This window comes from Lentzea rhizosphaerae, from assembly GCF_042649515.1.
Classification (GTDB): Bacteria; Actinomycetota; Actinomycetes; order Mycobacteriales; family Pseudonocardiaceae; genus Lentzea; species Lentzea aerocolonigenes.
The window spans coordinates 169,295-224,021 of the sequence record NZ_JBHRZI010000036.1 but is presented as its reverse complement, the minus strand read 5'-3'; the positions used below and the strand labels follow the sequence as shown (position 1 = coordinate 224,021).

Genomic DNA, 54,727 nt, shown 5'->3' with positions numbered 1-54,727 from the left:
GAGCGACCTGGCCGTCATGGCCCGCAGCACGGCGTCCCGCAGCCTGCCCCGCACACCGGTTCCGGGAGCCAGCCCGCTGCCCATGGGTGGCAACGCCTTGGACGGTTCGTAGAGCGGATGCGGCGACAACTGGGCCCACGGCACCCCGATCAGTTCGGCGGCCATGCTCGCGCCCAGTGCCAGGACGTCGCACACCACCAGGTCGGGAGCGAGCTCGGTCAGCGCAGGGACGAGCGCCGACGCCAGCGCTTCGGCCTGGTCGTGCAACGCGCGCCCGAGATCGGCTTCACCGCGCAGGTCGCGCAACGACAGACCCGGCACGCGTGAGGCCGTGATGCCCTCGTTCCCGGCCGCGTCGATCCACCGGCCGCCCGTGAGCAGGACCGGGTCGTCACCGGCCCGCGCGAACCTCAGGCACAACGCGATCGCCGGAACGACATGGCCCGGATCCCCTCCGGAGACGACAGCTACGCGCACAGCCGATCAGCATGCCGAGGGTCACGCACCGTGTCGATGCCTACTTTCGGCCCTAGTGGATGGGCCTTGTGCCACGCGCGGGCCAGGTCTTTTGCGTGCTGTCCTCGACCTGCCAGAACATCCACCCCGAGGAGGCAGCCATGTCCGGACTGCTCGTGAAGCACTTCGACTCACCTGAGGAGACCCGTCCCTTCGAACAGGGCATGGGACAGCTGGACCTGGTCAACACCGACTCGGGCGCGGTCGGACGTGCCGTGTTCCAGCCCGGCTGGCACTGGGCGGACCACGTCAAGCCGCTGGCGCAGACCGACAGCTGCGAGGTCGCGCACAAGGGTTACGTCGTCTCGGGCCGGATGAAGATCGTCATGAACGACGGCGAGGAGGGCGAGATCGGGCCTGGCGACTTCATGATGGCGAAGCCGGGACACGACGCGTGGGTCGTCGGCGACGAACCGTGTGTGATCGTCGACTGGCAGGGCATGGACGACTACGCCAAGAAGCACTGACCGTCGCCTATCTCACGACGTCGTCCATCACCGCGTCCGTCAGATCCGCGTCGGTGAGGTCCGCGCCGCGCAGGTTCGCGTGCGACAGGTCGGCGCCGGTCAGCTTCGCGCCACGGAAGTCGGCATCGGTCAGCGTCGCACCGGACAGGTTCGCGCCGGTGAGGTCGGCTCCGGGGAACCGGGCGCGCAGGGCCTGTGCGTTGCTCAGGTCGGCCCCGACCAGGTCGGTGTCCCTGAACCTGGCGTGGGCGAGGATCGACGACGTCAGCCGCGCACCGGCCAGACCGGCGCCCGAGAAGTCGGCGTCGGTCAGGTCGGTCTGCCCGAGATCGGCTCCGCGCAGGTCCGCGTTGGTGAGGTCGATGTGGAGCCGTTCCCAGCGGGTGTCGTTCCTGCCGGTGACGTCGACCAGCGTGGACAGGTGACGGCTGAGGATGCGTTCTGCGGTCAGGCGCACCTGTTCCTCCTGCAGCCGTCGCTCGTAGAGGTCCTGGTCCTGGCCGTCCGGCGGCCGCGGGCCCGGCGGGGTGTGGGGCATCCGCAGGTACGCGCAGATCACGTTGATGATCGTGGCGCGCTGGTCGGGTGCCCCGATGCCGACGCGTTCGAGGGCGTACAGACCCGCGAGCCGCACGGGTGCCTTCTCGCTGCCGAGCTGGTCCGCGGCCTTCGTGTAGAGCTCGGTGATGCGCCGCTCGGCGGCGTCGAGCTGGCTGACGGCGTCGGCGCGCAGCTGGCGGTCGAGCTCCAGCTCGGTCGAGCGCTGCTTGCGCGCCGCGAGCCACAGCGCGACCAGACCTCCTGCCGCCACCACGATCGTGCCGGCGACCTTGATCGCCTCCAGCCGGGCGCGCGTGGCCGCACGGTCGTCGCCGAACTGCCACAGCAGCACGGTGGTGCAGAGCGTCGCGATCACGAGCAGCACGAGTCCGATCCCGACGATCGCCCTGTTGCTCAGCGCGGTGCCCCGTACAGCGGTCATAGATCATTAGTGACAGATCGAAGCCGAGATGTCACGGTAGGGCGATGGGGATCTTCGGGGGATGGGCGGTCCGCAGGCTCCGGCAGCGTGCGACGAACGAGCAAAAGCTGTTCCACGCCTGCGTCCGCGTGGGCGACGCGCTCGGCGCGCTCCGGCACAGCGACCTGCAGGAACAGGCGATCGAGAAGCTCGTCCAGCGCGAGCCCGGTGTGCCGATCCACCGGTTCTTCCTCGCCGGTGTCTTCTACAACCGCGCGACCGTGCTCGACGCCGTCGGCCTCGGCGAGGAGGCCGTCGCCGCGGCACGCCGCTCCGTCGAGATCTACGACGAGTCCGACCTGGTGCGCGGCGCGCCCGGCGGCGTCGAACGTCAGCTGCGCACGACGCGGCTGGACGCGGACGCCGCCGAACCTCTGATCGCCCAGGCCGCGGACGCACGTGCCCGCCTCGCGCGGCTGCTCGCCAAGTACCACGGCAAGGCGCAGGCCGCCGCGGTCCACCGGCACGGCAAGGCCGCGGTCGAGATCTACGAGCAGCTCCTGCGGTACGGCCGCGAGACAACGCAGGCCGATCTCGACCGCATCCGGGCGCAGTACGCGGCGGCGAAGGAGCACCTGCGCTGATGTCGTTGTTCGAGAAGAGTGTCAACGCCCTGGTCGCGAAAGCCTCCACCCACGCCGCCGCCGGACACCACCACAAGGCGCTGAAGCTCAACGTCCGCGCGTTGAAGCTGCTCGACGCCGCCGTCCGCACCGACCCCACCGGGATCGCCCGGATCGCCAACCAGCCCGCGGCCGCTCGTCTGCACTACGACCAGGCGGCGCTGCACCACAACCTCGGTGCCGGGGAGGAAGCCGTGCGCGCGGCACGAACAGCAGAGCACCTGTACACCGACATCGACCCCACCCACGGCAACCCGGCGGAGGTCGAAGCCGTCGTGCGGCAGTTCCGCAGTGCCCATCCCGGCGACACCGAGTCGTTCGAGGAGCTCATCGGCAACGCGGCGAACTCCCGTTCGCAGCTCGCCTGGATGCTCGCGTGCCACCACGGCTCCAAGGCCGCGGACGCCGTGGAACGCCTCGCCGCCAACGCCGTGCGCACGTACGAGGAGCTCATCCGCGTGAGCCGCACCTACGGGCCGGACGACCTCCGGCTGGTCGTGGCGCAGACCGCCCAGGCACACGAACTGCTCCGCCGATGAGCGCACGACGTCAGGCCAAAGCCGATGCGCTCGCCCAGGCCGCCGAGGTTCTCGCCGCCGCCGGCGACCACTCGCGCGCGTTGCGCAAGCTCATGGCCGCGGAACGGATCACCGATCGCATGCTCAGGGCCGACCGGTCCGACCGGCGTCACCCGGCCGCGCTGGGGGCGCTGAAACTCCGGCAGGCGCTGCTGTGGGGGAAGCTCGACAACTGGAAGCAGGCCATCCGCGCGACCCGGTCGTCCGTCTACTTCTTCCACCAGCTCGACATCATCGGCGCCCCGGAACCCGACCACGTCAAAGCCAGGCTGGCCACGGCTCGCGCGCATCTGGCGAGCCTTCTCGGGGCGTACGGCGTGGACGACGACAACCGGCGCCGCGAGCTGCGGACGTACTTCCAGGATCCCGGCATGTCGCTCTACAGCGAGATCAGCATGCTCGACGGGCTTGCCTGCCACGCCTACCGCGACCTGATCGGGCGCTCGGGCTACACCGAGGACGATTTCGAGCGGGTGTGCAAGCAGGGCGCAGAGGCGTTCCGCGCCTACGCCGCGAGATATCCGAACGGGTCTTGGTAGCTCAGCGCGAGACCTCGTGCAGGACGGCGAGCGCCCTCGCCAGCACCGGGGAGTCGTCGTCCGCGCGCACGGCCGCCACGAGCTCGATGTCGTGCTTGCCCGCCAACGGCCGGTAGGTCGTTCCGGGCACGCCGAGCTCCGCCACGGGCTCCGGCACCACGGCCACCCCGAGGCCTGAGGCCACGAAGGTGACCAGGGTCGAGGTCTCCGAGACCTCGTGCCGGATCCTGGCGGTGAACCCCGCCTCACGGCACAACGCCGTGACGATGCCGTGCATGACCGAACGGCCCCGTGAGGCGTGCACGATCAGGTCGACGTCCTCCAGGTCTTCGATCTTCAGCCGCTTGCGGCGGGTGAGCGGGTGGTCCTCCGGCAGCGCCACGATGAGCCGGTCGCGGCGCACCGTGCTCATCCGCACCGCGGGGTGCTCGACCGGCGGCCGCAGCAGCGCGAGGTCGATGTGGCGGGCGAGCAGGGCGTCGAGCTGGTCCGGTGCGAGCATCTCGCCGCGGAACGCGAAGTCGACGCCGGGCAGTTCGTCGCGCAACGCTCGGGCGAGCGCGGGCAGCAGGCTGTAGGTGGCGGATCCGACGCAGCCGACGACCAGGCGGCCCTGCAGGCCCGCCGCGACCCGTTGGGCCTCCTCGGCGGCGTCGTCCACGGCGGCCAGCACCGAGCGCGCGCGTTCCAGGTAGACGGCGCCGGCGCGGGTGAGCTCGACCTTGCGGGTCGTGCGGTGCAGCAACGTCACGCCCAGCTCGGCCTCCAACTGCTGGATCTGCTGCGACAACGGCGGCTGCGCCATGTGCAGGCGTTCGGCGGCGCGGCCGAAGTGCCGTTCCTCGGCGACCGCGACGAAGTAGCGCAGGTGACGGAGTTCCACGCATTGATATTCGCAGAGTCTCAGCTGCGGTTAAATGAGTATTTCTCGATATCGTTCGCTCGTCCTAGGGTCAAAGGCATGACCGACGTCGTGATCTGCGAACCCGTCAGGAGCCCGGTCGGGAGGTTCGGCGGCGCTCTCGCCTCCCTCAGCGCCACGGACCTCGCCGCCGCCGTGCTCTCCGAGCTGGTCCGCCGCACCGGGTTGCGGGAGGGCGACGTCGACGACGTCGTGCTCGGGCAGTGCTACCCGAACGGCGAGTCGCCCGCGATCGGCAGGATCGCCGCGCTCGACGCGGGCCTCGGCACCTCGGTGCCGGGTCTGCAGATCGACCGCCGCTGCGGGTCCGGTCTCCAGGCCGTGCTGTACGCGGCGGGGCAGGTCGCCACCGGCGCCGCCAGGGTCGTCGTCGCCGGCGGCGCGGAGTCGATGTCGCAGGTCGAGCACTACGCGCTGGGGCTGCGCACCGGTGTCCGCAGCGGCACGATCGGGCTGGTCGACCGGCTCGACCGGGCGCGCGAGACGGCGGGCGGCCGGTTCCACCCGGTGCAGGGCGGGATGCTGGAGACCGCTGAGAACGTGCGTCGCGAGTACGGCATCTCCCGCGAGGAACAGGACGAGCTCGCGTTCCGGTCGCAGCAGCGGTGGGCTGCGGCGCAGGAGACCGGCCGGTTCGCCGACGAGCTCGTGCCCCTGACGGTGCCCGGCCGCCGCGGCAAGCCCGGCGTCGTCGTCGACCGCGACGAGCACCCCAGGCCCGAGACGACCCTCGAGGACCTCGCGGCACTGCGGCCCGTGCGGCTGAAGATCGACCCGGAGTCCACGGTCACCGCGGGCAACGCGAGCGGGCAGAACGACGGCGCCGCGATGTGCGTGGTCACCACCCGTGACAACGCGGACCGGCTCGGGCTGCGTCCGTTGCTGAAGCTCCGGTCGTGGGCCGTCGCCGGGGTCGGCCCCGAAGTGATGGGCATCGGGCCAGTGCCCGCGACCGCGGCCGCGCTCGACCGCGGCGGGCTCACCCTCGACGACATCGACGTGATCGAGCTCAACGAGGCGTTCGCCGCGCAGGTGCTCGGGTGCCTGCGCGAGTGGAAGGTCGACGCCGGGGACGACCGGCTCAACCCCAACGGGTCCGGCATCTCGCTGGGCCACCCGGTCGGCGCGACGGGTGCGCGGATCCTCGCGACGCTCGCGCACGAGATGCGCCGCCGCGAGAGCAGGTACGGACTGGAGACGATGTGCATCGGCGGCGGCCAGGGCCTCGCCGCGATCTTCGAGAGGGTGGACGGATGAGCCTGGACAAGGTGGTCAGCGGCCCCGCCGAGGCCGTGGCGGGCATCGCCTCCGGATCGAGCGTCGCGGTCGGCGGCTTCGGACTCGCGGGCATCCCGTGGTTCCTCATCGAGGCGTTGCTGGAGCAAGGCGCCGACGACCTCACGATCGTCTCCAACAACTGCGGCGTGGACGGCGCCGGGCTCGGTCTCCTGCTGGAGCAGCGCCGCATCAGCCGCGTGATCGCGTCCTACGTCGGCGAGAACAAGGAGTTCGCCCGCCAGTACCTCGCCGGTGAGCTGACCGTGGAACTCACTCCACAAGGGACACTCGCGGAACGCCTGCGGGCGGGCGGATCCGGCGTCGGCGCGTTCTACACCCCCACCGGCGTCGGCACCCTGGTCTCCGAAGGCGGACTCCCCTGGCGCTACGCCCCCGACGGCACGGTCGCGCTGACCTCACCGCCCAAGGAGGTGCGCACGTTCCACGGCAAGGACATGGTGCTGGAGGAGTCCATCGTCACCGACGCGGCTCTCGTGCGGGCAGCAGTCGCCGACCGCGCGGGCAACTGCGTGTTCCACGCCGCCGCCCGCAACTTCAACCCGGTGGCGGCGATGGCGGGCCGTCACACCGTCGTCGAGGCGGAGCGGGTCGTCGAGGTCGGCGAGATCGACCCCGACCACGTGCACCTGCCGGGGGTGTTCGTGCAGAGCGTCGTCGCGCTGACGCCGGAACAGGCGTCCCGCAAGGACATCGAGAAGCGCACGACCCGCACCCGCCAGGAGGGGAACTGACATGGCCTGGACCCGTGACCAGATGGCCGCCCGCGCGGCGCTCGAACTGCGCGACGGCGAGTACGTCAACCTCGGCATCGGCCTGCCCACGCTGATCCCCGACTACCTGCCGGCGGGCTCGACCGTCACGTTGCACGCGGAGAACGGCATTCTCGGCGTGGGCCCGTTCCCCTACGAGGAAGAGGTCGACCCCGACCTGATCAACGCCGGCAAGCAGACCGTCACCGTCCTGCCGGGAGCGTCGTACTTCGACTCGGCCACGAGCTTCGCCATGATCCGCGGCGGCCACGTCGACGCCGCGATCCTCGGCGGCATGCAGGTGTCCGCGCACGGCGACCTCGCGAACTGGATGGTGCCCGGCGCGATGGTCAAGGGCATGGGCGGCGCCATGGACCTCGTCAGCGGCGCCGGACGCGTCATCGTCCTCATGGAACACACGGCCCGCAACGGCTCGTCGAAGCTCGTCGAGTCGTGCACGCTCCCGCTGACCGGCCGCGGGGTCGTACAGCGCGTGATCACCGACCTCGCCGTGCTCGACGTGGCGGAAGGCGTGTTCCGCCTCGTCGAGCTGGCACCGGAGACCACGGTCGAGGAGATCATCGCCAAGACCGCGGCCCCGGTTGAGGTTTCGCTGGCTACGGCCGGTCGTTGACCTTGATCTTGCCCTCGATGATCTGCGCCTTGTAGCCCTCCAGGATGCCCTGGAGCTTGGCGTCGACCTTGCCGCCCGACGCCGCGTAGCCGACGCCGTTGACCTTGAGGTCGAAGACCTTCGGCAGCGACGCGAGGTCGTTCTTGGCGGCAGCGCGGTAGAAGTCGTACACGGCGACGTCGACCCGCTTGAGGCTGGACGCGACGATGACGTCCCGGTTGTTCGCGAGCGCCGGCTGGTTGTACTGGTCGGCGTCGCACCCGATCGCGAGCACACCGGCCTCCTTCACCGCGGCGAACACCCCGATGCCGGACGCACCCGCGGCGGGGTAGACGACGTCGGCGCCCTTGTCGATCAGCCCCTTGGCCGCCTCCTGCCCCTTCGGCGGGTCCTGGAAGCCCGTGAAGTCACCGGCAGGCGTGATGTACTTCTTCTCGACCTGGACCTTCGGCGCGGCGGCCTTGGCCCCCTGGACGAACCCGGCCTCGAACTTCTGGATCAACGGGATGTCCACGCCGCCGACGAACCCGACGTGGCACTTCTTGCTCTGGTACGCGGCCACGACGCCGGCGAGGAACGACCCCTCCTGCTCGGCGAAGACCAGCGGCGTCACGTTGGCAGCGCCCTCGACCGCCGAGTCGACCAGCCCGAACTTGACGTTGGGGAACTCCGGCGCGACGACCTTCAACGACTCGGTGTAGGCGAACCCGACCCCGACGACGGGGTTGAAGCCCTCGGTGGCGAGCTGCCGCAACCGGGTCTGCTTGGCCGCCTCGTCCTCGTTGGGCGCGGCGGAGAGCTCGCGGGTGTTCTCCTTCTTGACGCCCATGTCCTTGATCGCCTGGTCGAACCCGGCAGCGGCAAGATCGTTGAACGACGCGTCACCCCGGCCCCCGATGTCGTAGGCCAGCCCGATCTTGAGCCCGCTCCCGTCCACCTTGTCGGTGTTGGCAGCGCTGGTGCTCGACGTGGCGGGCGCGCTGGGCGGCGTGGCGAACTCGCACCCGGCACCAGCGGCGTTGGACTGCGCGGTGGTGCCCGAGTCCTTGGCACAGGCGGCCATGGTCATCACGGTTGTCAGCGCGATCGCGGCAACAGCGGTGCCACGCATACGACGGCGCACGGCTCGTCTCCTCCCCTGGGGTTTGGGGCGGACCGTACCTCGCGGTGAGATCGATCAGGTTGAACGTTCATCTGATGGGAACGTCGGGCGACATGATCGTCATCAGGCCGGCGGGGAACGTGCCGAGCTCAGACGCTGATCGACTCGATCGCCGCCTCGGCGAGCGGCGTAGCCGTCTCCACGTACCGCGTGGCCAACGCCTGGAACAACTGCTCCGCCTCAATCGCCGGCCAGTCATCAGCCAGCAACTCGGCCGGCAGATGCGGATCCTGCCGCACGAGATCCAACCAGTCCGCGTGCAGCAACAACTGCCGAGCCAGGTCGTCCGGCAACGACGAGGCCGGCGACCGCCACCGGGCCAGGAAGTCCTGGTACCGCGCCCCGATCGCGGCCGTGTCGAACGCGCGGGTGGCGAGGTCCGCGGCCTCCGTCGGCTTGGCGTGCTGGGCGGTGAAGACCGTGACGTTCTCGGTGAGGCCCAGGTCGGCGACCATTTCCGTGACGTCGCGGGTGCCCGGGGCGATCCACAGGCCGTTCTGCACGGGGCCGAAGCCCGCCCACTGCAGGCGGGAGCGCAGGTCGTGGCGATCGCCTCGGCGGCCTTCTGGCAGGGAGAAGCCGACCAGGGTCCAGGTGCCGTCCCAGTCCCTGTTCACGGCGCCGCGCTGCCAGATGCGGCGGCCGCCGTCCTCCAGCACGTCCTCGGCTCGCGGGGTCAGTCCGAAGTAGACCTTGCGGCCGTTGCGGTGCTTGGTGAGCAGGCCGCGCGAGGTCATGCGGGTCAGCGTCGAGCGCACGGCCTCCTCGGAGACGTCCACGCGGCCGAAGACGTCGATCACGCTGCCCGAGTAGACCGCGATGTCGCGGCCCAGCACGTACAGGCCCAGGAAGTTCAGCATCAACGACTGCGGCGTCACGACTGCCACGATACATGTTGGGCAGCATCTAGACGAGCGTCACGAATCTGACGTACTTTGGGTCGCGATCCCAACGGAGAGGACTCGGTCGGATGGAGCTGTCGGGAAAGGTCGCGATCGTCACGGGCGCCGGCCGCGGGCTGGGGCGGGCGTACGCGGAAGCCTTGGCGCGCAACGGGGCTCAGGTCGTGGTCAACGACGTGGACGAGGTCGCCGAGGAGGTCGCCGCGAGCATCGGCGGCAAGGCGGTCGTCGCGCCGGTCGGGTCGACCGAGACCGCGGAACGGCTCGTCGCGGCTGCCGTCGAGGAGTTCGGGCGGCTCGACGTGCTGGTCACCAACGCCGGGATTCTGCGCGACAAAGTCCTGTGGAAGATGAGCGACGACGACTTCGACGCCGTGATCAACGTGCACCTGCGCGGCACGTTCACCTGCGCCCGTGCGGCGGCCATCAGGATGCGCGAGCAAGGGACCGGCGGCAGCCTGGTGCTCATCTCGTCGCCTGCGGGGCAGCGCGGCAACTTCGGGCAGACCAACTACTCCGCCGCCAAGGCCGGGATCGCCGCCATGGCGCGGACGTGGGCGCTGGAGCTCGCGCGGTCCGACATCGCCGTCAACGCGGTCGTGCCGGTCGCCGCCACCGAGATGACGAGGACGATCCCGGCGTTCGCGCCGCTGATCGAGGAGTCGGAACGGAACGGCACCCCGCTGCCGGAGTGGGTGCGCAGGGACGAGGGGCTCGGCACCGTCGAGGACGTCGCCGAACTGATCGTCTACCTCGCCTCCGACGCGGCGAAGGGCGTGACGGGCCAGGCGATCGGCATCGGCGGCGACCGGCTCGCGCTGTGGTCGCACCCCGCCGAGAAGCAGGTCCAGTTCTCCGACGGCGGCTGGAACGCGGCGAAGATCGCCCAGCACTGGGGCGAGTTCGAGCCCGAGACCTACGGCATCCCGGCTCCGGTGGCACCGTGAACGCAGACGACCTCGTCGCCATCGACGTGCACACGCACGCCGAGATCTCCGGCGACGGCCACAGCTCGCTCAGCCCCACCCTGCTCGAGGCGTCCGCGAAGTACTTCAAGGCAGGGCACCGGCAGCCGACGATCGCCCAGACCGCCGAGATCTACCGCGAGCGGAACATGGCCGCGGTGATCTTCACGGTCGACGCCGAGCACGCCACGGGCCACCCGCGCATCAGCAACGAGGAGATCGCGGCGTCCTGCGCCGAGCACGCCGACGTGCTGATCCCGTTCGCGAGCGTCGACCCGTGGAAGGGTCGCACCGCGGTCAGGGAGGCGCGCCGGCTCGTCGAGGAGCACGGCGTCCGCGGGTTCAAGTTCCACCCGAGCCTGCAGGACTTCTCGCCGAACGACCGGATGGCGTACCCGCTGTACGAGGCGATCGAGGAGCTCGGGGTCCCCGCGCTGTTCCACAGTGGACAGACTGGAATCGGTGCCGGCGTGCCCGGCGGCGGTGGCATCAGGCTCAAGCACTCCAACCCGATGCTCGTCGACGACGTCGCGGTCGACTTCCCGCACCTCAAGATCGTGCTGGCGCACCCGTCGTTCCCGTGGCAGGACGAGGCGCTCGCGGTGGCCACGCACAAACCGTTCGTGTACATCGACCTGTCCGGCTGGTCGCCGAAGTACTTCCCGCCGCAGCTCGTCCGGTACGCCAACACGTTGTTGCAGGACAAGGTGCTCTTCGGCTCGGACTTCCCGGTGATCACGCCGGACCGCTGGCTCGCCGACTTCGCCAAGCTCGACATCTCGGACGACGTCCGCCCCAAGATCCTCAAGCACAACGCCGCACGTCTGCTGGGACTGACCAAGGAGGAAGCATGACCACCGCCGTGCACGGCATCGAAGAGCTCAAGGCCCTGACAGGAAAGAACCTCGGCCACACCGACTGGCTCCAGATCGACCAGGGCCGCGTCAACACGTTCGCCGACGCCACCGACGACCACCAGTGGATCCACGTCGACCAGGATCGTGCCGCCGAAGGACCGTTCGGCGGCACGATCGCCCACGGCTACCTCACGCTGGCGCTGCTCATCCCGCTGATGACCCAGCTGCTCGACATCTCCGGCGTGCGGATGAGCATCAACTACGGGCTGGACAAGGTCCGGTTCCCCGCGCCGGTGCCGGTCGGCGCGAAGATCCGGCTCACGGGACAGGTCGCGTCCGTCGACGAGGTCAAGGGCGACGGCGTGCAGATCACCATCGACTTCACGGTCGAGATCGAGGGCTCCGACAAGCCCGCGTGCGTCGCGCGCGGGGTTTACCGCCACTACGCCTGAGATGAGAGTGCCATGGCGACAACAACGCAGTTACGCCGTGCCGTCGCGTCCAGCTTCCTCGGCAGCGTGATCGAGTACTACGACTTCCTCCTCTACGCCACCGCTTCCGCGGTCGTGTTCAACAAGGTCTTCTTCTCCTCACTGGACCCGCTGGTCGGCACCATCGCGAGCTTCGGCACGTTCGCCACCGGCTACCTCGCCCGCCCGCTCGGTGGTGTCATCTTCGGACACTACGGCGACCTGTTGGGGCGCAAGAAGATGCTCGTGCTCACCATGGGTCTCATGGGTGTGGCGAGCTTCCTGATCGGTCTGCTGCCCACCTACGGCCAGATCGGCTGGCTCGCCCCGGCCGGACTCGTGCTGCTGCGGATCGTGCAGGGCATCTCCGTCGGCGGCGAGTGGGGCGGCGCGGTCCTCATGTCCGCCGAGCACGCCACGTCACGGCGCGGACTGTGGGCGAGCTTCACCAACGCGGGCGCACCGTGCGGCATGGTGCTGTCGACCCTCGCGCTCTCCGGCACCGCCGCGCTGGTGGGAGACAAGGCGTTCCTCGACTGGGGCTGGCGGGTGCCGTTCCTGCTCAGCCTGGTGCTGCTCGGCATCGGCCTGTTCGTCCGCATGAAGGTCGAGGAGACGCCGGTGTTCCGGGCCGAGCGCAAGCGCACCTCCCTGCCGCTGGCCGACGTGCTGCGCAACCACCCGCGCACGCTGCTGCTCGGGATCGGAGTCGGCCTCTCGACGTTCGTCGCGCAGTCCACGCTGACGACCTTCATCCTCGCGTACGGCGTCCAGGCGGGCATCCCCCGGCCGTCGATCCTCAACGCCCTGACCCTGTCCTCCGCGCTCGCGGTGATCTCGATCATCGGCTGGTCGGCCGCGTCGGACCGGTTCGGCCGCAGGCCCGTCGTCCTCGCGGGCGCAGTCCTCATGGCCGCGTTCGCGTTCGCGCTGTTCCCGTTGGTGGACAACGGTTTCATCGTCATCGCACTGGTACTCGGCCAGGCCGTCATCCACCCGATGATGTACGGCCCGCTCGCCGCGCTCTACAGCGAGCTGTTCAGCACGGGAAGCCGTTACACCGGTGCCTCGCTCGGCTACCAGCTCGCCGGTCTGGGCGCGGGGCTCGCGCCGTTGCTCTTCGCGCAGGTGCAGAAGAGCGCGGGAACGGGGGCCATCCCGGTGATCCTCGCCGCGTTCTGCGTGCTCACCGTCGTCTGCACGGTCGTGCTGCGCGAGACCAGCCACACCAGCCTGACAGGAGACACGAATGCGGAACGCGGGACTGGGCAGCTGGCCACACCGCCGCGCGCGCATGGCGCCGAAGCGTGAGGCGTTCACCTACAACGGGGTCTCCACCACCTACGGGGAGCTCGCGGTCCGCACCACGAAGCTGGCTCACCGGCTGGCAGAGCTCGGCGTGCGCCACGGTGACCGGGTCGCGTACCTCGGCCCCAACCACCCCTCGTTCGCCGAGACGATGTTCGCCGCCCACCAGCTCGGCGCGGTCTTCGTCCCGCTCAACTTCCGCCTGACCCCCGCGGAGATCAACTACCAGCTCGCGGACTGCGGCGCGCACGTGCTGATCCACTCGCCGTCGCACCAGGCGGAACACCAACGCGCCATCTCGCTCGACTCGTACGAGGACTGGCTCGCGGGCGGCTCCCAGGAGCCGCTCGACGAGCTGGTCGCCATCGACGAGCCCGCGCTGATCCTCTACACCTCCGGAACCACCGGCAGGCCCAAGGGCGCCGTGCTCAGCCATGCCAACCTGCTCTGGAACACGTTCAACCTCATGATCGGGGTCGACGTGTCCACGGAGGACATCGCCCTGGTCGCGGCACCGCTCTTCCACGTCGCGGCGCTCACCCAGACGTTGCTGCCCACGTTCATCAAGGGCGGGCACAGCGTGATCACCTCGCGCTGGAACGTCGAGGACTGCCTGGACCTGATCCAGGGTTACGGCGTGACCTGGATGTTCGGCGTGTCCACGATGTACGCCGACCTGGCCGCGTCACCGCGCTGGCCCACAGCGGACCTGTCGTCGCTGCGGGTGCTGATCTGCGGCGGCGCGTCGGTGCCGGACGCGGTGATCCACACCTACCAGGACCGCGGGCTGGTGTTCTGCCAGGGCTACGGACTCACCGAGACCGCTCCCGGCGCGTCGTTCCTCGAGGCCGCGGACAGCGTGCGCAAGGCGGGCTCGGCCGGGACGCCGGTGTTCTTCGGCGATCTGAGGCTCGCGGACACCGGGGAGATCGAGGTCCAGGGCCCCAACGTCACCCCCGGCTACTGGAACGACCCGGTCGCCACCGCCGCCGCGTTCACCGAGGACGGCTGGTTCCGGACCGGCGACCTCGGCCGGCTCGACGACGGTCACCTGTACGTCCTCGACCGGCTCAAGGACATGTTCATCTCGGGCGGGGAGAACGTGTACCCGGCCGAGGTGGAGAACGCGATCACCGACCACCCCGACGTGGCCGAGGTCGCGGTCGTGGGTGTCCCGGACGCGCGCTGGGGCGAGGTCGGGCGCGCGTTCGTGCGGCCGACGCCCGGTGCCGACCTGGACGCGGCGGCACTGCGGGAGTTCCTGGTGCCGCGGCTGGCGAAGTACAAGATCCCCGTGCACGTCGAGGTGGTGGCCGAGCTGCCGCGCACGGGGTCCGGGAAGGTGCTCAAACCGGCGTTGCGCCGGCTGCCGTTGTGACCTCGGCCGGGCAGGTGCGGTGTGATGCCGCGCCTGCCCGGCCGGGCGGGGTTTCAACCCGTTGCCGAACAGGTGACGCAGACCAAGTGGTAGAACGACCCCACGACTCCCGAGGTGCTGTTCGTCTGCGTGCACAACGCCGGCCGCTCGCAGATGGCCGCCGCCCTGCTGCAGCACCACGGGATGGGCCGCATCGCCGTGCGATCCGCCGGTTCGGCCCCCGCGGAGCGGGTCAGGGTGTCGACGCGGTGCGGCCGATCCGCGACGAGATCGACCGTCGTGTCCGCACCCTCGTCGCCGAGCTGCTCGACTAGGTCTTCAGGGACAGCAGCGCTGCCACCACGCTGACGGCGGCCAGCAGCACGAACACCGCCGCGTACCCGCCGAACCACGCGGCCAGCACGCTCCCCGCCCACGGCGCCACGGCGGCGGACAGCATCACCGGGCCGCCGAGCAGGCCGCTCAACCGTCCGTAGTGGACACTGCCCCACCTGTCGGTCACGGCGGTGGCCTGCACCAGCGTGAAGATCCCGCGGGCACATCCCGCCAGGACCGATCCGAGGACGAGGACCAGCGCGGGTCCCGGGACGAGTCCCAGCAGCAACGTCGTCACCGCGGCGGCCAGCAGCACCAGGGCTGTGCGGCTGCGCACCGACGTGGCCCGTTCCAGCCGCGCGTACCCGAGCCGGCCCGCCACCTGTCCGGCGCCGCCCAGGCCCAGCGCGATCGCCGCCGTCGTCGTGGACAGGCCGCGCTCGGTGAGCAGCGGCACCAGGTTGATCACGACCGCGTAGACCGCGAACGCGGACAGCGTCATCGCCACCGCGAGCAGCACGAACCGGCCGCTGCGCGCGATCGTGGACGGCGTTTCCGACTCGTGCGCCTCGGCGGGCTGCCACGGCCTGCGCAGGCCCAGGACGTGCAACGGCACGGTGATCACGGCGAGCACGACCGCGAGCACCAGGTAGGTCTGCCGCCAGTCCAGCACGGTGTTCAGAAGTGCCGTGAGCGGCGCGAACACCGTGCTCGCCAGGCCTGCGACCAGGGTGACGGCGGTGAGTGCGCGCACGCGTTGCGGGCCGTACCAGCGGGTCAGCGCGGCGAACGCGGGCTGGTAGAGCACGCCGGCCATCGCCGCGCCCGCGAGCAGCCAGCCCGCGAAGTACGCGGTGAGCGACTGCGCCGTGGCGACCACGACGACGGCCACGACCGCGAGCACCGATCCCGCGCTCATCACCGCACGCGGCCCCCACCGGTCGAGCACCCTGCCCACCACGACGCTGACCAGGCCGCCGGTGATCTGGGCGAGCGTGAAGCCGAGGGTGAGCTCGGGGAGCGTCCACCCGGTCGACGCGCTGATCGTCGGCGCCAACACCGGAAACGCGTAGTAGAGCACGCCCCAGCTGGTGATCTCGGTGACGCAGAGGACGATCAGCACCGTGCGCAGAGCGGTGCCTTGCGCGACAACGGGTTCAGCGGTCACTCGGCGAACGACCCTGCTCCGCCGCACACCCCGGTCTCCGGCAGCACGAGCTCCACCCGGTCCCGCCCGCGCCGCGCCACCCCGGTCACCCGTGCGCCGAAACGCACCCGCTCCCCGAGCGCGGCGGCGAGCGGCCGCAGGTACAGCTCAGCCCACTCAGCGCCGGTCGGGTAGCCCTCCGGCCGCCGCCAGCCCGCCGGCTCCAGCACCAGCGGTTCCAGGCCACGTTCCAGCAGGTGTGCGGCCGCGGCCAGACCTGTCGGCCCCGCGCCCACCACGACCATCGGCAAGCCGTCCACGATTCGCTCCCACACTCGATGTCCGGCAGACTTTATCGACCGGAATCGATGGAAGCAACCATCGACCTACATCGATGCTTCCGGCTGTCGCACGATCGCCAGCGGACACGGCGAGTGGTAGACGAGAGCCTGACTCGTCGAGCCCAGCAACATCCCCGTGAACCCGCCACGGCCGTGACTGCCCACCACCAGGAGCTGCGCCTCCGCGCCGTACCGCATAAGCGCGCGCACCGGCCGATCACGCAGCACCACGCGATGCACCCGCACGTCCGGATATTTGTCCTGCCATCCAGCGAGCCGTTCGGCCAGCAGCCTCTGCTCGCCCTCCTCGACCTGCTTCCAGTCCACGGTGAAGCGCGACGCGGTGTAGGCGCTCTCGACCATGAAGTCGTGCCAGCACATCACCACGGTGAGCCCGGCCCCGCGGACCGAGGCCTCCTCGAAGGCGAACGCCAGCGCCGCCTCGCTCGTCGGTGACCCGTCGACGCCGACCACGACCGGTCCGTCCGGGACCTCGGTGCCGCGCACGACGACCACCGGGCTCCTGCCGTGCGAGGCGAGGGCGACCGCGGTCGAACCGACGAGCAGACCGGTGACGTTGCCGAGCCCTTGTGAGCCCACCACGAGCAACCGCGCCTCGCGCGACCGGTCGATCAGCAGTCTGGTCCCGTTGTCGCACACCAGCTCGGTGGACACGTCCACGCCGGCCGCCGCGGCGGCCGCTTCGGTCAGCCACGCCCTGCCCTGCTCCTCGATGGCGCGGCGGATCTCGCCGCCGGTCACCACCATCTCGGGATATCCCCTGGTGGGCAACGTGTAGGCGTGCACGAGCAGCAGTGGTACGTGGTGCCGGCCGCATTCGGCGGCGGCCCACTTCACCGCCGCGAGAGCCGAGGACGAGCCGTCGACTCCCACCACGACCGGTGCGTCGGGTGCCTTCATCGCTGTCCTCCAGCCTGAATCCGCACGCTCAGGACGCCGGGCACGGGGCCCGCCAGCGCGAGAAGTGCTCGCTCCGTCTCGTCGTCCACGTCGTCCGCGCTGATCACGGCCTCGCCGTCGCGCACCTCGACCGTCCACTTGCGACTCCCGTCGGCGTAGAGGTCGAGCACGCGCTGGACCTCCGCCGCGACGGACGTGTCGGTGCGGCCGAGCGCGCGGACGAGGTCGCGGCGGGTCACGACGCCGACGACCTGGGAGCCGTCGACGATCGGCAGGCAGCGGATGCGGTCGTCGACGAGCACGCGGGCGATGACGCTCGCCTCCGTGGCGCCGCCCATCGCCGTCGCGGGTGAGGTCATCACGTCGCCGACGGCGACGCCGCGGGTCTCTTCGACGTAGCCGTTGCGCAGGAGGTCCGCCTCCGTGACGATGCCGATCAGCCGCCTGTCGTCGTCCACGACGGGCAGCGCGGTGAAGCCGTGCGAGACGAGCAGGGCCGCGGCGCCGCGCACGGGCACCTGCGGGATCACCGTGATGGCCGGACTGGTCATGATGTCGCGAGCGCGCATTCCGCTTCTCCCTTTCACGACGTAGAAGCTAGGAACGCGCCGCTGCCGGGGATGCGGTCGTTGGTCCCGAACCGTCCGGGACCTTCGCACCGACGGTCAGCAGCGCCTGGGGAAAGCCCGCCAGGCCGTGACGTTCGATCAGACCGGCTCGCCACTCCTGGCGGTGCAGCAGGTGCACGACCGGGCGCACCCGCAGTCCCGCGGAGCGAGCCGCCAGGACCGCCGACTGCAACGCCGCGCCGCCGCGCACGTGGTCGCGGCGTGCGTCACCCACGGTGAGCACGACGAGGGTGTGCTCGTCGAGCGCGTGCAGCTCCGTGCCCGCCCAGTGGTTCGCGGACGCGAGGGCACGCACGTCGCCGTCCGCGGTGCCGTCGGCCAGGCGGATCGCGCGGTGCCGGGCGACCTCGTCCTCGGTGGGCGACTGCACCCGGTCGGACCGCACGATCGCGACCAGGTCCGGGTTGCGGTGGTCCGTGGGAAACATGGCCTGCGCGTGCCACCCCGTGACGCGGACGGCCAGCACCACGTGCTCGAGCGCGGCGCCGCAGCTCAGCAGCCCGTCCACGCCGAGCGGGTCACGCGACGAGGGGCGCGCGACCTCGTACAGGTACGCGGACCTGCCGTTCAGTTCGAGCACCCACGGCCTGCCCGCGCTGCACGGAGTGGCCATCGTGGCAGCCTCGACGATCTCCGCTTTCGCGGCGGCGCTCCATCGCATGCCCAGACCCTCCGCCGCGACGGCGGACGGCGACAGTGCGAACGGTCTCCCCGCACCGGGGCCCAAGGACCCTGCGCGTCAGGACAGCGTCGGCAGGACGTCCGCCGCCACGGTGTCGAGGACGGCCTCGTCACCCGCGAACGGACCCTCGTGCCCCGGCCACGGAGCCAGGACGTCGGTGAAGCCCAGTTCCGCGGCACGCGACGGCGGCACAGTGGCCGATCCGGCCAAGTCCCTGCACCTGTCCGAGGGCACGATCCGCAAGCAGAAGCGGTCAAGGTGGCCGAGGACAACGCCTGGCTCTGGCACATCCACTACTTTGATCCCCGTGCGAGGCTTCAGCCAGGTAGACGTGTTCACCGACGAACTAACCTACGGCAACGCGGTAGCCGTGGTGCACGACGCCGAAGACCTGACCACCGACCAAATGGCCAAGTTCGCCCGCTGGACCAACCTGGCCGAAACCACCTTCCTCCTCCCACCAACAACCCCAGCAGCCGACTACCGCCTGCGCATCTTCACGATCAGCCGAGAACTCCCCTTCGCAGGCCATCCAACCCTCGGCTCAGCCCGAGCATGGCTCGAAGCAGGCGGCCAGCCACACACGCCGGGCCACCTGATCCAGGAGTGCGGCGCAGGCCTGGTAACCCTCCGCCAAGACAACGCCCGCCTCTCGTTCGCCGCCCCACCACGCCTCCGCAGCGGCCCAGTCACCCCAGACGAACTCCAGGCTCTGGCAAAAGCGTTGCGCCTCAACCCAACCGACATAGTCGACGCCCAGTGGGCAGACAACGGCCCAGGCTGGATAGCAGCACTCCTACCGTCCGCAGAGGCCGTCCTCGCTCTCACCCCCGACTACACCCGGTTCGGCACCTTCACAGGTGTCGGCGTAGTAGGCCCACACCCCGAGGGCAGCGACGCGGACTTCGAGGTGCGAGCCTTCGTGGACGAGGGCACCAGGTTCGACGAGGACCCGGTAACCGGCAGCCTGAACGCGGCCATCGCCCAATGGCTGATCCCAGCAGAACTGGCCCCGACCTCCTACATCGCCGCGCAGGGCACGAGGCTGGGCCGACGGGGCCGAGTCCACCTGACGCAGGCGGACGGCGAAATCTGGGTAGGCGGCAACACAGTCCTAGGCGTATCAGGAACAGTGACGCTCTAAACCCCACAACGCCAAGGCCGAAGGCACTCAAGCCCGACTGGCCCGCCGCTCCTCCCGAGCAGCCTCAATCCGCTCCTCCAACGCCAAATACCACCGCTCCCCCCGCTCCCCACAACTGTCCCGAATCTCCACCTTCAACTCAGAAGTGTTGGCGTTCAAAGTCCGAACCATCCCCAACCCTTCATCAACCTGCCCCCGAAGCTTCGAATGCGAGTCGGCCAAGTGCACAGCAGCCGCCCGCATCTCAGCCCGAGCCATCCGAGCGGCCTTCCCAGGCATCCCCACCCACTGCGGCACAATCCGAGTCCGCCGCACTAAATACGACATGGTCCGCAACGAGGTCTGAGCAGACTGATAGGCCATGTGCGCGGTATCAGCACACTGATACGACTCCCGGTGGAACACCCGCAAGGAGTGAAAGTCAACGCCAACGGAAGCCCCGTCCCACCCACTCTGCGCAGCTCGATCATCCCGACGAGCCCCGCCCTGCTTGCCTCCACCAGCCCCCGCCGGCTGTCCCCCACCGGCCCCTGGCTGCTGTCTCCCACCAGCCCCCGACGGCTTACTCCCACCTCGCTGCGGCTGCCCTGCCCCACTCGCCCCCGAATGCTTCGCCCCGCCGGCCTGCTTGGCCCCACCAGCGCCCGACCCACCCGGCCCGGCTTGCTTCGCCCCACCAGCCCGCCCCCGCGGATGCCCATCCGACCGCCCACCAGGCCGTGCCCCAGCCCTCCCACTCCGAGCCCGCAACGCCACCAACCGAGCCTGCACCTGCTCAGCCTGCCGCCGAACCCGCTCGTTCTCAGCCCGAACCCGCCGCAGCGCCCGATCAGCCTCCGCAGCAGCAGCCCGAACCTCCTGAACAGTGACCCGCCGAGGCCGCCGATCCCACAACCGGACACCGACCAGCACCCCGACACCAACCGCCGACGCCGCGAAAAACGCAGGCATGCCGTCGTCGATCACGTGCTCCGCAGACGGCTTCAGCTTCACGAACGCCATCACGTTCATCGCCCCGAGCAGCACAACACTTCGCAGCAGCAACCCCAGCCAGCGCTTCAGCCAACCGGAGCCGCGCACCCGGCCGTCCCGGCTCAGCGCCATCCGGACCAGCACCAGGGCCAGCGGCAACGCCACCAGGCAGCCCCACCGCCACTCCTCGAGGTACACCTGCTGGGCCGGCGTGCCACTGACCAGGATGTGCGCCGCGATCGCCGGTGACACGAGCAGCATGTCCAGCGGCAGCGCGAAGAACAGCACGAACAGGCCGATCAGCGGCACAGCACAACCACCGCACCCGTTGCGGGACAAGTCTCAGCACCCCACCGTCATCCGCGCCGCCGCCGGCCGCCTGATCTGCGCGGTGCCAGCGCCGCGGCACCCGACCCGTTGAGCACCTTGTCGATGACGTCCGCCACGCCGCCGGTGAGGTCGGAGTGGTGCTGGACCAGCATCGTCGTGAAGTGCTGGGTCAGCTCGACGTACGCGCGGCGTTCGGCCAGTGGCAGGCCCGGTTTCACGGTCTCGCGCTGCATGTTGACCATGCACTCGCGCAGAGCGCCCGCGCTGACGTCGGCGCGGCCCAGCTCCTTCTGCATCTGCCGCAGCGTCGCCGACGACTCCTTCCGGCGCTGGGCCAGCACTTTCAACTTCAGCTGCTGGTCATCCGCGGTCCGGCGGATTTCGGCGTCCAGGGCGTACGACTCGGCCACGTGGCGGCCGGCGTCGCCGAGCGGCTTCAGCTGTTCCGCGATGCGCGACACCGACTGTTCGAAGTTCACCTGGTCTCCGGTAAAACGGATCAGACCACTCGGCTCGCCCATGGCGGGTTAATCCGACGGGCCAGGCGCGGCGTTACACCTGTAGCGCTCGACGACCGCGGCGGCGCGGTCGTGCAGGCGGTCCCGCAACCACTGCGGTGCCAGGGCTTCCGCATCGGTTCCCAGGTGCCACAACGCCCACTCCGCGTGCCGCGCGTCCTGGAAGGCCGCCTCCACACACAGCCAGCCGTCCGCATCGGCACCGGAATCGTGGACGGTCAGCGCGGTGTTCACGAGATCACCGCGCCGCGACGGGTGCGCCCGCAGCCGCACGACGACCTGGTCGCCGCCGGTCCGGAACCGCGTGCTGCGCTCCTGCCACGCCCGGCCGAGGTCGACGCGGTCCGGGCGTTGCGCGGGCTCGTCGAGCGCCGAAGCCGCCAGGACGCGCGACAAGCGGTAGGTGCGGTCGGCGCCGCCGCGCACCGCCAGCAGATAACCCTGTTCTCGCACGGTGACCAGGCCGATCGGGTCGACCGTGCGCCACTTCGGCTTCTCCCCCGCGGCCGCGTAGTGAATGCGCAGGCGGTGCCCGGCGAACACCGCGCGCCGCACCTCGGCCACGACGGTGTCGGGCACCTCCTCCGCGACCGTGCGGCGCGCGAGCAGGTCGATCTCCGGGTCGACGAGCAGTCGTTGCACCGCGCCGGCCGCGGTCGCCCGTTGGTTTTCCGGGAGCGCGTCCACGACTTTGCGCATGGCCGAGGCCAGAGCCGTGCCGAGACCGAACGCCTGCGCGCCTCGCCGCGACCCGGCGACCAGCAGGGCGAGGGCCTCGTCGTGGTTCAGGCCGGTGAGCTCGGTCTGGAAACCCGGCAAGAGCGCGAAACCGCCGTGCCGGCCGCGTTCGGCGTAGACCGGCACGCCCGCCGCGGACAGCGCCTCGATGTCGCGCAGCACCGTGCGGGTGGACACCTCCAGCTCGCGGGCGAGTGCGGTGGCGGACAGACGGCCGCGTTGGCGCAGCAGCAACACCAGCGAGACCAACCGGTCGGCGCGCATGCCGAAAACCTACCGGAATACACGACACAGGATGTCGTGATTAGTTGGAAGGCTCTTCCCCATGACAAGCAACGCAGTGGCCACCGAACCGAACGACCTGGCCAGGTTCTTCATCGAGCGCGGCAACGCGGGAGACGTCGACGGACTGGTGGCGTTGTACGAGGCGGACGCCGTGCTGGCGTTCCCGCCGGGCAGCACCGCGACCGGGCACGCCGAGATCCGCAAGGTGTACGAGCAGTTCGTCGCGGCCGCACCGGTCCTCACGCCGGGCAAGCAGCATCCCGCACTGGTGAGCGGTGATCTGGCGCTGACGGTGTCGACGCTGACCACCGGGGAGATGACCGTCGAGATCGCCCGCCGCCAGCCGGACGGGTCGTGGTTGTGGGTGCTGGACCAGCCGATGCTCCTGCCGCAGCAGGACTAGGTTCTAGGGAGAGGCACCTGGAGACATGAGGCGAGGATGTCGATGTACGGGTTGTGACGACCGACATCGACACCCTCGCGGTCATGCGGTCATGCGGTCATCACACCGTCTACGAGGTCACGTCGTCGATCCACCCGGAGCAGTCGATCCATCCGGGAAGCTCGCCGCTGAAGTCCCTCGCACAGGCCTTGAACTTGAACGCTGTCCTGTGAGGAATGTTGGAGATCCTGCAGAACTCCTCACCGTTGTTCGCGCCGTTCCGGTCGTCGCACGACGTCATCTCATCGCGGCCGGGGAACTTGATGCGAAGCACCATGCTGTAGCCGTCGGCCTTCTTGTCCGCGACCTTGAACAGATTGTTGTCAACGCTGTTGAACGCCCCGTATCCCCGTCCGTTCGACGCATTCGCGTAGTGGAAGGACCCGATGGCGTTCGCCGGGGTCTGCACCAGGGCGACACAGGCGACAGTACCGAGCGCTACAGGCAGAACACGCCTCATGCTGAACATGCGCATCCCTCACTCTCTTGACTCACATGCTCTTTCAGCGGAGATCCCCACCCCCGCCACGACGAAGCGATCATGCCTGGGTGATCCGGGTTTGCCAAGAAGGTTGTGACCTGACCAAATTTCAGTTCTGGCGCGAAGTGTGGTCGCGAGAGCGTGAACGTCCTTCGTCACAACCCGCACATCGACAACTTCTAGCGGTCCAGCTCGTCGAGAAACCTCGCGACAGGACCGAAGGTGAACAGGCCGGTGCCCGCGCCGGCCAGTTCGTCCTTGGCAGGCAACAACATCGCACGAGCCCGTGAACGCAGTTCGCGATCGTCCAGCCGCACGGCCGCCATCGCCAGCAGGCACGCCCGCGTCTCACCCAGCAGGTCCGCCGGCCCTGGCGGCAACGCCCGTGCGGCGGCCAACGCCTCGTCGTGCGGCAGCACCAGCGGACGCACCCAGTCCAGATGAGGGCCCCAGTCGTCGGAAAGGTCCACTGTGGACGGGCCGTGCAGACTCAGCAGCGCCAACGGCAGGAGTCCGCGTTCCATGCCCCACATGCCGGTTCCGCGCACGCGGGCGGCGGCGGCGCGGTAGGCGCGGTCGGCGTCGGCAACACGTCCGGCGGCGGCGAGTTTCAGCGCCGCGTACCAGTCGGTGAACACGCCGACCAGCGGCAGGTCGTGACGTCGCGCGAGCTCGTCAGCGGCGGCCGCGTGCCGGTCAGCGACCTCGAAGGCGCCGAGTGCGGCGTTGGCCTGGACCAGGATCAGGTGACCGAGGACCTCGTGTGTGACCAGGCCCTCCGCCAGCTCGACCAGCTCACAGCCGATCGCGGCACGTTCCGGCGCGAGGCCGAGGCGGTGGAACGTGTGCATGAAGCGGGCGTTGAGCGCGAACGCGAGCAGCGCCGGGTCGCCGAGATCGCGGGCGATGGTCTCGGCTTCCACGGCCTCCGCGAGGTGATCACCCGTGCCGCGCCGCTCCATCGCGATCGTCGCCAGCAGGCGGGCGCGGGTGGCGGTCGGGCCGGGGAACGCGACGAGCGTGCGTTGCGCGGCGGCGGCCAGCTCCTCCGAGTGCGACGGGTCGTCGTTCGTGGTCCAGATCCCTGGTACGTCAAAGGAACCGATCACGCGAGCGGTCGTCTCGGCGTCACCAGCGGCCCGCAACGCGACCGAACGGTACTGGCGCGCCGCCTCCAGATCACCGCTCAGGGCCAACGCCCGCATGAGCCCGATCAACAGGTCGAGCCGCGTGCCGTCCGCGGCCTCGATCGCAGCCCGCCACCACCCGACCGCCGCACGGGGCGACCGGCTCGACCCAGCGGCCGCGGCGAACGCCCGCACAGCCTTCTCCCCACGCGCACGAGCCAGCAGATGGTGGTGTGCCAGCAACTCAACGTCTCCAGAACGCGATGATTCCAGCGCCTCCGCAACGACCGCGTGCCAGCGCGCCCGCCGCGTCAGCGACACCTCCTCGTACACCGTGTCCCGCACCAGAACGTGGGTGAACCGCGCACGCCCAGGCGCTTCCTCCACGACGAAACCGGCGTCGAGCGCGACCTCCAGCGCGTCGAGCACGTCACCGCCCGCCAGCGCGGTCAGCAGGTCCACCGAGACGTCCCGCCCGAGCACGGACGCCTGGTGCAGCACCGTCCGCACCTCAGCGGGCAAGGCGGCGAGCCGGTGCCGGATCACGTCCCGCACTCCCGCCGGCACCGCACCGAGGTCGCCACCCGATGCGAACAACCGCGCCAGTTCCTTGACGTAGAAAGGGTTTCCGCCGCTGCGCTCGTGGATCACCCGCACGTCCGGCACGGAAGCACCGGTGATCGACCGCACGAGTGCGGCGACCGACTCCTCACCCAGACCGCCGAGATCCACGCGTGCCGGTTCGGCGCGGGCCAGCGCTTCCGACGGCACGGCGGCACGTGTGGTGGCCACGATCATCACCCGGCCGGAGAGGGCGGCAGCGGTGAACGCGGCCAGCACCGCGAGCGTCTCGTCGTCGGCCTGGTGCAGGTCGTCCAGCACGACCAGCACCGGCGCTGAAGACTCCACAGTGGACACGATCGAGCGCCTGGCCAAAAAACGATCACCCGGGACGAGCTTCTCCCCCAACGCTTCCACGACCTGCTGCCACGGCCAGGCCACCGGCGCGTCCTCAGGGCACCGCGCCCAGACCGTCGTCCAGCCGCGACCGGCGAGCACACCGCTGAACGCCTCGGCCAGCGCCGTCTTGCCCACGCCCGCCTCACCGGTGACCAGCGCGATCGACAGCCCGGCCGACGGCACGGCGGCCTCCAGCGCCGCGAGCTCCCCGGTCCGTCCCACCAAGGTCGAGCGGAACGGGGAGTCCAGCCGCGGCGACTGGGCCAGGATGTCCGACTCCAGCGCCCGCAGCTGCGCGCCCGGATCGACACCCAAGTTCTCGGCCAGCGCGTGTCGTGCCGCGCGCACCGCCTCCAGCGCGTCGCCCTGACGTCCCTCGCGGTAGAGCGCCAGCGCCAGCAGGCTCCACGCCTTCTCCCGCCACGGGTGCCCGGCGAGGTGAGCGCGCAGGTCCGCGACGACCTCGGCGGCACGGCCCACCGCGAGCGCGGCCTCGGCGCGGCGCTCGACCGCCACCAGCCGCAGCTCCTCCAGCCGGTCGATCTCCGCCCGCGCCCAGTGCTCGTCGGCGAACTCGGCGTAGGCCGGGCCGCGCCACAACGCCAGGGCACTGTCCAACACGGACAGATCGCCGCCGAGCATCTCCTCGAACCGCCACGCGTCGACGTCCTCGGCCAGCAACGCGTACCCCGCGCCCGACGTGACCAGCAGCGTCGGCGGAGTCCGGGCTGGACGATCGGGTTCGAGCGCCTTGCGCAACGCCCCGACGAACGTCTGGACGGCGCCGACCGCACCGTCCGGCGGATCCTCCCAGAGGTCGGCGACGAGCGTGCGAACGGGAACGACCCGGCGCCGCGCGACCAGCAGCCTGGCCAGCACGGCACGGTGCCGGGGGCCGCCGAGGCGGGCGGATCCCGCGGTCAGCGGGCCGAGCACCCCGAACGTCACCACCCGCTGACCCTAACGCTGACCAGTTGCTGATCGGGCGCGCGCACAGTGCCGACGTGAACTTCCACCACCAACGCGTACAGGTCTCCGGCGGCGTCGAACTCAACGTCGCCACCACCGGCGAGGGCAGCCCGGTCGTGCTCCTGCACGGCTTCCCGCAGACCCACCTCATGTGGCGGCACGTCGCCGCCGACCTGGCCGCCGACCACACCGTGATCATGCCTGACCTGCGCGGATACGGCGACAGCGACAAACCGGCCGACACCGGCTCCACCTACGCCAAGCGCACCATGGCCGACGACGTCGTGACCCTCGCACGAGCACTTGGCCACGATCGATTCGCCCTGGCCGGCCACGACAGGGGCGCACTCGTCGCCTTCCGCACCGGCCTCGACCACCCCGAGCACGTCACGCACCTCGCGTCGCTCGACGTGCTGCCCACCCTCGACATGTGGGACGTCATGCGCGGAACCACCGCCGCCGTCGGGTTCCACCTCTTCCTGATGGCGCAGCCCCCCGGCCTGGCGGAAGAGCTGATCGGCGCCCGGCCGGACGCGTTCTTCGGCCACTTCCTCGACGTCTGGGCCACCGAGCCCTTCCCCGCCGACGTGCGCGAGGAGTACCTGCGGGCGAGCCGTGAGGCCGTCACGTCGATCGTCGCGGACTACCGCGCGTCGGCGACGATCGACGTCGAGCACGACACCGCGGACCGCGAGGCGGGCAACCGGTTGAAGATGCCGGTGACGGTCCTGCAGCAGGACTGGGGCGCGGCGCTCGGGTTCGATGCCGAGGCGCTGTGGCGGGCGTGGGCACCCGACCTGGACCACCGCACCGTCTCGTGTGGACACTTCATGGCCGAGGAGGCACCGGATGTGGTGACCGCAGCCCTGCGCGACCTGCTCAGGCGCTGAGCCCGTCCAGCAGCAACCCGAGGGCGAACTCGAACCGCTCGTGGCCGACGCCCGAGTTCAGCTCGTCCACGTGCGCGACCGTGTGCGGGAAGCGGCTCACCGGGAGCATCCGCAGCCGGGTGAGCATCTCGGCCCGGTCCGCGGCGGGCTCCGGGTGGCCGCGCAACGCCGCCTCGTAGGTGTAGGCGCTGACGTACAGCAGCGCGGCGTCGATCGCCCACGCCGCTGATCGCGGTGGCACGCCGCCGGCCAGCAGGATCGCGAGCATCCCCTCGGTGATCCGCAGCGTGTCGAGGTTGGCAGGTGGTGCGGACAGCGCCGCGCGGGCGATCCCGGGATACCGGAGGAACTCATCGCACAGCTGTCCGCACACGCCGATCATCTGCGCGCGCCACCGCGCGGGGTCGGGCGCGGGCAGTGACACGTTCCTGCTCAACGTGCCGATGAGCAGGTCGTCGAGCTCCGCCTTGTTGCGGACGTGCGCGTAGAGCGAGGCCGGGCCGGTCTCCAGCGCGGCGGCGACCCGCCTCATCGTCAGCGCGTCGAACCCCTCGGTCTCGACCAGCCGCAACGCCGTGGTGACGATGCGGCCGACCGTGATCGGTTCCTTGCGCGCTGGTGGCTCGTCCTGCTGCTCCAGCGCCGCGATCTGGGTCGCCCACTCCGCACGGGACGACGGTTTCCGCTTCATGCCCCGCACCCTACAGTTGCACGAACAGTGTTCGTGCATAGAACACTGTTCGTGTCAACCGTTCTCACCGTGATGTTCTCCGGAGGCATCGCTCAGCAGGGCTGGAGCGGCCTGCAGACCGCGCAGTTCGAGAACGCGATCACCGTCGGAGGCCTGCTGCTGACGGCGATGTCGGCCGCTCTCGTCGGATGGGCCCTCCTCCACGTCAGGAAAGCGAGCCTGCTCGACGGGAGACTGAGATCGGCTGTATCGGGGTAAAGAACCACTACCGTGCACGCGCGCGCGTTTGTGCGGGAGGCCACCTCGGTGGCCGGCCAGAACCGGCGCGGGCCCGTTGAGCACTCCAGCACCCGCGCCGGTTCGGTTGTTCTCCCCTTTGTGGCAGTACCATTCGCCGTGCGAGCGTTGAAACACCAGCGCCGAACTTCGTGCTTCGGCGAAAGGGTGACGCGACATGGACGACGGCCGGACGGATGCGGTCGAGCGCCTCGACGAGGCGACCACGGCCCTGGCTCAGCTGCGTGACGGCTTCTCCTCCGAGGAGCCTCTCGACCAGGTCTTGCAACGCCTCGCGGAGACCGCGGTGATGGCGACCGCGGACGCCGACGCGGTCACGATCACCGTGAACCCGCAGGAGCCCCGCACCGCCGCCGCCAGCGACCGCTCGCTCGTCGAGATCGACGAGAAGCAGTACGGCGCCAACCGGGGACCGTGCCTCGAGGCAGCCCGCACGCTCGCGGCCGTGCGCGCGGTGGTGGGTGAGAACAGGGACAACTGGCCGGAGTTCGAGGCCAGCGCGGAAGAACACGGCGTGCGCGCCTACCTGTCGGTGCCGGTGGTGCTCCCCGCGTCGGACAGAACCGACGCCAGACACGTGGGATCGCTCAACATCTACAGCTACACGGCGACCGCCTTCGACCCGTTCGACGAGGGCCTGATGCGGTTGTTCACCACCGCCGCCAGCGCGGCGATCGCCAACGCCCACCAGTGGCAGAGGTCCCGCGAACACAGCAAGCAACTCGAGACCGCACTGGTCTCCCGCGCCGTGATCGAGCAGGCCAAGGGCGCTCTCATGGCCGTGCACGGCTGCACCGCCGAAGAAGCGTTCACGATGCTCGTGCAACGGTCCCAGCGCGACAACGTCAAGCTTCGCGACGTCGCCAAGGACCTGCTCGACAGCATCGCCCAGCGGTGACGCTCAGGAACGTTCGAGGCACTGCCGGAGACGTTCGAGGTCGGCGTTGATGCTCTTGCGCACCTGACGGGCCATCAACGGCGTCGCCCACCCGAAGAACCGGCCGGGCGACCCGCTCGCCCTGATCGCCACGCTCGTGCCGTCCGTCGTGTCGCCGAGTTCGTAGCGGACGGTCATCGGGAACGGCCGGTCGACCTTCATCTCCACCAGGCGGTCCGGCTCGTGCTCGGTGACGACGTAGCCGTAGACGAACTCCCTGCCGAGGAACCGCGCGGTGCGCTCGACGGTAGCGCCCGTGGTGAGCGTGCCGGGCTGGGCGGGACGGCTGGACGTGATGCCGCCGGTCCACTCGAGATCGTGGGCCGGGTCGAACATGAACGCGGCGACTTCGGCGCGCGGCCGGTGCACGAGCACCTCGGGGCGGACGTCGACGGCCATCTCGCACCTCCGTACGGCGGGAATCTCACGCTACGCCTGGGCCGACCAGGTGAACAACGGCCCGAAAGAGGTGCGTGGAGCTACCCACAGTGGACTGTCGTGAGTCAGGGTGTGCGCCATGGAGAGGCGACAGGCTGCGCTGGGTTCCGCTGCGTTCTTCGTGCTGGCTCCCGGCTGCGTCGCCGGCCTGTTCCCGTGGCTGCTGACCCGGTGGAGGTCGCTGCCCTTCTGGCTGCCGCTGCGCTGGGTCGGTGTCGTGCTCCTGGTGGCGGCGCTGGCGGTGCTGGTCGCCTCGTTCGCCCGGTTCGTGGCGGAGGGGTTCGGCACGCCCGCACCGGTCGCGCCACCGGACCGCCTCGTCGTCGGCGGGTTCTACCGCTACGTGCGCAACCCGATGTACGTCGCCGTGCTGTCGCTGATCATCGGGCAGGCGCTGGTGCTCGGGCAGCTGATCCTCTTCGCCTACGCGGCCGTGGTGTGCGCGGCGTTCGCGGCGATGGTGCACTGGCACGAGGAACCCGCGCTGCGCCGTCAGTTCGGGGAGCAGTACGACACGTACCGGGCCGCGGTGCCCGGCTGGGTGCCGAGGTTGCGGCCTAGGCCACCAGCACCGTGAGCGCCGCCGTGTGCACCTCGCCCCCGAGCGCGAACTCCAGGAACAGCCGGTACTCGCCACGTTCGGGGATCACGGCCTGGAAGGTCAGCTCACCGTTGATCAACGGCATGCCGGCGGGCTCCACCGGGTGCATGTGGGTGGCCGACAGCAGCATCGTGTGGAAGCCGGTCAGGTGCCCGTTGGCGCCCAGGTGGGGCTCCACCGAGGACACCTGCTCGCCGCCGGGGTGCCGGAGGCGGAACCGCAGAGTTTGTTGCCGCAGAGGAGAAAGCGGGGCGTCGTCGGCGCGTTCCACGACGAAGCCGCTCTCGGTGATCCCGGACGCCGACGCTTCCGGCACCGGCACGAGGTCCGTGTCGCCGGGCAGGCTGAACGGCACGCCCAGCACGACCGGGTGCCGCGCGTCCTTGGAGTCCAGCGGGACGAACTCCGCGAACATCCGGTAGGCGCCGCCGTCGGGCAGGTCCAGCGTCACGTGCCAGGTGTCGCCTTCGAGCACCGGGTGCTCGTGCCGGAAGATGTGCATGTCGTCCCGCACGGCGAAGAAGTGCATCTGCTTGGTCTGGTCGTCCAGGAACCGCGTGACCGGTTTGCCGTCACCGCCGAGGATCCGGAACGCGACGGGCACGCCGGTGCCGCGGCGCTCCGGCATCACCACCCGCTCGAACCGGTAGCCGGACTCGGCCTCCGACAGGCCGTCGCTGTGCGCGGCGGGCGTCACCGGGCCCGTGTTCTGGTGCTGCATCGGCGGAGCGCTGCGGCCGAACACCACCACGGCGCCCGACACCACGACGACGACCGCGACCAGGGCGAAGATCCAGTCGACCAAGCTCAGTCTGCGCATGACCACTCCCAGGCGGTGCGCGGGCTCCGGAGAACCCGCGCACGGCCTCATCTCAGAACTGAAGGCTCCACGCGTCGACGTAGCCGACGTCGGCCCTGGCGACGTCCTGCACCTTGAGCTGCCAGGTGCCCGCGGCGTCCTCCGCGGAGGCGTTGACCTCGTAGGTCGTGATCACGTTGTCGCCCGAGTCGTTGCTGGAACCCTTGAGCCGGAACGACGTGCCGTCCGGGGCGACCAGGTCGACCACCACGTCCCCGCGGTACGGGTGCTTGATGTCGACGTTGACCTGCAGCGCACCCGGCGCCTTGCCGGGCACACCGGAGACGGTCACCGACGACGTCACCGCGGCACCCGCGTCGGGGATCTGCACGTCGGTCGTGTTCTCGAACTTCCCGCCGGGGGGCGGCGGTTCGACGGTGCCGAGGTTCGGCTTGACGACGACGAGGCCCTGCTCGATGCCGTTGACCAGCACGATGCCGCTGGCGAAGTACGGGTAGTTGCTCCACGCCCCGTTGAACTTCGCCTCGTTGGCCGCCGGGTAGATGTCGAAGTACCCGGCCTCGGTCAGCTGCGCCGACGCGACCCCGCTGACGTCGAGGATCCGCAGGCCCGCCTGGTAGTTGGCCTGGTAGGAGTACTTGCCCTTGATGTACTGGTTGTGGTCGATCGCCGTCGCGGGCGAGTTGTAGACGCCGGTGTGCACCGGGTTCGCGAGGCTCGCCAGGTCCCAGATGTAGGTCTTGGTGCGCTTGTCGGTGCCGCGCGACTCGTCCAGCTCGTCGTCGAGCAGGAAGTACCGCTGGTCCTCGGTCAGCCAGCCCTGGTGCGAGTACTGCGCGCCCGAGTAGGCCTTGCGCGAGAGCTGGACCGGCTTCGTCTTGTCGGTGACGTCGACGATCGTCAGCGTGTCCTCGTTGGAGTTGAAGCAGATCTCCCGGCCGCGGTAAGTCGCGTCCGGCCCGCGGTAGATCACGCACTGGTTGTCGTGGGTGTACCCGTCCTGCGACACGCAGCCCGCGTTCTTGGGCGACTTCGGCGTGCGGATGTCGACCATGTGCGGGCCGCCGCTGCACGTGTTGGAGCCGATCGCGTACGCGTACCCGGTCTCCTCGTTGATGGCGATGTTGTGCGCCGGGCCGAAGTCCTTGTAGACGGTGTCGGCGGTGAACGTCTGCGGCGAGGTGATCGTCCGCAGGCGGGTCAGGTCGAACACCTGCATCCCGTGGCCGCTGATGAAGTCCGCGACGATGAACGCGTGGTCCTTGTACACCTTCATGTCGCGCCACGAGCTGCTGCCTCCGTTGGACGGCAGGTTGCCCAGGAACTTCGGCGCGGTCGGCGTGCTGACGTCGACGAACGCGGTGCCGTTGGTGCGGCCGACGATCGCGTACTCCTTGCCGGAGGACGGGTCGGTCCAGCCCCAGATGTCGTTGCCGTTGCCGCCGCCCATCTGGTTCAGCGGCAGGACGCTGAGCAGGTCCACGTTCTTGCAGGGGTAGATGTCGGCCTTGCCGTCGACGCACGGCACACCGGCCGCGGTGTTCGTGACGGCGTGCCGCTCGGCGGGCTGGAAATCGGCCATGAACGTTCTGGCCGCCGCCTGTCCTTCGGGGGTGTCGGGGTCGTGCGCGGACGCACCCGACATCGTGAGGGCGATCGCCGATGCCGTCAGCACCGCGAGCGCCCCCAGGCGCAAGGTCTTCATGAAGTTGGGCTCCTCACGGAAATCCCGGCCGCTCAGGACGCGGACGGGTGCAGGGTTTCCGATCAGCCCCGAAGGTAGAAGCTCACTGCGGCGGGCATGAACCCCCGATCGTCTGATCTTCGGGGAGAACTTCCACAGCTCAGACCGGATACGTGTGCGTCTCGGTCGCCTTCACCGCCGCCCACAGCCGGTCGCCCGGCCTCAGGCGCAGGTCGGCGACCGTCGCCGTGGTGACGTCCGCGAGCACAGCCGGAGCACCGTCGAGCCGCACGCGGGTGGTGTGCGCGTGCTGCTCGATGCCCGCGACCGTCACCGGCCAGACGTTGCGCGGGCTTCCCGACGGCTGGGCCGAGTAGAGGCTGACGGCGTTGGGAGGGAACGCGATGTGCACCGCGCCCCTGGCCGGCTCGGCGATGGTGAGACGTCCGCCGCCGTCGAGTTCAACCGTCGTGCCGGTCGCGGTGCCGCGGTAGAAGTTCAGTCCCACGAGCTGCGCCACGTAGTCGGTGCGCGGCCGGCGGGCGACCTCGGCGGGTGGACCTTCCTGCACGGCGCGGCCGTTCTCCAGGATGACCAGGCGGTCGGCCAGCACCATCGCGTCCAGCGGATCGTGGGTGACGAGGAGCGTGTGACCGGCGTAGTCGGCGAGGTGGCGGCCGAGCTCGGCGCGCACCTGCAGGCGGGTGGCGGCGTCCAGCGCGGCCAGCGGTTCGTCGAGCAGCAGGAGGCTCGGCCCGGTGGCGAGGGCCCGGGCGAGCGCGACCCGTTGCGCCTGCCCGCCGGACAACGAGCGCGGCTTCACGTGGGCGTGACCGTCGAGACCGACGCGGCCGAGCCACTCCCGCGCGATCGTGCGGGCCTCGGCCTTGTGGGTGCCGCGGGCGCGCAGCCCGAACGCGACGTTCTCCAGCGCGCTCATGTGCGCGAACAGCAGGTAGTCCTGGAAGACCACGCCGATCGGGCGTTCTTCTGCCGGCACGAACGCGTCCGGTCCGTCCCAAGTGGACTCCGCGAGCGCGATCCTGCCGTTCGTCAACGGCAGCAGGCCCGCGAGCGCGCGCAACGCCGTGGACTTGCCCGCACCGTTGGGACCGAGCAGCGCGACCACCTCGCCGGGCCCGATGGTGAGCCCGAGGTCGAGGTCGAACGTTCCGCGCGTCACGCGCAGTTGGGCGGTGAGCGTCATGAGGGCCCGCTGATCCACCGGTCGCGCAGACCGGCCAGCACACCGACGGACACCAGCAGCAGCACGACGCTCAGCACGATCGCCGCGTCCGGGTCGGACTCCAGCGCGAGGTAGACCGCGAGCGGCATGGTCGTGGTCTCGCCGGGGAAGTTGCCGGCGAACGTGATCGTCGCGCCGAACTCCCCCAGCGCCCGAGCCCAGCACAGCACCGCGCCCGCCACCACGCCGGGCAGCACCGACGGCAGCGTCACGCGCCGGAACGTCAGCCACCGCGACGCGCCGAGCGTCGCCGCCGCCTCCTCGTACCGCGGATCGGCCGCCCGCAGCGCGCCTTCCACGGAGATCACCAGGAACGGCATCGCCACGAACGCCTCGGCCACCACCACACCAGCCGTGGTGAACGGCAGCGAGATCCCGAACCACGCGTCCAGGTACTGCCCGACCAGACCCTTGCGGCCGAGCACCAACAACAACGCCACACCACCGACGACCGGTGGCAGCACGAGCGGAACCGTCACCAACGCGCGCCAGAACCCGCGTCCGGGCAAACCACTGCGCGCGAGCAGCCACGCCAACGGGATGCCGAGCGCGAGGCAGCAGATCGTGGCGAGGGAGGCGCAGACGAGCGAAAGCCGCAGCGCCTCACCGACTTCCGCGCTCAGCAACGTCGGCAGCGACGTCCACGGCGTCCTGACGAGCAGTCCTGCCAGCGGGACGAGCAGGAACGCCAGCCCGAGCACCGCGGGCAGGACGAGGACGAGGGGCAGCCGCCCTCGCACCTGACGCCGTGTCACGGGCTGCCGAAACCGGCCGCGCCGAGCACCGCGCGTCCCTTGTCCGACAACACGAACTCGACGAACGCCTTGGCCGCGGCCGCGTTGGGAGCCTTGGCGAGCGGCGCGATCGGGTAGTCGTTCACCGCCTGGCTCGCCTCGGTGAACGTGATGCCCTCGACCTTGTCACCTGCGGACTTGACGTCCGTGCGATAGACCAGCGCGCCGTCGACCTCGCCGAGCGAGACCTTGGTGAGCACCGCCTTGACGTCCTGCTCCAGCGTGTCCGGCGCGGGCGTGACCTTCGCGATCTCGAAGACCTTCCTCGCCGCCGCCCCGCACGGCACCTGCTCCGCACAGAGGGCGATCTTCTTGCCGGCGTCCGCGAAGTCCGCCAACGTCGTGATCTTGCCAGGGTTGCCCTTCGGCACGACGATCGCGAGCTCGTTCCTGGCGAACGTCCTGGGTGCGTCCGTGATCGTCTTGGTGTCGGTGACCTGCTTCATGTTCGCCGGCGCCGCACTGGCGAACACGTCGGCGGGCGCGCCCTGGTTGAGCTGCTGCGCGAGCGCCGAGCTGCCGCCGAAGTTGAACTTGACCTTCGTGCCGGCGTTCGCGGCCCCGAAGTCCTTGCCCAGCTGGGTGAACGTCTCCGTCAGCGACGCGGCGGCGAACACCGTGACGTCACCGGTGACCTTTCCCGACTCCGGAGCCGCCGGTGAGCCGCATCCGGCGAGCAGGAGGGCCAGCACGAGAACCCGGCGCACGATCAGGCCTCCGGGATCTCGACGACGACGTGCGTGGACTTGATGGACGCGACCGCGACGCTGCCGACCTCGAGCCCCAGCTCGTCCGCCGCCTCCCTGCTCATCAGCGACACGACGCGGAACGGACCGGCCTGCATCTCGACCTGCGCCATCACCCCGTCCTTGAGCACGCGCGTGACGATGCCCCGCATCCGGTTGCGCGCCGACGCGGCGACGGTCACCCCGGGTTCGTTGCTCTCGGAGAGGTGCTGGACGAACGCCGCGAGCTCCTTGCCGTCGACGGCCTTGCGCCCGTTCTCCGACACGGTGGCGTGCAGGCGCCCCTGGTCGATCCACCGCCGCACGGTGTCATCGCTGACCCCCAGAAGGGCAGCGGCCTCACTGATCCGCAGATTCGGCACGCGCACATCATATGTTCCGATTCTGCGGATGCAAGGGCGACTTGGAACCGCTTCTTAGGCCTTCACGCGCGCCTTCGTCGTCCACATCCGGTAGCCGGCCGCGATCGCCTCCGCCTCGGACGCGAACATCAGGTCGCCCTTCGTCCGCTTGTAGTAAGGCGAATCGGGCGTGTGGTACACGAGCGTCTTGGAATTCCCCTTGATGGACGAGGACTTCACCGGCTCGACCACCACCGGGTCCTCGGCCGCACGCCGGGGCGCGGGCAGGGCCAGCCGCGGCTTCGGCGGCTCCGTCTGCGCACGGCCTCGCACCGACAGCCACGTCACCAGCGAGCCTGCGCCGAACGCCACCGCGCACAGCACGAACATCTGCCAGAACAACCAGAACACAAGAACTCCTAACGGACCACGACGTCGACCTGGCGGGTGGCCGGGTCGAACTCGCCGTCGGGGGCGGGACGGGTCTCGGTGGCGATCAGCGCGGGCGACACGCCCTGGCCCACGAGCACGTCGCGGACCATCTGCGCGCGCGTGGACGCCATCGCGGGGTCGGTGCCGTGTGCCACCAACGTGATCGAGGCGCGCGGTGCGACCAGAAGCATGCGGGCAACGCGTTCGACGAGCACGGTGCCATGGCCTTCCCACGCCGTGGTGCCCTGCACGAACCGGATGGCGCCGTTGCCGTTCACCAGCCGGTTGATCGAGTCGTGCAGCGCCTCGACGTTCAGGTCGCCGGCAGTTGCGGAAGGACCGACCTCGATGCGGTCGGTGACCCGCAGGCCGCTCGCCGCGTCCGCGAGAGCCTCGCGCACGGCCTTCGCCCGCGTCTCGTCCGGCACGCGCGCGCCGACCGCGATCTGTCCGTTGTGGATGGTCGTGGTCACGTCGGACACCTTGGCGGACAATGCGGCCGCGACGACACGTTTCACCACGGCGGGCGGGATCGGCAGCGGGCCACCGAGCCGGAGCGCGGCCGTGACGCGGTGGTCCTCCGACGCCACCGCGTCCAGCAGCGCCCGGCGTTCCGCGTCGTCGGACACCGCGCCGGACACCAGGATCTCGGCCCCGCGCACCGCGACGAGCAGCTGCGCGGGACCGGCGGGCCGCACTTCCGCGCCGCCGACCCCGGACACGCTGGAGACGACCGCGCGCACCGCCTCCACCGACCGCGGCGAGACCTCGCTGACGACGACCGAACGGCCGTTGACCTCGACGACTCCGTCGAATCCCGCCTGCGCGAGCGCTGACCGCACCTCGGCGTGCAGTGTCCGTTCAATGCCACCGCCGTGGACGACCACACCGGTGGCGGCGAGCAGCGCGGACACCAACAGCCCGCCGATCCAAACCGCGTGAGGCAAGCGCACGGCCGAGGGCTTACCGGATCTTGGAACCGGAAATCCAATCGCCCCAGTCTTTCGGACCGAACTTCACCCGGTCAGGTGTCCACACGGCGCTCTTCGGGGTGGCCGCGGCCGCCGTTCCCGGTAACAGGGCGACGACCAGCGCCACCGCTGCGAGAGTTCTCACCATGAAATGATCATGTCCGAAGATCAGGTACCGCAGCCCTCCGGTGACCACGCCTGGTCGCTCGCGTTGCTGCCGTCCGAGCGCACGACCCGAACCTGGACGCACAACGCGCCCGGTGCGTAGAGGTCGAGCGAGGGAGTCTGGACCGTGCCGGTCTTCAGGTCGTCATTGGTGCGCCAGGTGAAGGTGTCGGTGGCCTGCTGGGACGGGTAGGTCCAGGAGAACCGGAGGGTCTTGGGGTCGATGCGCGTCGCGGTGACGGTCACCTTGCTCGTCAGGCTGGTCTCACCGCCGGAGGCGCTCTGCGGCTGCACCTGCTCCGGCTGTCCCGTCAGGCGGTCGTTGTTCTGCAGCATCAGCGCGCTGGTGACGATCACACCGGCGACGACGACGGCGGTGCCGGCGTAGATCGGCCACCGCGACCGCCGGCGCGGCGACGGGTCCGCCTGCACGACCACGGCATTCCCGGTGGCGGACGTCGGCGCCGACTCGTGCTGGATCTGCCGCAGCCGTCGCGCGAACTCCTCTGCCGACGACGGACGTGCCGCCGGGTCCGCCGCCATCGCCTGGCGCAGCAGGACTTCCAGCGACTCGGGTGCTCTGCCGGTCGGGCGCGGGCTGCCCTGCAGGATGCGTTGCTCCAGCGCGGCGTGCGTGTTGTTGCCGCGCGGCACGACGAACGGCGAGTGCCCGGCGATCAGGTGCCACAGCGTCGCCCCGAGCGAGAAGACGTCCGCGCGGACGCCGTGGCTGCCGCTGGTGAGCACCTCAGGGGCCGTCCAGGGCAACCGGTCCCTGCCGAGCACGCCGAAGTCGGTGAGACACGCGTTGCCGTGCTCGTCGAGCAGGACGTTGGCAGGCTTGACGTCGCGGTGCACCACGCCGGCCCGGTGCGCGGCGTGCAGCGCGTCCGCGACCTGCACGCCGATGTCCACCGCGCGCTCGAAGCGCATCGGTGCCGCGGTGAGGAGATCGCCGTTCGGGTAGTGCTTCATCACGAGGTACAGCACGCCGGCGCCGGTCCGCCCGGCCCGGTGCACGGTGACGATGCCGGGGTGCCCGAGTTCGAGCACAGTCCTCAGCTCGGCCGCGCGCGCCGGACCGGCGAGCAGCTTCACCGCGACCTCGCCGTGCGCGTCGCGGTACAGATGGACGTTCTTGCCGAGCGGTCGGGCGTACCGGAAGCCGGGGATCTCCGGTAACTCCTCTGTCATTCGCCACCTCGTTGCCAACGGCATCGGTCAGGGTGGCCCCGCCCACCCGATGTGACTGAGTAATCCACCCCGAGTCGACTGTCAACCGTCAACCACCTGTTGAGACGGCCGATCCGGCTGTCCACCGCCAAGTGGCGGACAGCCGGATCAGGTGATTACGCCGTGTGCAGCGTCAGCCCGTAGACGCTCAGGATCTCGTTGATCGGCTGGAACCAGGTGCGGCCGCCGCTCGAGCAGTTGCCGTAGCCGCCGGACGTCACGCCCTGCGCCTGGTCGCCGGTGATGAACGAGCCGCCGGAGTCGCCACCCTCGGCGCACACGCTCGTGCCCGCCATCTGGTGCACGTCACCCTGGGCGTACCGGATGGTCTCGTTGCGGCTCTGGATCACACCGCAGTGCCAGTGCGTGGTCGAACCGGAGCGGCACACCGAGGTACCGATCGGCGCCTCCCAGGAACCTCGCACCAGCGCGTCGCTGACCGTGCCCCAGCCCAGCACGACGGGCACGGTCCACCAGCCGCCGCCGATGCGCACCCACGCGTAGTCGTTTCCGGGGAACGACGATCCGGCGAACTGTCCCTGCCAGGAGCGGTCCCAGCCGTAGACCTGCGCTCCCGCGCCGCCGCAGTGCCCTGCCGTCACGTAGCCGCCGTGCACCGAGAAACCGATCGAGCAACGGACGTTCCCGGTGTAGTACGGGTCGCCTCCGACCGTTCCGGCCGCGAACGGCTGCGGCTGCTGAACTCCCTCGGTGCGCACGGTGATGGCGCCGAACTCGCGCGCCTTGTCCAGGAACGCGGCGACCTCGGCCGTCTGCTTGCCCTCCTGCACGTTCACGACCACCGTTCCGGTGCGCGGATCGGGGTGCCAGCTCGCGACCGCGGACGGCACGGCACCGGTCGCGGACAACGCGTCGAGGCGGTTCTTGTGAGCCGCCATCGACCCCGCCGAGCGGCCGACGACCCGCGTGTCCGCGCCGACGGCCTCGACCCGGCGGGCGGCAGCATGGTCGGTGACGGCGACGACCAGCCGGTTCGTGGCCTCGTCGAACCAGCTGCCCGCGTAGGCGGTGCCGGCCTCGGCCTCCGCGCGCGGCGCGAGCACCGACGCGCGCTCTTCCTTCTCCAGACGCAGCCGCGCCTGGTTCTCGGTCAGCCCGAACGCCGAGGTCATCGCCGGGAGCAGGCCGGGTGACATCGCCTCGGCCGACGCCTGGGCGGGAACGGTGAACGTCGCCCCGACCAGCGCGAGGGCCAGCGCGGGCACGATTCTGGGCATGGTGAAGCGCATCTGTTCTCCTTGTCCGTACAGGGATCGCTGCCCGCCCGGTGGCGAGCAGCGGCGAACATGAGAGCGCTCCCACCGTGCCGCAGCCAGGCACGCGTGGTCAACGAATGACACAGCTCCTGTCCTGCCCGATTCCTGCCCGAATGGAGGAAAACGGGCGTCAGGCCATCATCACGACCTGGCGCACGGCCTCTCCCGACGCGAGCTTCGCGAACCCGTCGTTGATCTCCGGCAGTTCCAGCCGTCCGGACAGGAGCCCGTCGACCGGCAGCCGACCGGCCCGGTACAGCTCGACGAACCGCGGCACGTCCCGGCGCGGCACGCACGAGCCGAGGTAGCTGCCCTTGAGCGTGCGTTCCTCGGCGACCAGGTTCAACGCGGGCAACGTGACGGTCCGGTCCGGGTGCGGCAGCCCGACCGTGACCGTGGTGCCGCCGACAGCCGTTGCGGCGTAAGCCTGTTCGAGTACCGCCGCGACCCCGGTGGTGTCGATGACCTTGTCCGCGCCGCCGCCGGTCAGGTCCCGCACGTGCGTCACCACGTCCGGCCCGCCGGCCGCCTCGTGCGTCGCGCCGAGGGTGAGCGCCAGCTTCCGCTTGTGCTCGACCACGTCCACCGCGACGACCTGCGTGGCGCCGGCCGTGATCGCCGCGAGCACCGCCGCCAGCCCGACACCGCCGAGCCCGAACACCGCGACCCTGTCCCCCGGCACGACGTTCGCGCTGTAGAACGCCGCTCCCGCACCGGTCAGCACGGCGCACCCGAACAGCGCGGCGACGTCGAGCGGCAGGTCCGGCGGCACGAGCGTGGCGGACCTGCCGGAGATCACGGTGTACTCGGCGAAACCGGACACCCCCAGGTGGTGGTGCGGCCGCGTGCCGTCCGGCAGCGTCCAGCGCCGGTGCCCGCCCAGCAACGTGCCGTCGCGGTTCGCGACAGCGCCCGGTTCGCACAACGCCTGCCGGCCTGACGCACAACGACGACAGGCCCCGCACGCGGGCACGAACGACATCACGACGTGGTCGCCGGGCGCGAACTCGGCGTTGGGCCCCACCTCGACGACCTCGCCCGCCGCCTCGTGGCCGAGCACCATGGGCAGCGGCCGGATGCGCGAACCGTCGATCACGGACAGGTCGGAGTGGCACAGCCCGGTGGCGTGCACGCGCACCAGCAGCTCGCCGGGGCCCGGCGGGTCCAGTTCGAGGTCGACGATCTCCAGCGGACCACCGACTCCGGTCAGCACGGCACCTCGTGTCCTCATGCGACCAGCCCTTCCATCCGCGCGCGCAGGTCTGCGGGAATCTCCACCGGTTTGCGGGTCGTCCTGTCCACGAACACGTGCACGAAGTGACCTTCCGCGACGACGTCGTCCCGTCCCTCCAGGAAGAAGCCGACCTCGTAACGCACGCTCGACCGGCCGAGGTGCCCGATCCGCAGGCCCGCGTCCACCGCGTCCGGGAACGACACGGAGGCGCGGTAGTTGCAGTGGGACTCCACGCACAGGCCGATCGCGCCGCCGTCGTGGATGTCGAGCCCGGCTTCGGTGATCAGCCACGTGTTGATCACGGTGTCCATCCACGCGTAGTGGACGACGTTGTTGACGTGCCCGTACACGTCGTTGTCGGCCCACCGCGTCGGAATCCGCTGCCAGTGCCGGTAGCTGTCGCGCACACACTCTCCTCTCACCCGAGCATCCTGCTGAGCTCGACCCTCGACCGCACGCCGAGCCGCGCGAAGATGTTGCGCAGGTGGTGCTCGACGGTGCGGTGGCTCAGGAACAACCGCGCGGCGATCTCGCGGTTCGTCGCACCCTCCGCGACCAGCCCGGCGATCTGCGCCTGCTGCGGCGTCAGCCGGGGGTGGTCCTTCTGTTCGCCGGTGGGGTCGCCCGCCGCGCGCAGTTCGGCGCGGGCGCGGGCGACCCAGTGATCGGCCTGGTAGGTCTGGAAGATGCGCACGGCGTCCCGCAGGTGTTCGCGCGCCGCCTTGGGTTTGCGCCCGCGCCGCAACCGGTTCCCGTACAGCAGCTCGGTCTTCGCGAGCTCCAGCGCGGTACCGCTCGCGCGGTGCAGCCGGATCGCTTCCTCGAAGTGCTCGTCGGCGGTTCCGCTCTGCAGCAGCGCGTGGCAGCGGTGCGAGAGCGCCAGCCGGGCCGCGCTGCCCGTGGCACAGGCCCACTTCTCGAACCGTTGGAGCGCTCTGTCCCCTGTGGACGGTTCACCGCACGCGACGGCGGCCTCGACCACGTGCGGTGCCGCCATGACCTTGATGCCGACGTGTCCGGAGTGCAGCCGCAGCCGCCCCAGCGCGTCGGCGGGCCGGTCGCGCGTCAGGTCGACGCACGCGAACGCCCACGCGCCCAACGTGCCCGGCCGGATGAGCCCGCGCTGGTTGATGTGCTCGGTGGCGATGCCCATGCGGTCGAGCGCGCTGTCCGCGTCCCCGCGCAACGCCGAAAGCAGCGCGAGGATCGTGAGGTGGTCGACCACCGCGTTGTGCTGCCCGATCGCCGTCGCCGCGTGCACACCCTCGGTGGCCGCGGCGAGCGCGGCGGCGTGCTGGTCCAGCAGCAACGCCGACAACGCCCGGTAAACCAGCGCCCACGGCACCAACGCGTTGAGCCCGCTCTCCCGCGCCGACGTGACCGCACTGGTCGCGAGCTCGTGCGACCGCCGGGCGTCCCCCAGCACGTACGCCGCCTGACTCGCCCAGATCCGAGCCTGCGGCCCAGGCACCTCACCGGCGAGCTCGACCACCTCGCGCAACACGGGCAGCGCCTCGTCGTGCCGCCCGCCGAACGTCGCCGCCATGCCGATCAGGTGGTCGAGCGTGAGCCGGGTGGCGAGCGGCTCGTCCGCGCGCCGGATCTGCTTCGCGAACTCCGCGGCTTTGGCGTGCCTGCCGTGATCCCCCGCGATGTTCGCCGCCTCACCCGCGAACCCGAGCGCCGCGACGGCGAGCGTGCGCCGTGTGCCGGCCAGGCTCCTGGCGGCACGGATCAACCGGTCGGCCGCGACGTCCGGGAGGCTCTCCCCCAGGTCGATGCCACCCATGACGAGGTCCACGAGCGCCCTGAGCTCAGGCGTGTCGGTGAGTGTGAGCGCGGTGCGCAGGACGTTTCGAGCTCGGTGCGGCGCCCCGTGGGTCCAGTGGTCCCCGGCGGCGTGGAGCAGACTCTCGGCCTTCTTGTCGGGATCGCTGGTCAGCCGTGCAGCACGGTCGTGGTCGCGAGCCGCGGAGGCGTAGTCACCACGTCTCCGCGCGTCCTCCGCGTGGCCCGTGAGGACTGCGGCGAGCCTTTCGTCTTTGTTGACAACCGCCTGGTGCCACGTGCGTTGTGGACCCGGCGGCAACCACTCGGCGAGCTCGGCGTGTGCCTTGCGGCGCAGTTTGAGCGGAACGTCCGCGCTGAGCGCGGACCGGACCAGCCGGCGCGGGTCGAGCAACTCGCCCGCCTCGACCACGGCTTCCCAGTCCCGGTGGGCCAGCGCTTCGGCGTCGAGGTCCTCGTCGACCGCGGCCAGCGCCGTGATGTGCTGCGCGCGGGGCGACAGGGCGTTGAACCTGGCGCGGAGGCGGGCACGCAGGCTGCTGTTTCGGGGTAGCACCTGTGGTGCCGGTTCGGTGGCGCCGAGCTGGCCGTGCGTCAGCGCTTTGGCCAGCTCGACGAGCGCCAGCGGGTTGCCGCAGGCCAGGTCGGTGAGGTCGACGGCGAGGGTCGCCGGGATGCCGGGCACCAGGTCGTGCAGGACGCGCATGCTGGTGGCGCGGTCCAGGGGGTCGAGGGTGATGCAGGGCAGGCCGCGGGGGTCGCCTTCGGTGGCGATGAGGAGAGCAGCGTTCGTGTCGGTGACGTCGTGGGCCAGCTGTCGCAGGTCGCCGTCGATGGTGGGGACGTCCGCGCACAGCAACGCGGTGCAGGTGTGGCGTGCGGCGTTGAGCAGGGAGGTCTTGCCGGAGCCTGGCTCGCCTTGCAGGACCAGGGCTCCGCCTCTTCCTGCTTGGGCGCGTTCGATCAGGGTGTGGATGGCTTGGAGCTGGTCGGCGCGGCCACGCAGGATGGGGGGCTCGCCGCTGGCCGCATTTGTGCCTACGTGCTGGCCGTCACCGCCCACGCGCGCACGACCGCCCAACGCGTCGCCGGCGACGCGCTGCCGGTCCCGCCCACGCAGCATCTGGCCAGTCTTACGGCCCCACGACAACAGACGGAAGAGCTCAAGCCGAAATTCACCTACCACCGTTAGTTTTGCCACCGAAGCAGTCCGCGACAGACCGGTGGTTCCACCGATGCGGACGCCGACGAGGGGGTTGCAGGGTCGAAGCCTCACCGTCCCCTGCCGAATGAGGTGTACAACGCCGTGCAACTCCGAACCCTGATACCCATCGCGCTCGCGATCTTGCTCACCAGCACCAGCACCGCCCAGGCCGCGGCCAACCCGTACGAACGCGGGCCCGCCCCCACCGTCGCCAGCATCGAGGCGGCTCGCGGGCCGTTCGCGACGGCGGAGACCACCGTGCCGGCGACTGTCGGTGGTTTTGGTGGCGGCACGATCTACTACCCGACCAGCACCGCGGAAGGGACGTTCGGCGCGGTCGCGATCTCGCCCGGCTTCATCAGCACGCAGGCCAACATCTCCTGGCTCGGGCCGCGCCTCGCGTCCCAGGGCTTCGTGGTGATCACCATCGACACGATCACGATCTGGGACCAGCCCGACCAGCGGGCCGCCCAGCTGCTCGCGGCGTTGGACTACCTGACGCAGCAGAGCACCGTGCGGTCGCGGATCGACGCCACGCGGCTCGGGGTCATGGGGCACTCGATGGGCGGTGGCGGGTCCCTGCGCGCCGCCACCCAGCGGCCGGCGCTCCAGGCCGCCATTCCGCTGACGCCCTGGCACACCACGAAGAGCTGGCCGGCGGTCACCGTCCCCACCATGGTGATCGGCGCGGAGAACGACTCCATCGCGCCGGTCGCGCAGCACTCCGAGCCGTTCTACACGAGTCTGCCGTCCACACTGGACAAGGCGTACCTCGAACTCAACAACGCCTCGCACCTCGCGCCGAATTCGGCCAACGTCACGATCGCCAAGTACAGCATCTCGTGGCTCAAGCGGTTCATCGACAACGACACCCGCTACGAGCAGTTCCTCTGCCCGCCGCCGAAGCCCAGCACGCTGATCGAGGAGTACCGGGACACCTGCCCGCACTCCTGAGCGATCACGAGAACGCGCCGGCCTGCGGGGGAGACGCAGGCCGGCGCGGGGTCACACCGCGGTCCGGGTCCGGCGCCACGCGATCACGATGAGCGCGATCAGGCCGAACAACGGGATGGTGCTGATGGCCCAGGACAGTCCCATCGGCGGACCGGGTTGGTCCATCACCTGGAGGTCCTTGAGCTCACCTGTCGCCGGGCCCGCGGGACCGTCGATGTCGAACTTGAACGTCCACGTCCCCGGCTCGGGCAGCGCGAAGACGTCGAGGCCCCACACCTCGCGCTTGCGGGGGTGACGCGCCAGCGGGCTGTCGTCCACCAGCTCCGTGCCGCGGACGAGGGTCAGCGTGCCGGTCTTGCTCGTGATCCCGTCCGCCGGCGCGAACGTGAAGTCCAGTGACTGCATGGCTCTGACGGGCCACGTGCTGAAGCCGACGGTCAGGTCGTACGGCCCGGCCTGCACCTTCTCGGTGTGGACCACGTTCACCGGCTCGAACGCGAGCGACGGCGACGCGAGGCCCAGCAGGAGGCCGGCCGCGCCCAGCAGTCCCAGAATCGTCTTACGCATGGCGGCCTTCCTTTGCCGGTGCGAGGTGGCGCAGCATCTGGCCGAACCGCCGGCCGAGCATCCCGGCGGCGGCACCGAAGATCGCGCCGGCCACGATGGTGGCCACGTACCTGTCGAGGTGTGGGAACGGTGCGCCGTACGTGAGCATGCGCTGAAGCGGCGAGCACGCCGTGATGATCACGCCGCCGACCGCGCCGGGGATCCACGCGGGGAGCCTGTGCAGCAGTTCCGCGGCGATCGCGACGACGATCAGGCACATCGGGATCATGTTGGGCAGCGCGGGAACGCCGTCGGTGTAGTCGCGCAACGGCAGACCGGTCGCGTCGGCGTAGACCTCGGTCGCCCACGGCGAGAACCACCAGAAGACGACCTGCAGCACCGCGACCACCACCGCCACGGTCAGAGCAGCGCCGCGGCGCTTCAGCAGGTGCGCGCCCATGAACAGGATCATCACCGAGAAGAACGCGCTGCCCACCGAGACCGTGTTGACGATCCCGCCGGGCAGGGCCCGCAGGCCGATGACGGTGACCATGCTGAACACCAGCAACACCGCCGCGGCTCCCGCCACGCCGTACGTTCCCCAGCTCTGCTCACGTGCCACCGCGAAGACCATGACGGCACCGACCATCGTGATCGAGACCGACAGCAGCAGCCCGATGTGCGGCGGCGAGTCGATCACCGCGTCGAAGCCGTACAGGCCGTGCCACCACTGGTCCCACAGGCCGTAGACCAGGAACAGGGCCGCGCCGATGCCGGAGATCAGGTAGCCGACGGGCGCGGCGAACGTGCGTCCGAAGACACCAACCGCGCGGCCGCCGACGATCGGGTCGACGGCCTTGTCGCGCTTCTCGTTCGCCGTCGTCATCAGCACGACGGCGAGGCTCGCGAGGCCGGAGACCGCACTGCCCGCGTACAGGAACAGGTGCGGCATCGTGAAGAACGTGTCGGGCCCGACGTCGGAATGCCACTGGATGTCCCAGGTCAGGCCGATCAACGAGAGCAGCGTGCCGCCGAGCACGACGCTCGCCGGGACCAGCCCCCTCGGTGCACCGACCCTGACCGGCGCCGCAGCCGCCGTGATGTCCACTGGTGATCCTCCCCCTTCAGGTGAGCAGCAGCGGGATGACGACCCGCTCCGCGCTGAGTGACACGGTGATTTCCCATTGCCCGGCCATGAACAGGCCGACGTCGGCGGCCTGGTAGTGACCGGGTTCGAGCTGTCGCGCGGTGATCGGGGCGATCGCGTGCCCCATCCGCGGCATCGCCGGTTCGACCGTCACGTCACCGCCGGGCGCGGGATTGCCCGCCCGGTCGGTGATCCGCAGGTCGAACGTGTTGCTGCCGGACTTCGTGCTCGCGGGCGTCAGCACGAACCTGAGTTGCGCGCTCTCCGCGAGCTGCGGCTGGGCCTCGACGGCACGCGGCCACAGCACGACCAGCGCGCCCGCGGCCGCGACGACCACGGCCAACGCGATCAGCACCGCACGCTTCACTTCTCCGCCACCCCCTTCGCCGCCGGAACCTCGACGACCGCGGGCACCGTCACGACCGAGTAGTCCCGCTCGACCTGGATCCACACGAGGTACTTGCCGGGCAACGGGAACGAGTACGTGAACGGCACGTCCGGCCCGTAGGCGGCGACGCTCTCGTCGGGCTGGTCCGGCACGCCGGGCGTCGGCGGGATCATCGAGTGCACGTGGGCCCAGATCGGCGCGTCGGCGGCGGCGCCGGTGACCGGGCCGACGACGATCATGTGTCCGAGCATGCCCAGCCACGGCTGCAGATCACGCTCGCCGAACCGGGCGGTGATCGTGCTCGGCCTGCCCGCCTCGCGGATCTCCTTGCCCAGGTCGGCTTTTCCGTCGTGCGGGGTGGCGGTGGCCGTTCCGGAGACGTCGACGCGGGAGCGCAGCAGCTGCACTCCCCCGCCGCGCCGGGCGATCTCGGCGGCGATCGCGTGCGTGCCCTGTTCCGGGTCGCGCAGCCGGGCGCGGTACTCACCGGGGGCGGTGCGGATCGGGTGCAGGTGCCGGAGGTTCCCCGACGGGGACACCACGACGAGGTGGATGAACGCGCTGTCGTGCACGAGCAGGTCGTCCACCGGCCTGCCGGACGATCCGTCGGTCAGGCTGAGCACCAGGTCCTGGCCCTTCACGCTCGGCACGAGGTTCACCGGCGGGCGCGAGAAGTCCACTGTGGACGTTCGTCCGTAGGGGTTCATGACGTTGTCGTAGGTCGGATCCAGCTGCGTGCCCGGAGCGGCGACCGGCGGAATGCTCGGTGACAGCAACGCCGCCGTCACTCCCACGGCGATCGCGGCGACCATGCCCGCCGTGGGCACGAGCGCGAGGCCTGGCCTGCCGAACACCGCGAAACCCAGTGCCGCGAACAACAACAGTCCGGCCGCGATGAACCCGCCGTAGGTCGCCTTCTCCCACGGCGACGCCACGACCGCCGGGACGACGAACGGAATGGTCGCCTCGTCGACCGCGAGCTCCCACGGGCCGGGCCTGTCCACCTGCACGACGCCCGAGTAGAAACCGGGCGTGGCACCGAGAACCACCTTCGCCGTGCTGGTCCGCGCACCCGCCGCACGCGCGGTCAGCGTGATCTCGCCCGGTGGTGAACCGGCGTGCGTCACCACGTCGACGTGCACCGGTCCCGGCACCTCCGCGACCCTGCGGATGATCACCGTGAGGTCGCGGTCGCCCAGGCTCTGCGCGACGTGGACGTCGCCGCCGGCCATCGCGCCGTCGGCCAGCGCCGGTGCCGCGATCCCCAGGATCGGCCCCAGCGCGAGCAGCAAGATCGCAACACTTCGTTTCATCGTGGCAGAAAGTAGCGATCACGACGGCCCGGACGCGTCACTTTCCCGGCTGAAACCGGGTCCCCCGCGCGGGGGACTTCCGACCCCTGCGAAGCGGGAGGATCTCAGGGCCGCGATCCGGCAAGATTCACGGTGATGGATCCGATCAAACTGCCGTTGAAACACCAGTCGTGGCTGGTCGCGGCCGTGTGCATGGCCGCGGACGGCGGCTCCGTGCTGTTCGAGGGCGGGCCGCCCTGGCGGACCGGGGTGGTGCTCGCGCTGACCCTGGCGGTGGACGCGATGCTCGGCGGGCCGGCCAAGTTGTCCGGGTGGGTCGCGGCCGCCCAGGCAGCGCTTCCGCTGGTCGTCGTCCTGTCCTTCGGTTCCTGGTACGACGCCAACGACGCCGGCCTGCTCATCGCCGGGTATCGGGCCGGCGCGTGGCTGCGCGGCGCACCGGCGTGGGCCTCGCTCGGGGTGCTCTCGGCCAGCCTCGTCACGTGCGCGTTCGGCGCGGGCTTCGGCCCGGCACCGGCGGTGCTCGGGACGATCAAGAGCGCGGTGCTGCCGTGGCTCGTCGGCCGGTACACGACCGCACGCCGCGCCTACCTCGCCGAGCTGGAGAAGCGTTCGGAGATGGAGAAACGGGACGCGACGGCGGCGGTCACGAAGGCGATCACCGAGGAGCGCAGCGCGATCGCCCGCGACCTGCACGACGTGATCGTGCACCACGTGAGCGCGATCGGCCTGCACGCCGGCGCCGCCCGGCTGAGCCTGCCGGACGGCGACGCGAAGCCCGCGCTCTCGTTGCGGTCGGTCGAGATCGCGAGCCGCGCGGCCATGGTGGACCTGCGGCACCTGCTCGACCTGCTGCACGGCGACAAGCCGGAGGGCGTGCGACAACCGGGACTCGACAACCTCGACGAGCTGCTGGACAACGTGCGCGCGGCCGGCACTCCGGCCCGTCTCGAGGTCCGCGGGCAGCACCGCGCCGTGCCGGACTCGTTGGACGTCACCGTCTACCGGATCATCCAGGAGATGCTGACGAACGCGCTGCGGCACGGCGACTCGTCCGGCGTGACGGTGACCCTGGAGTACGGGCCGGACTCGCTCACCGTCGCCGCGCAGAACACGGCGCGTGCGGACAACGGCCACTCGGGCTCCATCCGCCGCGGCCTGGTGGGCATCCGCAACCGCGCGGGCATGTTCGCGGGCACCACCCGGTCCGGACTCGAACCGGACGGCCGGACCTGGCGCACCGTCGTCACGTTCCCCCTGGAGGCGTCATGACGCTGACGGTGCTGCTCGCCGACGACCACGCGATGCTGCGCTCGGGCATGCGCGCGATCTTCGACACGCAGCCCGACCTGGAGTGCGTCGCCGAGGTCGCCGACGGCAGGGCGGCCGTGTCCGAGGTCGCGCGGCTGCGTCCGGACGTGGCCGTGCTCGACATCAGGATGCCCAAGCTCGACGGGCTGGGCGCGACGGAGATGATCCTCTCCGACCCCGCGAACCGCACCAAGGTCCTGCTGCTCACGACCTACGACACCGACGAGTACGTCTACCGCGCGTTGAAGGCCGGCGCGAGCGGGTTCCTGCTGAAGTCGTTGCCGCCCGAGGAACTCATCTCCGCGGTCCGGGTGGCGGCACGCGGCGACGCGCTGATCGACCCGTCCGTGACCCAGCGCCTGATCGCACGGTTCGCCGTGAGTCTCGCTCCTCCTCCGACGCCGCCGGAGTTGGAGCTGCTGACCGCGCGTGAACGCGAGGTGCTGCACCTGGTGGCGGAGGCGTACAGCAACGCGGAGATCGCGGCGCGGCTGCACGTCGGGGACGAGACGGTGAAGACGCACGTTTCGCGGGTGCTGGCGAAGCTGGGGCTGCGGGACCGCGTGCACGCCGTCGCGTACGCGCACATCAACGGGCTGGTGCAGAGGCGCTAGCGGGTCAGCTCTGCCAGAGCACGGGCGACTTGTCGTAGCCGTCACCGCGGTTGTACTCGGCGGCCGCCACTGCCAGTCCGTCCGGCGCGCCGCTGAGCACGCAGGTCTCGTACGTCGCACCCGCTGTGGAGAACGTCTTGGGCGCGCTGCTGGAGTCGCACTTCGCCGTGTCACCGCTGATGATCACGCCGGTGCCCTTGCCGTCGGCGCCGAGGCCGCGCACGGAGACCGACGTGTAGCTCAGGTCGGTGCCGCTCAGGTTCTCGACCTTCACCCGCAGGTAGAACGGCGTGATGTTCTTGGCCCTGTCGCCGAACTTCGCGAGGTCCTCCTTGGCGCCCGCCTCGATGGCGGTGACCGTGACGGCGATCGTGCCGTTCTTGCCGCTCGACGCGTACGGCAGCACCGCGCGGGCGCCGACTTTCAGCTTGGTGCCGGGGGCGGTGACGTCACCGCCGGCGGCGACCGGTGCGGCGGACGTCGTGGTGGCGGTTTCCTTCGTCGTCGTCTCGGTCGACGCGGGAGCCGCCGTGCCAGTGGTCTCAGAGCCGCACGCCGACAGCAGCAGTCCCGCCGTCGCGGCGACGACGATGAACAAGGGGCCACGGGCGTGCGTCACTGCGGAACTCCTCGGTGCGGAAGCGGGGATGCCGAGGAGGCTAGGCCGGTAGTCCGAGTGGCGGTATCGGTCGTTCACACCACACGGCTCAGAGGTCGTCGAGGCCGATCAGTCCGTCCTGGATGGCCCGCGCGACCAGGGCGGCCTTCGTCGGCGCCTGCCTGCCGATCGCGGCGTACTTCACCCTGATGCGCTCCAGGTGCGAGTTCACCGTGCTGAGCGTGATGTTGAGCCTTTGGGCCACGAACTCCTTCGACTCCGACTGGAACCACTCGACGAGGACCTCGGTCTCCCGCGGTGACAACGCGGGACGGGTCTCGGACCTGTCGCCCGCCAGCGCGCCCGCGAGCGCCGGTGGTGTGTAGGAGTGACCCGCTGCCGCCGCGCGCACCGCCTGCACGAGGTGGTCGGCGCCCTCGGCCTTGGTCAGGTAGCTCAACGCCCCGATCTCCAGGCACTGCAAGGCGATCTCGTCGTCGGCGCGCATCGAGTACACGACGACGTTGCGCCCGTCCTCGACGAGCCTGCGCAACGCGGACGTCGCGGGCGTGCCGCCGGACAGGTGCAGGTCGAGCACGACGACCGAGGCACCGGCACCGGGGCCGGTCCACGCCACCTCGGCGGTCTCACCGCTCGCAACGAGCGTGATGCCCGCGGAGGACAGCCAGTGCGCCACTCCCGCGCGCACCACGGGATGGTCGTCGACCACGACCGCCGTCACGTCGTCCGCCATCTCGCCTCGCTCCTCACCAGTCCGCTGTGGACACTCGTCTCGACCGTGACCGCCGTTCCGCGTTGCGGCAGCACGCCCCCGGCGTCCGCCACGACGGCCACCCGCACCTCGGTGGGGGTCCGCAGCAGGCTCACCTTCGCACGTCCGGTCGCGGCGGCGAGTGCCTGGGCCATCGGCGCCACCAGTTCGCGCCGCACCTCCGTCGGCACGGGCGTGGCCGTGCCACTGACCGCGAGCGACACGGCGACACCCCGCCGTTCGGCGACGTCCACGCACGCGGTCAGCTCGTGCAGCAACGGGTCGGGCACGTCGTCGTTCTCCGCGAACAACCTGCGCAGCTGCACCGCCGCCACCGAGCAACGCAGCCGGGTCGCCTCGTCGGCCACGCTCACCCGTTCGTCGGCGAGGTCCGCGAGCAACGGCAGCAGCGCGCCGAGCTGCCCTTCGAACCCGGCCTTGAGGTCCTGTTCCCGTTGGCGGGCAAGCTCTTCACGGGTGCGGGCGTCGTCGTGTTCCGCCGCCGCCGCGGCAGCGAGACGAGCGTCGCGCACCAGCACCCGCGTGATCACCAGCACGCCGACCTGGAAGCTCGTGCCGCTGAGGATCACCACCCCGGCCGTGCCGACGTCGCCGTTGCCCGCGTGCGCGAACCACGCGACGGAGAAACACACGTGTGCTGCGAGCGCGCCAACCAGCAGCGCGGGCCGTTCGACGAGGACGAGCAGCAGATACCAGCCGATGAGCCCGAACGCCCAGTCAGCGGGTCCGAAGGACGTTTGGTCGGGCAACGCCGTCGTCGCGAGCACCGAGGAGACGAGCACGACCGCGCCTTCGACAGCCGGGAACCGCTCCGACCGGCCGGCCGCAACATGCCCGGCGACGATCGCGAGGACACAGCACAGCAAGGCGTACGCGATCCACGGTGCCGGGCTCTGGTGATGCTCCACGAGCGCGGGCAGCGTGAGAACGAGCTGCACCGCGACCACGACGACGAGCAGAACCCGCCGGGTGGTGGTGAAAACCGCGTGGTCAGTCATGCGGCCACACCAGACTGGCGGTGGTGCCGCGGCCGGGTTCGGAGTCGATTGACGCGGCACCACCGACGGCCCGCAGCCGGTCCGCGACGGATCCGCGCAGCCCACGCCGGTGCTCGGGCACGTCGCCGGGGACGAACCCCTGCCCGGCGTCCCTCACGATCACCACCGCACCCCGCGACACCGTCAGCTCCGCCTCACGAGTGCCCGCGTGCCGCTCGACGTTCACGAGCAACTCCCGCACCGCCCGCACGAACGCCAGCGCCACCCCCGCAGGCACCGGCACGACCTCGGCGGACACCCGCACCGCCAGCCCGCTGTCCCGCGCCACCGCCGCGAGGGCCGCCCCGAGGTCCACGGTCCCCTCCGCCTCGCCCCGTTCGGCCAGCACCACGAGATCACGCCGTGCCTGCGCGGCCACCGCCACGGGATCACCACCGTGCGCGGCCATCAGGAACGTCGCCGCCGCCGTGTCGTGCAGCAACGCCAGGTACTCGCGCTCCCGCCGCCCACGATCAAGCGCGACCGCCGCCGCCCGGCTCTGCTCCGCGGCACGTTCGCGCACCACGTCGACCCGCCGGCTCGACCGCCGCAACAGCTCGTACGCGACCCGCGCCAGCACCGACTCCAGCACCGCCCGCACCAGCACCCCGGGCCCGGCCACCGCCACCTGCACGGCCAGCAGCGCCGCCGTCGCCGGCACCGTGACCCGCAACGGCCACTGCCACTGCCACGTGATCAGCGTCGTGGTGAGGACGGTGAGGACCCACTGCCCCTCGCCGCCGAGCACCACCGACAGCGACACCACGCGCACGAACGCCACCGGCAGCGCCACCCGCGGCAGCCGGAAGTCGGCGACGGCCGTCACCGCGACGAACGCGAACAGGGCCCACCCGAGCGCCGAGCCCGTCGAGAACGCGCCGAAGAGGCTGATCAGGACGACACCGGCGCCGCGGACAGGGCCCGCGAGACGGGACACCGTCGCGAGGAGCCTCGCCTCCAGCAGCACGCCCGGCATTCTGCGTGAGACGTTCGCCGCGCACCCTGCCGGGGCGCGCCGTACCGTTTCCCAGGTGGCGGACGAGGCCGCACTGGCGCGGGGACGGGCCGCGCACGCACGGCGGGACTGGCCGGTCGCGCACCGGTCCCTGGCCGGCGCCGACAGCGCCGACGACCTCGTGCTGCTCGCCGAGGCCGCGTTCCTCGCCGGCGAGGACGCCGAGAGCGTCGGCGCGTGGGCCCGTGCCTTCCAGCTGACCTCAGGTGACGCGCCCCGCGCGGTGCGGTGCGCGTTCTGGCTCGCGTTCGGCCTCATCAACAAGGGCGACTTCGCGCGAGGCGGCGGGTGGGCCGACCGCGCCCGGCGGCTGCTGCACGAACGCGAGTGCGTCGAGCAGGGCTACCTCAGGTACCTGACCGGGTTGCGGTCCGTGCTGCAGGGTGAGGTGGTGCCCGCGCACGCCGCCTTCACGCAGGCGGTGAAGATCGGGGAACGGTTCGGTTCCGCCGAGCTGACCACGCTGGCCCGCGCCGGTGAGGGACGCTGCCTGATCTACCTCGGCGACGTCGCCGAGGGGCTGGCGCTGCTCGACGAGGCGATCGCGGCGCTCGCGTTGCACGAGATCTCGCCGCTGGCCGTCGGCGACCTGTACTGCACCGTGATCGAGGGCTGCGGCGAGCTGTTCGACGTGCGCCGGGCGCGGGAGTGGACCGAGGAGCTCACCAGGTGGTGCGAGGGGCAGCAGGGGCTGGTCCTCTACCGCGGTCAGTGTCTCGTGCACCGCGCCGAACTCATGCGGCTGCACGGCGACTGGACGGCCGCGGCAGGTGAGCTCGACCGCGTTCAGGAGCTGTTCGCACCGACGGCAGGGCCGGCGACCCTCGCCTC

General features: G+C 70.6%; 60 protein-coding genes and 2 pseudogenes (2 of these 62 cut by a window edge). 24 read left to right on the top strand and 38 right to left on the bottom strand.

The features are described from left to right. Positions 1–477 carry the 5' portion of a glycosyltransferase gene (locus ACFOWZ_RS38680; protein WP_382378921.1) on the bottom strand. 678 nt of this gene lie to the left of the window's left edge, so only the first 477 of its 1,155 coding nucleotides appear in the window; its start codon is at positions 475–477; its stop codon lies beyond the left edge, outside the window. Positions 478–617: 140 nt separating this feature from the next. Between ACFOWZ_RS38680 and ACFOWZ_RS38675 the strand changes: the two genes are divergently transcribed. Further along, positions 618–983: a cupin domain-containing protein gene (locus ACFOWZ_RS38675; RefSeq protein ID WP_382378920.1), complete on the top strand. Its 366-nt coding sequence runs from the start codon at positions 618–620 to the stop codon at positions 981–983. Between the two features lie 7 nt (positions 984–990). On the opposite strand, the gene ACFOWZ_RS38670 is transcribed toward ACFOWZ_RS38675, so the two are convergent. After that, positions 991–1,965, bottom strand: coding sequence for a pentapeptide repeat-containing protein (locus ACFOWZ_RS38670; protein ID WP_382378919.1), 975 nt, complete (start codon positions 1,963–1,965; stop codon positions 991–993). Positions 1,966–2,009: 44 nt separating this feature from the next. Between ACFOWZ_RS38670 and ACFOWZ_RS38665 the strand changes: the two genes are divergently transcribed. From ACFOWZ_RS38665 to ACFOWZ_RS38655, 3 genes are read left to right on the top strand one after another with little or no spacing between them, the layout of a single operon-like run. Further along, entirely contained in the window at positions 2,010–2,588 is a 579-nt protein-coding gene (locus tag ACFOWZ_RS38665; RefSeq protein WP_382378918.1) for a hypothetical protein, read from the top strand. Further along, a complete protein-coding gene (locus ACFOWZ_RS38660; RefSeq protein ID WP_382378917.1) occupies positions 2,588–3,166 on the top strand; it encodes a hypothetical protein in 579 nt (192 codons plus the stop codon). The genes ACFOWZ_RS38665 and ACFOWZ_RS38660 overlap by 1 nt, the downstream gene beginning before the upstream one ends. Continuing rightward, on the top strand, positions 3,163–3,744 hold the full coding sequence (locus tag ACFOWZ_RS38655) for a hypothetical protein (protein WP_382378916.1): 582 nt from the start codon (positions 3,163–3,165) through the stop codon (positions 3,742–3,744). Before ACFOWZ_RS38660 ends, ACFOWZ_RS38655 begins: the two co-directional genes overlap by 4 nt. A 1-nt stretch (position 3,745) precedes the next feature. On the opposite strand, the gene ACFOWZ_RS38650 is transcribed toward ACFOWZ_RS38655, so the two are convergent. Continuing rightward, positions 3,746–4,627, bottom strand: a complete 882-nt coding sequence (locus ACFOWZ_RS38650; RefSeq protein WP_382378915.1) for a LysR substrate-binding domain-containing protein — start codon at positions 4,625–4,627, stop codon at positions 3,746–3,748. A 78-nt stretch (positions 4,628–4,705) separates the two neighbouring features. Here ACFOWZ_RS38650 and ACFOWZ_RS38645 point away from each other — a divergent pair, with 78 nt between their 5' ends. The 3 genes from ACFOWZ_RS38645 to ACFOWZ_RS38635 are packed head-to-tail and all read left to right on the top strand — an operon-like array spanning position 4,706 to position 7,348. Continuing rightward, entirely contained in the window at positions 4,706–5,923 is a 1,218-nt protein-coding gene (locus tag ACFOWZ_RS38645) for an acetyl-CoA C-acetyltransferase (RefSeq protein ID WP_382378914.1), read from the top strand. Further along, positions 5,920–6,696 carry a CoA transferase subunit A gene (locus ACFOWZ_RS38640; RefSeq protein WP_382378913.1) on the top strand — a complete coding sequence of 259 codons (777 nt, stop codon included), beginning with the start codon at positions 5,920–5,922 and terminating at the stop codon, positions 6,694–6,696. The genes ACFOWZ_RS38645 and ACFOWZ_RS38640 overlap by 4 nt, the downstream gene beginning before the upstream one ends. Position 6,697: 1 nt before the next feature. Then, positions 6,698–7,348 (top strand): CoA transferase subunit B, encoded by a 651-nt coding sequence (locus ACFOWZ_RS38635; protein ID WP_382378912.1) that lies wholly within the window; start codon positions 6,698–6,700, stop codon positions 7,346–7,348. On the opposite strand, the gene ACFOWZ_RS38630 is transcribed toward ACFOWZ_RS38635, so the two are convergent. Both ACFOWZ_RS38630 and ACFOWZ_RS38625 read right to left on the bottom strand, forming a co-directional pair. Then, a complete protein-coding gene (locus ACFOWZ_RS38630; RefSeq protein ID WP_382379029.1) occupies positions 7,332–8,459 on the bottom strand; it encodes a BMP family lipoprotein in 1,128 nt (375 codons plus the stop codon). The genes ACFOWZ_RS38635 and ACFOWZ_RS38630 overlap by 17 nt on opposite strands. Before the next feature lie 140 nt (positions 8,460–8,599). Beyond that, entirely contained in the window at positions 8,600–9,388 is a 789-nt protein-coding gene (locus tag ACFOWZ_RS38625; protein WP_382378911.1) for a PaaX family transcriptional regulator, read from the bottom strand. A gap of 92 nt (positions 9,389–9,480) precedes the next feature. On the opposite strand from ACFOWZ_RS38625, the gene ACFOWZ_RS38620 reads away from it, so the two are divergent. The 6 genes and pseudogenes from ACFOWZ_RS38620 (at position 9,481) to ACFOWZ_RS38595 (ending at position 14,704) form a co-directional block, all read left to right on the top strand. Then, positions 9,481–10,359, top strand: coding sequence for an SDR family NAD(P)-dependent oxidoreductase (locus tag ACFOWZ_RS38620; protein ID WP_382378910.1), 879 nt, complete (start codon positions 9,481–9,483; stop codon positions 10,357–10,359). After that, a complete protein-coding gene (locus ACFOWZ_RS38615; protein ID WP_382378909.1) occupies positions 10,356–11,231 on the top strand; it encodes an amidohydrolase family protein in 876 nt (291 codons plus the stop codon). The genes ACFOWZ_RS38620 and ACFOWZ_RS38615 overlap by 4 nt, the downstream gene beginning before the upstream one ends. Continuing rightward, positions 11,228–11,686, top strand: a complete 459-nt coding sequence (locus ACFOWZ_RS38610) for a MaoC family dehydratase (protein ID WP_382378908.1) — start codon at positions 11,228–11,230, stop codon at positions 11,684–11,686. Before ACFOWZ_RS38615 ends, ACFOWZ_RS38610 begins: the two co-directional genes overlap by 4 nt. 12 nt (positions 11,687–11,698) lie before the next feature. Then, entirely contained in the window at positions 11,699–13,015 is a 1,317-nt protein-coding gene (locus tag ACFOWZ_RS38605) for an MFS transporter (RefSeq protein ID WP_382378907.1), read from the top strand. Then, positions 12,954–14,390 carry an acyl-CoA synthetase gene (locus tag ACFOWZ_RS38600; protein WP_382378906.1) on the top strand — a complete coding sequence of 479 codons (1,437 nt, stop codon included), beginning with the start codon at positions 12,954–12,956 and terminating at the stop codon, positions 14,388–14,390. Before ACFOWZ_RS38605 ends, ACFOWZ_RS38600 begins: the two co-directional genes overlap by 62 nt. A gap of 153 nt (positions 14,391–14,543) precedes the next feature. Continuing rightward, positions 14,544–14,704 (top strand): annotated as a pseudogene (locus tag ACFOWZ_RS38595) (hypothetical protein). Here the strand turns inward: ACFOWZ_RS38595 and ACFOWZ_RS38590 are convergent. From ACFOWZ_RS38590 to ACFOWZ_RS38565, 6 genes and pseudogenes are all read right to left on the bottom strand, one after another. Continuing rightward, the gene (locus ACFOWZ_RS38590; RefSeq protein WP_382378905.1) at positions 14,701–15,873 is read right to left on the bottom strand and encodes an MFS transporter; all 1,173 of its coding nucleotides are present in this window, start codon (positions 15,871–15,873) and stop codon (positions 14,701–14,703) included. The pseudogene ACFOWZ_RS38595 and the gene ACFOWZ_RS38590 sit on opposite strands and share 4 nt — an antisense overlap. A gap of 53 nt (positions 15,874–15,926) precedes the next feature. Continuing rightward, positions 15,927–16,172: pseudogene (locus ACFOWZ_RS38585) on the bottom strand (NAD(P)-binding protein); the annotation flags it as partial. A gap of 66 nt (positions 16,173–16,238) precedes the next feature. Beyond that, positions 16,239–17,114, bottom strand: coding sequence for a universal stress protein (locus tag ACFOWZ_RS38580; RefSeq protein ID WP_382378904.1), 876 nt, complete (start codon positions 17,112–17,114; stop codon positions 16,239–16,241). After that, entirely contained in the window at positions 17,111–17,683 is a 573-nt protein-coding gene (locus ACFOWZ_RS38575; RefSeq protein WP_382378903.1) for a CBS domain-containing protein, read from the bottom strand. The genes ACFOWZ_RS38580 and ACFOWZ_RS38575 overlap by 4 nt, the downstream gene beginning before the upstream one ends. 28 nt (positions 17,684–17,711) lie before the next feature. Then, positions 17,712–18,404 (bottom strand): hypothetical protein, encoded by a 693-nt coding sequence (locus ACFOWZ_RS38570; protein ID WP_382378902.1) that lies wholly within the window; start codon positions 18,402–18,404, stop codon positions 17,712–17,714. A gap of 78 nt (positions 18,405–18,482) precedes the next feature. After that, on the bottom strand, positions 18,483–18,635 hold the full coding sequence (locus ACFOWZ_RS38565; protein WP_382378901.1) for a hypothetical protein: 153 nt from the start codon (positions 18,633–18,635) through the stop codon (positions 18,483–18,485). Positions 18,636–18,732: 97 nt separating this feature from the next. On the opposite strand from ACFOWZ_RS38565, the gene ACFOWZ_RS38560 reads away from it, so the two are divergent. Next, positions 18,733–19,569, top strand: a complete 837-nt coding sequence (locus ACFOWZ_RS38560; protein ID WP_382378900.1) for a PhzF family phenazine biosynthesis protein — start codon at positions 18,733–18,735, stop codon at positions 19,567–19,569. Positions 19,570–20,518: 949 nt separating this feature from the next. Further along, positions 20,519–20,962 carry a hypothetical protein gene (locus tag ACFOWZ_RS38555; protein ID WP_382378899.1) on the top strand — a complete coding sequence of 148 codons (444 nt, stop codon included), beginning with the start codon at positions 20,519–20,521 and terminating at the stop codon, positions 20,960–20,962. Here the strand turns inward: ACFOWZ_RS38555 and ACFOWZ_RS38550 are convergent. Continuing rightward, complete coding sequence (locus tag ACFOWZ_RS38550; protein WP_382378898.1) at positions 20,898–21,350, bottom strand: hypothetical protein; 453 nt, start codon at positions 21,348–21,350, stop codon at positions 20,898–20,900. The two genes, ACFOWZ_RS38555 and ACFOWZ_RS38550, sit on opposite strands and share 65 nt — an antisense overlap. A 48-nt stretch (positions 21,351–21,398) precedes the next feature. Further along, positions 21,399–22,391: a helix-turn-helix transcriptional regulator gene (locus ACFOWZ_RS38545; RefSeq protein WP_382378897.1), complete on the bottom strand. Its 993-nt coding sequence runs from the start codon at positions 22,389–22,391 to the stop codon at positions 21,399–21,401. A 76-nt stretch (positions 22,392–22,467) separates the two neighbouring features. Here ACFOWZ_RS38545 and ACFOWZ_RS38540 point away from each other — a divergent pair, with 76 nt between their 5' ends. After that, on the top strand, positions 22,468–22,815 hold the full coding sequence (locus ACFOWZ_RS38540; RefSeq protein ID WP_081902047.1) for a YybH family protein: 348 nt from the start codon (positions 22,468–22,470) through the stop codon (positions 22,813–22,815). Between the two features lie 109 nt (positions 22,816–22,924). On the opposite strand, the gene ACFOWZ_RS38535 is transcribed toward ACFOWZ_RS38540, so the two are convergent. Both ACFOWZ_RS38535 and ACFOWZ_RS38530 read right to left on the bottom strand, forming a co-directional pair. Further along, a complete protein-coding gene (locus tag ACFOWZ_RS38535; protein ID WP_382378896.1) occupies positions 22,925–23,329 on the bottom strand; it encodes a hypothetical protein in 405 nt (134 codons plus the stop codon). Positions 23,330–23,514: 185 nt separating this feature from the next. Continuing rightward, positions 23,515–26,373, bottom strand: a complete 2,859-nt coding sequence (locus tag ACFOWZ_RS38530) for a BTAD domain-containing putative transcriptional regulator (RefSeq protein WP_382378895.1) — start codon at positions 26,371–26,373, stop codon at positions 23,515–23,517. A gap of 53 nt (positions 26,374–26,426) precedes the next feature. Between ACFOWZ_RS38530 and ACFOWZ_RS38525 the strand changes: the two genes are divergently transcribed. Beyond that, positions 26,427–27,281, top strand: a complete 855-nt coding sequence (locus ACFOWZ_RS38525) for an alpha/beta fold hydrolase (RefSeq protein ID WP_382378894.1) — start codon at positions 26,427–26,429, stop codon at positions 27,279–27,281. On the opposite strand, the gene ACFOWZ_RS38520 is transcribed toward ACFOWZ_RS38525, so the two are convergent. Then, positions 27,271–27,972: a TetR/AcrR family transcriptional regulator gene (locus ACFOWZ_RS38520; RefSeq protein WP_382378893.1), complete on the bottom strand. Its 702-nt coding sequence runs from the start codon at positions 27,970–27,972 to the stop codon at positions 27,271–27,273. The genes ACFOWZ_RS38525 and ACFOWZ_RS38520 overlap by 11 nt on opposite strands. A 51-nt stretch (positions 27,973–28,023) precedes the next feature. Here ACFOWZ_RS38520 and ACFOWZ_RS38515 point away from each other — a divergent pair, with 51 nt between their 5' ends. Together ACFOWZ_RS38515 and ACFOWZ_RS38510 are read left to right on the top strand one after the other, a co-directional pair. Beyond that, a complete protein-coding gene (locus ACFOWZ_RS38515; protein WP_382378892.1) occupies positions 28,024–28,230 on the top strand; it encodes a hypothetical protein in 207 nt (68 codons plus the stop codon). 196 nt (positions 28,231–28,426) lie between these two features. Continuing rightward, positions 28,427–29,167: an ANTAR domain-containing protein gene (locus tag ACFOWZ_RS38510; RefSeq protein WP_382378891.1), complete on the top strand. Its 741-nt coding sequence runs from the start codon at positions 28,427–28,429 to the stop codon at positions 29,165–29,167. A 3-nt stretch (positions 29,168–29,170) separates the two neighbouring features. On the opposite strand, the gene ACFOWZ_RS38505 is transcribed toward ACFOWZ_RS38510, so the two are convergent. Further along, on the bottom strand, positions 29,171–29,605 hold the full coding sequence (locus ACFOWZ_RS38505; RefSeq protein ID WP_382378890.1) for an SRPBCC family protein: 435 nt from the start codon (positions 29,603–29,605) through the stop codon (positions 29,171–29,173). A 118-nt stretch (positions 29,606–29,723) separates the two neighbouring features. Between ACFOWZ_RS38505 and ACFOWZ_RS38500 the strand changes: the two genes are divergently transcribed. Next, the gene (locus ACFOWZ_RS38500) at positions 29,724–30,221 is read left to right on the top strand and encodes a methyltransferase family protein (RefSeq protein WP_382378889.1); all 498 of its coding nucleotides are present in this window, start codon (positions 29,724–29,726) and stop codon (positions 30,219–30,221) included. Here the strand turns inward: ACFOWZ_RS38500 and ACFOWZ_RS38495 are convergent. The 13 genes from ACFOWZ_RS38495 to ACFOWZ_RS38435 all read right to left on the bottom strand — a co-directional run bounded on the left by ACFOWZ_RS38495 (position 30,202) and on the right by ACFOWZ_RS38435 (position 44,099). Then, positions 30,202–31,065 carry a hypothetical protein gene (locus tag ACFOWZ_RS38495; protein WP_382378888.1) on the bottom strand — a complete coding sequence of 288 codons (864 nt, stop codon included), beginning with the start codon at positions 31,063–31,065 and terminating at the stop codon, positions 30,202–30,204. The genes ACFOWZ_RS38500 and ACFOWZ_RS38495 overlap by 20 nt on opposite strands. Before the next feature lie 52 nt (positions 31,066–31,117). Then, a complete protein-coding gene (locus tag ACFOWZ_RS38490) occupies positions 31,118–32,770 on the bottom strand; it encodes a choice-of-anchor B family protein (protein ID WP_382378887.1) in 1,653 nt (550 codons plus the stop codon). A 139-nt stretch (positions 32,771–32,909) separates the two neighbouring features. Further along, the gene (locus ACFOWZ_RS38485; RefSeq protein WP_382378886.1) at positions 32,910–33,956 is read right to left on the bottom strand and encodes an ABC transporter ATP-binding protein; all 1,047 of its coding nucleotides are present in this window, start codon (positions 33,954–33,956) and stop codon (positions 32,910–32,912) included. Continuing rightward, positions 33,953–34,735, bottom strand: coding sequence for a molybdate ABC transporter permease subunit (gene modB, locus ACFOWZ_RS38480; protein WP_382378885.1), 783 nt, complete (start codon positions 34,733–34,735; stop codon positions 33,953–33,955). Before modB ends, ACFOWZ_RS38485 begins: the two co-directional genes overlap by 4 nt. Positions 34,736–34,746: 11 nt before the next feature. Then, the gene (modA, locus tag ACFOWZ_RS38475; protein WP_382378884.1) at positions 34,747–35,496 is read right to left on the bottom strand and encodes a molybdate ABC transporter substrate-binding protein; all 750 of its coding nucleotides are present in this window, start codon (positions 35,494–35,496) and stop codon (positions 34,747–34,749) included. Between the two features lie 2 nt (positions 35,497–35,498). Further along, positions 35,499–35,897, bottom strand: coding sequence for a TOBE domain-containing protein (locus tag ACFOWZ_RS38470; RefSeq protein ID WP_030467157.1), 399 nt, complete (start codon positions 35,895–35,897; stop codon positions 35,499–35,501). A gap of 54 nt (positions 35,898–35,951) precedes the next feature. Further along, positions 35,952–36,287, bottom strand: coding sequence for a sunset domain-containing protein (locus tag ACFOWZ_RS38465; RefSeq protein WP_382378883.1), 336 nt, complete (start codon positions 36,285–36,287; stop codon positions 35,952–35,954). Positions 36,288–36,295: 8 nt separating this feature from the next. Continuing rightward, entirely contained in the window at positions 36,296–37,261 is a 966-nt protein-coding gene (locus ACFOWZ_RS38460; RefSeq protein ID WP_382378882.1) for a hypothetical protein, read from the bottom strand. Positions 37,262–37,447: 186 nt separating this feature from the next. Further along, positions 37,448–38,638, bottom strand: a complete 1,191-nt coding sequence (locus tag ACFOWZ_RS38455; RefSeq protein ID WP_382378881.1) for a serine/threonine-protein kinase — start codon at positions 38,636–38,638, stop codon at positions 37,448–37,450. Between the two features lie 155 nt (positions 38,639–38,793). Beyond that, the gene (locus ACFOWZ_RS38450) at positions 38,794–39,927 is read right to left on the bottom strand and encodes a S1 family peptidase (RefSeq protein ID WP_382378880.1); all 1,134 of its coding nucleotides are present in this window, start codon (positions 39,925–39,927) and stop codon (positions 38,794–38,796) included. 157 nt (positions 39,928–40,084) lie between these two features. Beyond that, entirely contained in the window at positions 40,085–41,185 is a 1,101-nt protein-coding gene (locus ACFOWZ_RS38445; RefSeq protein WP_382378879.1) for a zinc-binding dehydrogenase, read from the bottom strand. Continuing rightward, positions 41,182–41,595 carry an acyl-CoA thioesterase gene (locus ACFOWZ_RS38440; RefSeq protein WP_081902051.1) on the bottom strand — a complete coding sequence of 138 codons (414 nt, stop codon included), beginning with the start codon at positions 41,593–41,595 and terminating at the stop codon, positions 41,182–41,184. Before ACFOWZ_RS38440 ends, ACFOWZ_RS38445 begins: the two co-directional genes overlap by 4 nt. A gap of 11 nt (positions 41,596–41,606) precedes the next feature. Then, positions 41,607–44,099, bottom strand: a complete 2,493-nt coding sequence (locus ACFOWZ_RS38435) for a helix-turn-helix transcriptional regulator (RefSeq protein WP_382378878.1) — start codon at positions 44,097–44,099, stop codon at positions 41,607–41,609. 183 nt (positions 44,100–44,282) lie between these two features. Here ACFOWZ_RS38435 and ACFOWZ_RS38430 point away from each other — a divergent pair, with 183 nt between their 5' ends. Next, positions 44,283–45,134, top strand: coding sequence for a poly(ethylene terephthalate) hydrolase family protein (locus ACFOWZ_RS38430; RefSeq protein ID WP_382378877.1), 852 nt, complete (start codon positions 44,283–44,285; stop codon positions 45,132–45,134). A gap of 51 nt (positions 45,135–45,185) precedes the next feature. Here the strand turns inward: ACFOWZ_RS38430 and ACFOWZ_RS38425 are convergent, their stop codons facing one another. The 4 genes from ACFOWZ_RS38425 to ACFOWZ_RS38410 are packed head-to-tail and all read right to left on the bottom strand — an operon-like array spanning position 45,186 to position 48,528. Further along, positions 45,186–45,701, bottom strand: a complete 516-nt coding sequence (locus ACFOWZ_RS38425) for a hypothetical protein (protein WP_382378876.1) — start codon at positions 45,699–45,701, stop codon at positions 45,186–45,188. Further along, positions 45,694–46,788 (bottom strand): hypothetical protein, encoded by a 1,095-nt coding sequence (locus ACFOWZ_RS38420; protein ID WP_382378875.1) that lies wholly within the window; start codon positions 46,786–46,788, stop codon positions 45,694–45,696. Before ACFOWZ_RS38420 ends, ACFOWZ_RS38425 begins: the two co-directional genes overlap by 8 nt. 16 nt (positions 46,789–46,804) lie before the next feature. Beyond that, a complete protein-coding gene (locus ACFOWZ_RS38415) occupies positions 46,805–47,194 on the bottom strand; it encodes a FixH family protein (RefSeq protein WP_382378874.1) in 390 nt (129 codons plus the stop codon). Next, a complete protein-coding gene (locus tag ACFOWZ_RS38410) occupies positions 47,191–48,528 on the bottom strand; it encodes a hypothetical protein (RefSeq protein WP_382378873.1) in 1,338 nt (445 codons plus the stop codon). The genes ACFOWZ_RS38415 and ACFOWZ_RS38410 overlap by 4 nt, the downstream gene beginning before the upstream one ends. 135 nt (positions 48,529–48,663) lie before the next feature. On the opposite strand from ACFOWZ_RS38410, the gene ACFOWZ_RS38405 reads away from it, so the two are divergent. Next, on the top strand, positions 48,664–49,800 hold the full coding sequence (locus tag ACFOWZ_RS38405) for a sensor histidine kinase (protein ID WP_382378872.1): 1,137 nt from the start codon (positions 48,664–48,666) through the stop codon (positions 49,798–49,800). Then, a complete protein-coding gene (locus ACFOWZ_RS38400) occupies positions 49,797–50,453 on the top strand; it encodes a response regulator (RefSeq protein ID WP_382378871.1) in 657 nt (218 codons plus the stop codon). Before ACFOWZ_RS38405 ends, ACFOWZ_RS38400 begins: the two co-directional genes overlap by 4 nt. Before the next feature lie 4 nt (positions 50,454–50,457). Here ACFOWZ_RS38400 and ACFOWZ_RS38395 read toward each other — a convergent pair whose 3' ends face one another. The 4 genes from ACFOWZ_RS38395 to ACFOWZ_RS38380 all read right to left on the bottom strand — a co-directional run bounded on the left by ACFOWZ_RS38395 (position 50,458) and on the right by ACFOWZ_RS38380 (position 53,857). After that, the gene (locus ACFOWZ_RS38395) at positions 50,458–51,072 is read right to left on the bottom strand and encodes a hypothetical protein (RefSeq protein WP_382378870.1); all 615 of its coding nucleotides are present in this window, start codon (positions 51,070–51,072) and stop codon (positions 50,458–50,460) included. Between the two features lie 88 nt (positions 51,073–51,160). After that, positions 51,161–51,805, bottom strand: a complete 645-nt coding sequence (locus ACFOWZ_RS38390; protein WP_382378869.1) for a response regulator — start codon at positions 51,803–51,805, stop codon at positions 51,161–51,163. After that, positions 51,790–52,842, bottom strand: a complete 1,053-nt coding sequence (locus tag ACFOWZ_RS38385) for a hypothetical protein (RefSeq protein WP_382378868.1) — start codon at positions 52,840–52,842, stop codon at positions 51,790–51,792. The genes ACFOWZ_RS38390 and ACFOWZ_RS38385 overlap by 16 nt, the downstream gene beginning before the upstream one ends. Then, on the bottom strand, positions 52,835–53,857 hold the full coding sequence (locus ACFOWZ_RS38380) for a sensor histidine kinase (RefSeq protein ID WP_382378867.1): 1,023 nt from the start codon (positions 53,855–53,857) through the stop codon (positions 52,835–52,837). The genes ACFOWZ_RS38385 and ACFOWZ_RS38380 overlap by 8 nt, the downstream gene beginning before the upstream one ends. 55 nt (positions 53,858–53,912) lie before the next feature. On the opposite strand from ACFOWZ_RS38380, the gene ACFOWZ_RS38375 reads away from it, so the two are divergent. After that, positions 53,913–54,727, top strand: the 5' portion of a protein-coding gene (locus ACFOWZ_RS38375) for a LuxR C-terminal-related transcriptional regulator (RefSeq protein ID WP_382378865.1). Its footprint extends 775 nt past the window's final position; only the first 815 of its 1,590 coding nucleotides appear in the window; it begins with the start codon at positions 53,913–53,915; the stop codon falls past the right edge of the window.

Bases quoted from the DNA above. Each gene is read 5' to 3' on its own strand.
- ACFOWZ_RS38675 (WP_382378920.1), top strand. From the start codon at position 618: ATGTCCGGACTGCTCGTGAAGCACTTCGACTCACCTGAGGAGACCCGT.
- ACFOWZ_RS38670 (WP_382378919.1), bottom strand. From the start codon at position 1,965: ATGACCGCTGTACGGGGCACCGCGCTGAGCAACAGGGCGATCGTCGGG.
- ACFOWZ_RS38665 (WP_382378918.1), top strand. From the start codon at position 2,010: ATGGGGATCTTCGGGGGATGGGCGGTCCGCAGGCTCCGGCAGCGTGCG.
- ACFOWZ_RS38660 (WP_382378917.1), top strand. From the start codon at position 2,588: ATGTCGTTGTTCGAGAAGAGTGTCAACGCCCTGGTCGCGAAAGCCTCC.
- ACFOWZ_RS38655 (WP_382378916.1), top strand. From the start codon at position 3,163: ATGAGCGCACGACGTCAGGCCAAAGCCGATGCGCTCGCCCAGGCCGCC.
- ACFOWZ_RS38645 (WP_382378914.1), top strand. From the start codon at position 4,706: ATGACCGACGTCGTGATCTGCGAACCCGTCAGGAGCCCGGTCGGGAGG.
- ACFOWZ_RS38640 (WP_382378913.1), top strand. From the start codon at position 5,920: ATGAGCCTGGACAAGGTGGTCAGCGGCCCCGCCGAGGCCGTGGCGGGC.
- ACFOWZ_RS38635 (WP_382378912.1), top strand. From the start codon at position 6,698: ATGGCCTGGACCCGTGACCAGATGGCCGCCCGCGCGGCGCTCGAACTG.
- ACFOWZ_RS38630 (WP_382379029.1), bottom strand. From the start codon at position 8,459: ATGCGTGGCACCGCTGTTGCCGCGATCGCGCTGACAACCGTGATGACC.
- ACFOWZ_RS38620 (WP_382378910.1), top strand. From the start codon at position 9,481: ATGGAGCTGTCGGGAAAGGTCGCGATCGTCACGGGCGCCGGCCGCGGG.
- ACFOWZ_RS38610 (WP_382378908.1), top strand. From the start codon at position 11,228: ATGACCACCGCCGTGCACGGCATCGAAGAGCTCAAGGCCCTGACAGGA.
- ACFOWZ_RS38605 (WP_382378907.1), top strand. From the start codon at position 11,699: ATGGCGACAACAACGCAGTTACGCCGTGCCGTCGCGTCCAGCTTCCTC.
- ACFOWZ_RS38600 (WP_382378906.1), top strand. From the start codon at position 12,954: ATGCGGAACGCGGGACTGGGCAGCTGGCCACACCGCCGCGCGCGCATG.
- ACFOWZ_RS38580 (WP_382378904.1), bottom strand. From the start codon at position 17,114: ATGAAGGCACCCGACGCACCGGTCGTGGTGGGAGTCGACGGCTCGTCC.
- ACFOWZ_RS38575 (WP_382378903.1), bottom strand. From the start codon at position 17,683: ATGCGCGCTCGCGACATCATGACCAGTCCGGCCATCACGGTGATCCCG.
- ACFOWZ_RS38570 (WP_382378902.1), bottom strand. From the start codon at position 18,404: ATGCGATGGAGCGCCGCCGCGAAAGCGGAGATCGTCGAGGCTGCCACG.
- ACFOWZ_RS38555 (WP_382378899.1), top strand. From the start codon at position 20,519: ATGCCGTCGTCGATCACGTGCTCCGCAGACGGCTTCAGCTTCACGAAC.
- ACFOWZ_RS38545 (WP_382378897.1), bottom strand. From the start codon at position 22,391: ATGCGCGCCGACCGGTTGGTCTCGCTGGTGTTGCTGCTGCGCCAACGC.
- ACFOWZ_RS38535 (WP_382378896.1), bottom strand. From the start codon at position 23,329: ATGCGCATGTTCAGCATGAGGCGTGTTCTGCCTGTAGCGCTCGGTACT.
- ACFOWZ_RS38520 (WP_382378893.1), bottom strand. From the start codon at position 27,972: ATGAAGCGGAAACCGTCGTCCCGTGCGGAGTGGGCGACCCAGATCGCG.
- ACFOWZ_RS38510 (WP_382378891.1), top strand. From the start codon at position 28,427: ATGGACGACGGCCGGACGGATGCGGTCGAGCGCCTCGACGAGGCGACC.
- ACFOWZ_RS38505 (WP_382378890.1), bottom strand. From the start codon at position 29,605: ATGGCCGTCGACGTCCGCCCCGAGGTGCTCGTGCACCGGCCGCGCGCC.
- ACFOWZ_RS38500 (WP_382378889.1), top strand. From the start codon at position 29,724: ATGGAGAGGCGACAGGCTGCGCTGGGTTCCGCTGCGTTCTTCGTGCTG.
- ACFOWZ_RS38495 (WP_382378888.1), bottom strand. From the start codon at position 31,065: ATGCGCAGACTGAGCTTGGTCGACTGGATCTTCGCCCTGGTCGCGGTC.
- ACFOWZ_RS38490 (WP_382378887.1), bottom strand. From the start codon at position 32,770: ATGAAGACCTTGCGCCTGGGGGCGCTCGCGGTGCTGACGGCATCGGCG.
- ACFOWZ_RS38485 (WP_382378886.1), bottom strand. From the start codon at position 33,956: ATGACGCTCACCGCCCAACTGCGCGTGACGCGCGGAACGTTCGACCTC.
- ACFOWZ_RS38455 (WP_382378881.1), bottom strand. From the start codon at position 38,638: ATGACAGAGGAGTTACCGGAGATCCCCGGCTTCCGGTACGCCCGACCG.
- ACFOWZ_RS38450 (WP_382378880.1), bottom strand. From the start codon at position 39,927: ATGCGCTTCACCATGCCCAGAATCGTGCCCGCGCTGGCCCTCGCGCTG.
- ACFOWZ_RS38445 (WP_382378879.1), bottom strand. From the start codon at position 41,185: ATGAGGACACGAGGTGCCGTGCTGACCGGAGTCGGTGGTCCGCTGGAG.
- ACFOWZ_RS38435 (WP_382378878.1), bottom strand. From the start codon at position 44,099: ATGCTGCGTGGGCGGGACCGGCAGCGCGTCGCCGGCGACGCGTTGGGC.
- ACFOWZ_RS38425 (WP_382378876.1), bottom strand. From the start codon at position 45,701: ATGCGTAAGACGATTCTGGGACTGCTGGGCGCGGCCGGCCTCCTGCTG.
- ACFOWZ_RS38410 (WP_382378873.1), bottom strand. From the start codon at position 48,528: ATGAAACGAAGTGTTGCGATCTTGCTGCTCGCGCTGGGGCCGATCCTG.
- ACFOWZ_RS38405 (WP_382378872.1), top strand. From the start codon at position 48,664: ATGGATCCGATCAAACTGCCGTTGAAACACCAGTCGTGGCTGGTCGCG.
- ACFOWZ_RS38400 (WP_382378871.1), top strand. From the start codon at position 49,797: ATGACGCTGACGGTGCTGCTCGCCGACGACCACGCGATGCTGCGCTCG.
- ACFOWZ_RS38390 (WP_382378869.1), bottom strand. From the start codon at position 51,805: ATGGCGGACGACGTGACGGCGGTCGTGGTCGACGACCATCCCGTGGTG.
- ACFOWZ_RS38385 (WP_382378868.1), bottom strand. From the start codon at position 52,842: ATGACTGACCACGCGGTTTTCACCACCACCCGGCGGGTTCTGCTCGTC.
- ACFOWZ_RS38380 (WP_382378867.1), bottom strand. From the start codon at position 53,857: ATGCCGGGCGTGCTGCTGGAGGCGAGGCTCCTCGCGACGGTGTCCCGT.